Origin of the sequence: Roseobacter sp. N2S, from assembly GCF_031454055.1 — a bacterium.
GTDB lineage: Bacteria > Pseudomonadota > Alphaproteobacteria > Rhodobacterales > Rhodobacteraceae > Amylibacter.
The window spans coordinates 57,091-113,624 of the sequence record NZ_JAVDQB010000006.1 but is presented as its reverse complement, the minus strand read 5'-3'; the positions used below and the strand labels follow the sequence as shown (position 1 = coordinate 113,624).

The 56,534-nt window shown below is 55.7% G+C and carries 55 protein-coding genes, 1 tRNA gene and 1 riboswitch (1 of these 57 running past the window's edge); of the genes, 33 read left to right on the top strand and 23 right to left on the bottom strand.

What is annotated here, in order from left to right; translation table 11 throughout:
• The 5 genes in view from pstB to GGE09_RS14850 are tightly spaced (at most 31 nt apart) and all read left to right on the top strand, a layout consistent with a single transcriptional unit that may run on beyond the window.
• Positions 1–141 carry the 3' portion of a phosphate ABC transporter ATP-binding protein PstB gene (gene pstB / locus GGE09_RS14870; protein ID WP_309746943.1) on the top strand. Its footprint begins 624 nt before the window's first position, so only the last 141 of its 765 coding nucleotides appear in the window; the start codon falls outside the window, past its left edge; its stop codon occupies positions 139–141.
• A gap of 10 nt (positions 142–151) precedes the next feature.
• Positions 152–817 (top strand): phosphate signaling complex protein PhoU, encoded by a 666-nt coding sequence (phoU, locus tag GGE09_RS14865; RefSeq protein ID WP_309746942.1) that lies wholly within the window; start codon positions 152–154, stop codon positions 815–817.
• Positions 814–1,509 (top strand): phosphate regulon transcriptional regulator PhoB, encoded by a 696-nt coding sequence (phoB, locus tag GGE09_RS14860; protein ID WP_309746941.1) that lies wholly within the window; start codon positions 814–816, stop codon positions 1,507–1,509. The genes phoU and phoB overlap by 4 nt, the downstream gene beginning before the upstream one ends.
• Positions 1,510–1,540: 31 nt before the next feature.
• Positions 1,541–2,284, top strand: coding sequence for a DNA repair protein RecO (recO, locus tag GGE09_RS14855; RefSeq protein ID WP_309746940.1), 744 nt, complete (start codon positions 1,541–1,543; stop codon positions 2,282–2,284).
• On the top strand, positions 2,281–2,952 hold the full coding sequence (locus tag GGE09_RS14850; RefSeq protein ID WP_309746939.1) for a DNA-3-methyladenine glycosylase I: 672 nt from the start codon (positions 2,281–2,283) through the stop codon (positions 2,950–2,952). Before recO ends, GGE09_RS14850 begins: the two co-directional genes overlap by 4 nt.
• A gap of 3 nt (positions 2,953–2,955) precedes the next feature.
• On the opposite strand, the gene GGE09_RS14845 is transcribed toward GGE09_RS14850, so the two are convergent.
• Positions 2,956–3,348, bottom strand: a complete 393-nt coding sequence (locus GGE09_RS14845) for an META domain-containing protein (RefSeq protein ID WP_309746938.1) — start codon at positions 3,346–3,348, stop codon at positions 2,956–2,958.
• Between the two features lie 60 nt (positions 3,349–3,408).
• Here GGE09_RS14845 and GGE09_RS14840 point away from each other — a divergent pair, with 60 nt between their 5' ends.
• From GGE09_RS14840 to GGE09_RS14830, 3 genes are all read left to right on the top strand, one after another.
• Positions 3,409–4,761, top strand: a complete 1,353-nt coding sequence (locus tag GGE09_RS14840; RefSeq protein WP_309746937.1) for an FAD-dependent oxidoreductase — start codon at positions 3,409–3,411, stop codon at positions 4,759–4,761.
• Positions 4,762–4,855: 94 nt separating this feature from the next.
• A complete protein-coding gene (locus GGE09_RS14835; RefSeq protein ID WP_309746936.1) occupies positions 4,856–6,454 on the top strand; it encodes a caspase family protein in 1,599 nt (532 codons plus the stop codon).
• A 10-nt stretch (positions 6,455–6,464) separates the two neighbouring features.
• A complete protein-coding gene (locus tag GGE09_RS14830) occupies positions 6,465–6,992 on the top strand; it encodes a hypothetical protein (RefSeq protein WP_309746935.1) in 528 nt (175 codons plus the stop codon).
• Between the two features lie 74 nt (positions 6,993–7,066).
• On the opposite strand, the gene GGE09_RS14825 is transcribed toward GGE09_RS14830, so the two are convergent.
• From GGE09_RS14825 to GGE09_RS14805, 5 genes are all read right to left on the bottom strand, one after another.
• Entirely contained in the window at positions 7,067–8,725 is a 1,659-nt protein-coding gene (locus GGE09_RS14825; RefSeq protein ID WP_309746934.1) for an acyl-CoA dehydrogenase family protein, read from the bottom strand.
• 217 nt (positions 8,726–8,942) lie between these two features.
• The gene (locus GGE09_RS14820; RefSeq protein WP_309746933.1) at positions 8,943–9,878 is read right to left on the bottom strand and encodes a hypothetical protein; all 936 of its coding nucleotides are present in this window, start codon (positions 9,876–9,878) and stop codon (positions 8,943–8,945) included.
• 1 nt (position 9,879) lies between these two features.
• Entirely contained in the window at positions 9,880–10,530 is a 651-nt protein-coding gene (locus tag GGE09_RS14815) for a DUF1007 family protein (RefSeq protein WP_309746932.1), read from the bottom strand.
• Positions 10,531–10,620: 90 nt separating this feature from the next.
• The gene (locus tag GGE09_RS14810; RefSeq protein WP_309746931.1) at positions 10,621–10,920 is read right to left on the bottom strand and encodes a DUF1294 domain-containing protein; all 300 of its coding nucleotides are present in this window, start codon (positions 10,918–10,920) and stop codon (positions 10,621–10,623) included.
• A gap of 68 nt (positions 10,921–10,988) precedes the next feature.
• Positions 10,989–12,593, bottom strand: a complete 1,605-nt coding sequence (locus tag GGE09_RS14805) for a phosphoenolpyruvate carboxykinase (protein ID WP_309746930.1) — start codon at positions 12,591–12,593, stop codon at positions 10,989–10,991.
• A 356-nt stretch (positions 12,594–12,949) separates the two neighbouring features.
• On the opposite strand from GGE09_RS14805, the gene GGE09_RS14800 reads away from it, so the two are divergent.
• The 7 genes from GGE09_RS14800 to GGE09_RS14770 are packed head-to-tail and all read left to right on the top strand — an operon-like array spanning position 12,950 to position 18,253.
• The gene (locus GGE09_RS14800) at positions 12,950–13,654 is read left to right on the top strand and encodes a response regulator transcription factor (RefSeq protein WP_309746929.1); all 705 of its coding nucleotides are present in this window, start codon (positions 12,950–12,952) and stop codon (positions 13,652–13,654) included.
• 59 nt (positions 13,655–13,713) lie between these two features.
• Complete coding sequence (locus GGE09_RS14795; protein ID WP_309746928.1) at positions 13,714–15,321, top strand: ATP-binding protein; 1,608 nt, start codon at positions 13,714–13,716, stop codon at positions 15,319–15,321.
• Positions 15,322–15,330: 9 nt separating this feature from the next.
• Entirely contained in the window at positions 15,331–15,768 is a 438-nt protein-coding gene (locus GGE09_RS14790; protein ID WP_309746927.1) for an HPr kinase/phosphatase C-terminal domain-containing protein, read from the top strand.
• Positions 15,769–15,802: 34 nt separating this feature from the next.
• A complete protein-coding gene (gene rapZ, locus GGE09_RS14785; RefSeq protein ID WP_405048561.1) occupies positions 15,803–16,687 on the top strand; it encodes an RNase adapter RapZ in 885 nt (294 codons plus the stop codon).
• Positions 16,688–16,711: 24 nt separating this feature from the next.
• The gene (locus tag GGE09_RS14780; RefSeq protein ID WP_309746925.1) at positions 16,712–17,107 is read left to right on the top strand and encodes a PTS fructose transporter subunit IIA; all 396 of its coding nucleotides are present in this window, start codon (positions 16,712–16,714) and stop codon (positions 17,105–17,107) included.
• Between the two features lie 16 nt (positions 17,108–17,123).
• The gene (locus GGE09_RS14775) at positions 17,124–17,390 is read left to right on the top strand and encodes an HPr family phosphocarrier protein (RefSeq protein WP_309746924.1); all 267 of its coding nucleotides are present in this window, start codon (positions 17,124–17,126) and stop codon (positions 17,388–17,390) included.
• Entirely contained in the window at positions 17,390–18,253 is an 864-nt protein-coding gene (locus GGE09_RS14770; protein ID WP_309746923.1) for a lysophospholipid acyltransferase family protein, read from the top strand. The genes GGE09_RS14775 and GGE09_RS14770 overlap by 1 nt, the downstream gene beginning before the upstream one ends.
• Positions 18,254–18,289: 36 nt before the next feature.
• Here GGE09_RS14770 and soxR read toward each other — a convergent pair whose 3' ends face one another.
• Entirely contained in the window at positions 18,290–18,754 is a 465-nt protein-coding gene (soxR, locus tag GGE09_RS14765; protein WP_309746922.1) for a redox-sensitive transcriptional activator SoxR, read from the bottom strand.
• Positions 18,755–18,835: 81 nt separating this feature from the next.
• Here soxR and GGE09_RS14760 point away from each other — a divergent pair, with 81 nt between their 5' ends.
• Entirely contained in the window at positions 18,836–19,219 is a 384-nt protein-coding gene (locus tag GGE09_RS14760) for a VOC family protein (protein WP_309746921.1), read from the top strand.
• On the opposite strand, the gene GGE09_RS14755 is transcribed toward GGE09_RS14760, so the two are convergent.
• From GGE09_RS14755 to cobW, 5 genes are read right to left on the bottom strand one after another with little or no spacing between them, the layout of a single operon-like run.
• A complete protein-coding gene (locus tag GGE09_RS14755; protein ID WP_309746920.1) occupies positions 19,216–19,617 on the bottom strand; it encodes a GFA family protein in 402 nt (133 codons plus the stop codon). The two genes, GGE09_RS14760 and GGE09_RS14755, sit on opposite strands and share 4 nt — an antisense overlap.
• Positions 19,618–19,651: 34 nt before the next feature.
• Positions 19,652–20,116: a GNAT family N-acetyltransferase gene (locus GGE09_RS14750; RefSeq protein ID WP_309746919.1), complete on the bottom strand. Its 465-nt coding sequence runs from the start codon at positions 20,114–20,116 to the stop codon at positions 19,652–19,654.
• A complete protein-coding gene (gene cobN / locus GGE09_RS14745; protein WP_309746918.1) occupies positions 20,113–23,817 on the bottom strand; it encodes a cobaltochelatase subunit CobN in 3,705 nt (1,234 codons plus the stop codon). The genes GGE09_RS14750 and cobN overlap by 4 nt, the downstream gene beginning before the upstream one ends.
• A 57-nt stretch (positions 23,818–23,874) precedes the next feature.
• Positions 23,875–24,327, bottom strand: coding sequence for a GNAT family N-acetyltransferase (locus tag GGE09_RS14740; protein WP_309746917.1), 453 nt, complete (start codon positions 24,325–24,327; stop codon positions 23,875–23,877).
• Entirely contained in the window at positions 24,324–25,400 is a 1,077-nt protein-coding gene (cobW, locus tag GGE09_RS14735) for a cobalamin biosynthesis protein CobW (protein ID WP_309746916.1), read from the bottom strand. The genes GGE09_RS14740 and cobW overlap by 4 nt, the downstream gene beginning before the upstream one ends.
• Positions 25,401–25,476: 76 nt before the next feature.
• Here cobW and GGE09_RS14730 point away from each other — a divergent pair, with 76 nt between their 5' ends.
• Positions 25,477–25,827, top strand: coding sequence for a DUF1636 family protein (locus GGE09_RS14730; RefSeq protein WP_309746915.1), 351 nt, complete (start codon positions 25,477–25,479; stop codon positions 25,825–25,827).
• Positions 25,828–25,846: 19 nt separating this feature from the next.
• Here GGE09_RS14730 and GGE09_RS14725 read toward each other — a convergent pair whose 3' ends face one another.
• The 3 genes from GGE09_RS14725 to GGE09_RS14715 form a co-directional block, all read right to left on the bottom strand.
• Positions 25,847–26,362: a hypothetical protein gene (locus GGE09_RS14725; protein WP_309746914.1), complete on the bottom strand. Its 516-nt coding sequence runs from the start codon at positions 26,360–26,362 to the stop codon at positions 25,847–25,849.
• Positions 26,363–26,365: 3 nt separating this feature from the next.
• Positions 26,366–27,043 (bottom strand): CbtA family protein, encoded by a 678-nt coding sequence (locus GGE09_RS14720; protein WP_309746913.1) that lies wholly within the window; start codon positions 27,041–27,043, stop codon positions 26,366–26,368.
• Between the two features lie 219 nt (positions 27,044–27,262).
• Positions 27,263–27,445 carry a CbtB domain-containing protein gene (locus GGE09_RS14715; protein WP_309746912.1) on the bottom strand — a complete coding sequence of 61 codons (183 nt, stop codon included), beginning with the start codon at positions 27,443–27,445 and terminating at the stop codon, positions 27,263–27,265.
• A 37-nt stretch (positions 27,446–27,482) separates the two neighbouring features.
• Positions 27,483–27,704, bottom strand: a riboswitch (cobalamin riboswitch).
• Between the two features lie 214 nt (positions 27,705–27,918).
• Between GGE09_RS14715 and smc the strand changes: the two genes are divergently transcribed.
• The 3 genes from smc to GGE09_RS14700 all read left to right on the top strand — a co-directional run bounded on the left by smc (position 27,919) and on the right by GGE09_RS14700 (position 33,295).
• The gene (gene smc / locus GGE09_RS14710) at positions 27,919–31,374 is read left to right on the top strand and encodes a chromosome segregation protein SMC (protein WP_309746911.1); all 3,456 of its coding nucleotides are present in this window, start codon (positions 27,919–27,921) and stop codon (positions 31,372–31,374) included.
• An 89-nt stretch (positions 31,375–31,463) separates the two neighbouring features.
• Positions 31,464–32,867, top strand: a complete 1,404-nt coding sequence (locus GGE09_RS14705; RefSeq protein WP_309746910.1) for a GMC family oxidoreductase — start codon at positions 31,464–31,466, stop codon at positions 32,865–32,867.
• Positions 32,867–33,295: a hypothetical protein gene (locus GGE09_RS14700; protein WP_309746909.1), complete on the top strand. Its 429-nt coding sequence runs from the start codon at positions 32,867–32,869 to the stop codon at positions 33,293–33,295. The genes GGE09_RS14705 and GGE09_RS14700 overlap by 1 nt, the downstream gene beginning before the upstream one ends.
• Before the next feature lie 9 nt (positions 33,296–33,304).
• Here GGE09_RS14700 and GGE09_RS14695 read toward each other — a convergent pair whose 3' ends face one another.
• Positions 33,305–34,477: a lytic murein transglycosylase gene (locus tag GGE09_RS14695; protein ID WP_309746908.1), complete on the bottom strand. Its 1,173-nt coding sequence runs from the start codon at positions 34,475–34,477 to the stop codon at positions 33,305–33,307.
• Positions 34,478–34,687: 210 nt separating this feature from the next.
• Here GGE09_RS14695 and GGE09_RS14690 point away from each other — a divergent pair, with 210 nt between their 5' ends.
• The 5 genes from GGE09_RS14690 (at position 34,688) to GGE09_RS14670 (ending at position 38,662) form a co-directional block, all read left to right on the top strand.
• Positions 34,688–35,341 carry a peroxiredoxin gene (locus tag GGE09_RS14690; RefSeq protein WP_309746907.1) on the top strand — a complete coding sequence of 218 codons (654 nt, stop codon included), beginning with the start codon at positions 34,688–34,690 and terminating at the stop codon, positions 35,339–35,341.
• 151 nt (positions 35,342–35,492) lie between these two features.
• On the top strand, positions 35,493–36,536 hold the full coding sequence (locus tag GGE09_RS14685) for a glycosyltransferase family 4 protein (protein ID WP_309746906.1): 1,044 nt from the start codon (positions 35,493–35,495) through the stop codon (positions 36,534–36,536).
• Positions 36,521–37,249 (top strand): glycosyltransferase family 25 protein, encoded by a 729-nt coding sequence (locus GGE09_RS14680; protein WP_309746905.1) that lies wholly within the window; start codon positions 36,521–36,523, stop codon positions 37,247–37,249. The genes GGE09_RS14685 and GGE09_RS14680 overlap by 16 nt, the downstream gene beginning before the upstream one ends.
• Entirely contained in the window at positions 37,242–37,814 is a 573-nt protein-coding gene (locus GGE09_RS14675) for a CatB-related O-acetyltransferase (RefSeq protein ID WP_309746904.1), read from the top strand. Before GGE09_RS14680 ends, GGE09_RS14675 begins: the two co-directional genes overlap by 8 nt.
• Positions 37,811–38,662 carry an alpha-1,2-fucosyltransferase gene (locus GGE09_RS14670; protein WP_309746903.1) on the top strand — a complete coding sequence of 284 codons (852 nt, stop codon included), beginning with the start codon at positions 37,811–37,813 and terminating at the stop codon, positions 38,660–38,662. Before GGE09_RS14675 ends, GGE09_RS14670 begins: the two co-directional genes overlap by 4 nt.
• Here GGE09_RS14670 and GGE09_RS14665 read toward each other — a convergent pair.
• Both GGE09_RS14665 and pnp read right to left on the bottom strand, forming a co-directional pair.
• Positions 38,659–39,717 (bottom strand): hypothetical protein, encoded by a 1,059-nt coding sequence (locus GGE09_RS14665; protein ID WP_309746902.1) that lies wholly within the window; start codon positions 39,715–39,717, stop codon positions 38,659–38,661. The two genes, GGE09_RS14670 and GGE09_RS14665, sit on opposite strands and share 4 nt — an antisense overlap.
• Positions 39,718–39,916: 199 nt before the next feature.
• Entirely contained in the window at positions 39,917–42,040 is a 2,124-nt protein-coding gene (gene pnp / locus GGE09_RS14660; protein WP_309746901.1) for a polyribonucleotide nucleotidyltransferase, read from the bottom strand.
• 312 nt (positions 42,041–42,352) lie between these two features.
• On the opposite strand from pnp, the gene GGE09_RS14655 reads away from it, so the two are divergent.
• Entirely contained in the window at positions 42,353–42,841 is a 489-nt protein-coding gene (locus GGE09_RS14655) for a hypothetical protein (RefSeq protein ID WP_309746900.1), read from the top strand.
• 6 nt (positions 42,842–42,847) lie between these two features.
• Here GGE09_RS14655 and GGE09_RS14650 read toward each other — a convergent pair whose 3' ends face one another.
• Positions 42,848–44,068 carry an MFS transporter gene (locus tag GGE09_RS14650; protein WP_309746899.1) on the bottom strand — a complete coding sequence of 407 codons (1,221 nt, stop codon included), beginning with the start codon at positions 44,066–44,068 and terminating at the stop codon, positions 42,848–42,850.
• Positions 44,069–44,146: 78 nt separating this feature from the next.
• Positions 44,147–44,416, bottom strand: coding sequence for a 30S ribosomal protein S15 (rpsO, locus tag GGE09_RS14645; RefSeq protein ID WP_309746898.1), 270 nt, complete (start codon positions 44,414–44,416; stop codon positions 44,147–44,149).
• 320 nt (positions 44,417–44,736) lie between these two features.
• Here rpsO and GGE09_RS14640 point away from each other — a divergent pair, with 320 nt between their 5' ends.
• Positions 44,737–45,726 (top strand): hypothetical protein, encoded by a 990-nt coding sequence (locus GGE09_RS14640; protein WP_309746897.1) that lies wholly within the window; start codon positions 44,737–44,739, stop codon positions 45,724–45,726.
• A 173-nt stretch (positions 45,727–45,899) separates the two neighbouring features.
• Here the strand turns inward: GGE09_RS14640 and GGE09_RS14635 are convergent, their stop codons facing one another.
• Complete coding sequence (locus GGE09_RS14635; protein WP_309746896.1) at positions 45,900–46,331, bottom strand: tellurite resistance TerB family protein; 432 nt, start codon at positions 46,329–46,331, stop codon at positions 45,900–45,902.
• A 101-nt stretch (positions 46,332–46,432) separates the two neighbouring features.
• Between GGE09_RS14635 and GGE09_RS14630 the strand changes: the two genes are divergently transcribed.
• Positions 46,433–48,079 carry a lysine--tRNA ligase gene (locus tag GGE09_RS14630; protein ID WP_309746895.1) on the top strand — a complete coding sequence of 549 codons (1,647 nt, stop codon included), beginning with the start codon at positions 46,433–46,435 and terminating at the stop codon, positions 48,077–48,079.
• A 125-nt stretch (positions 48,080–48,204) separates the two neighbouring features.
• Here the strand turns inward: GGE09_RS14630 and GGE09_RS14625 are convergent, their stop codons facing one another.
• A complete protein-coding gene (locus GGE09_RS14625) occupies positions 48,205–48,687 on the bottom strand; it encodes a pyridoxamine 5'-phosphate oxidase family protein (protein WP_309746894.1) in 483 nt (160 codons plus the stop codon).
• Positions 48,688–48,814: 127 nt separating this feature from the next.
• Between GGE09_RS14625 and GGE09_RS14620 the strand changes: the two genes are divergently transcribed.
• Together GGE09_RS14620 and GGE09_RS14615 are read left to right on the top strand one after the other, a co-directional pair.
• Positions 48,815–49,216, top strand: coding sequence for a DUF4864 domain-containing protein (locus GGE09_RS14620; RefSeq protein WP_309746893.1), 402 nt, complete (start codon positions 48,815–48,817; stop codon positions 49,214–49,216).
• Between the two features lie 192 nt (positions 49,217–49,408).
• Positions 49,409–51,703 (top strand): glycosyl hydrolase family 28-related protein, encoded by a 2,295-nt coding sequence (locus GGE09_RS14615; protein ID WP_309746892.1) that lies wholly within the window; start codon positions 49,409–49,411, stop codon positions 51,701–51,703.
• A 55-nt stretch (positions 51,704–51,758) separates the two neighbouring features.
• Here GGE09_RS14615 and uvrB read toward each other — a convergent pair whose 3' ends face one another.
• A complete protein-coding gene (gene uvrB, locus GGE09_RS14610; RefSeq protein WP_309746891.1) occupies positions 51,759–53,942 on the bottom strand; it encodes an excinuclease ABC subunit UvrB in 2,184 nt (727 codons plus the stop codon).
• Between the two features lie 554 nt (positions 53,943–54,496).
• Between uvrB and GGE09_RS14605 the strand changes: the two genes are divergently transcribed.
• From GGE09_RS14605 to GGE09_RS14595, 3 genes are all read left to right on the top strand, one after another.
• Positions 54,497–55,816 (top strand): HAMP domain-containing sensor histidine kinase, encoded by a 1,320-nt coding sequence (locus tag GGE09_RS14605; RefSeq protein ID WP_309746890.1) that lies wholly within the window; start codon positions 54,497–54,499, stop codon positions 55,814–55,816.
• 141 nt (positions 55,817–55,957) lie between these two features.
• Entirely contained in the window at positions 55,958–56,269 is a 312-nt protein-coding gene (locus GGE09_RS14600) for an ETC complex I subunit (protein WP_309746889.1), read from the top strand.
• A gap of 43 nt (positions 56,270–56,312) precedes the next feature.
• Positions 56,313–56,389 (top strand) — tRNA-Arg (locus GGE09_RS14595).
• The last annotated feature ends 145 nt before the right edge of the window (positions 56,390–56,534 follow it).

Sequence of the window (56,534 nt, the reverse complement as noted above, 5' to 3'; positions counted from 1 at the left end):
ATGCAACAGGCCGCGCGGGTTTCACAGCGCACGGCGTTTTTCCACTTGGGCGAATTGGTCGAAAGCGGCGCGACAAAGTCTATTTTCACATCGCCCGAAGATGAGCGTACTCAAAATTATATCATGGGCCGGATCGGCTAGGAGCAGACACATGGAACATACACATATTGTTACACGGTTCGATACTGACCTGAAAAAGATCGAATCTATGCTGGTTGAAATGGCGCAAAAAGTGGGCAATCAGGTCGTCGATGCAGGCCGCGCGCTGGCCGCAGAAGATGAATCGCTGGCCAAGAAAGTCACCAAAGCAGACCTTGAAATCGACGCGCTGGAAAACAAGATCGACGAAAAAGCGATCCGTTTGATTGCCCTGCGTCAACCCATGGCCGAAGACCTGCGCAGTGCGATCAGCACGCTGAAAATATCCTCTTCTCTGGAACGGATGGGCGATTACGCAAAAACCCTGTCTTACCGGGTGCGGGCGGTTGATGACTTTTCAGCCATGGGATCAGTGCTGCGCAACCTTGCAGAAACCTCACAAAAAGTGGCGGCGATGCTGGCTTTGGTGATGGAAGCCTATGTGACACGCGATCTGGAAAAAGCCAAAGAAGCCAGCGCGTTGGACGATGAAATCAACGACCGCACAGACGCGCTGTTTCGCGAATTGCTGACTTATATGATGGAAAACCCAAGGAATATCGAGCCATGTACTCATCTGTTGTTCATCTCCAAAAATATGGAGCGGTCGGGGGACCAAGTGAAGAATATCGCCGAGCAGGTGCATTATCTGGTCACGGGCGACCTTTGGGAACAATGAGCGGCGGACCCAAAATTCTGGTTGTCGAAGACGAAGCATCCCAGTTGGAAATGCTGGTCTACAACCTAAGCGTCGAAGGCTATGAAGTGTTTCAGGCCGAGACGGGGGAAGAGGGTTTGTTGATCCTTGAAGAGCAGGCAATTGACCTGCTGGTGCTGGATTGGATGCTGCCCCAGACATCCGGCTTGGAAATCTGCCGGCAGGTCAAGCGCAACAAGGACACCAAACATATTCCGGTGATCATGCTGACAGCGCGCGGTGAAGAAGATGACAAAATCCGCGGGCTGGATACGGGTGCCGATGACTATGTGGTGAAACCCTATTCGGTGCGTGAATTGATGGCGCGGGTGCGCGCAGGTCTACGTCAGGCCACTGGTCAGTTGGGTGCGGATTTGCTGGTCTATCAGGGGCTAAGCATGGATCTGGTGCAGCATAAGGTTTCCTTGGCAGAAGCGGTAATCCCGCTTGGGCCGCTGGAGTTCAAGCTGTTGCGGGTCTTTATGGAAGCCCCCGGTCGGGTTTGGTCGCGGGATCAACTGTTGGACCGTGTTTGGGGTGACAACCTGAACGTGGACACCCGCACGGTGGATGTACACATCGGGCGCTTGCGCAAGCAATTAAGCAAGGTCAGTGATCTGGATTTTGTGCGCACTGTGCGCGGCTTTGGCTATTCCCTTGATACCACCGCTTGAGGCTGGCTTGATTTACCCCTAGCTTGCGCCGATGGAATGGCGTGACGAAGGGGTAATTCTGGCCGCGCGGCGGTTTGGGGAAACCTCGGTAATCCTTGACGTATTGACCCAAACCCACGGGCGGCACGCTGGCGTGGTGCGCGGGGGTGCGTCGCGCAAACAAGCCCCTGTTTTGCAGCCGGGCAATCAGGTCTCGGTGGAATGGCGCGCCCGATTGGAAGACCATCTTGGCAGTTTTCATGTGGAACTGCTGCAATCGCGCAGTGGCATTATGGCGGATCGCGCGGCGCTGGCAGCGCTTGGGTCAATCTGTGCGCTGACGGGTTTTGCCCTGCCAGAGCGGATGGAACTGGACGAAGTCTACACCAGCACCCTTGATCTGGTGGACCAACTGGATGGCAGTGACGACTGGCAGGGGGCTTATGCCATTTGGGAACTGATGCTGCTGGAGGAATTGGGCTACGGGCTGGACCTGCGGTCCTGTGCAGCTACCGGCACCACGCAGGAACTGATCTATGTTTCGCCCAAAAGCGGGCGTGCGGTCAGTCGCCAAGCGGGGCTGGCCTATGCGGATCGCATGTTACCATTGCCGGTATTCTTGCACCTGCACGGCAGCCGCCCGCCCTTGCGCGAAATCCTTGATGCGCTAAAGACCACAGGCTATTTTCTGGAACGTTGGCTGGCCCCTGCACTGGGCAACCGCCCCTTGCCCGAAGCCCGCGCGCGGCTGGTGCATGTGCTGACCCGCATGGCCGAACGAGAGGAAGAAACATGAAATCTTTTGACGCAATCAAAGATGCAGCTATTGCCCGAAAGGGCGGTGAAGACGCCCTGCAGGCCGCTTTGGCCGATAGCCCTGTTGCCCGCGATATCACCACCCTAGGCGATGATCGCATCCTGTCAGAATTTTGCAAACGGGTGTTTCAGGCGGGGTTCAACTGGTCGGTGATCGAAAACAAATGGGACGGGTTTGAAGCGGCCTTTCATGGCTTTGATCCCGCCCGCAATGCTTTTATGTCGGATGAAGATCTGGATGCGCACCTTCGAAACACTGCCATTGTGCGCCACGGCAAGAAAATCCTGTCGGTGCGCGATAACGCTATTTTCCTGTGTGATCTGGCCAAGGAATACGGCTCTGCTGCGAAATGTATCGGGGATTGGCCCGCGTCCGATTTGATCGGTCTTTGGGCCGTGATGAAAAGGCGCGGCAGTCGTTTGGGCGGCGTCACAGGGCAATATGCGCTGCGGTTTTTGGGGAAAGATTGCTTCATCCTTAGCCGTTCGGTTGTGGCAGCGTTGAACCATGCAGGCGTGATTGACGGGGCGGCCACCAGCAAGGGGGCGCAGCGCAAAGTTCAGGATGCGTTCAACCAGTGGCACGGGGAAAGTGGCGAAAGTTATACACGACTTAGCCGTATTCTGGCCATGTCCGTACCAGATTAGCCGCTATTTCAGGTGAAATTCCAACGCGCCACCGTCTTCATTGCTCAAAAGCAAAGTGTCGCCTTTGCGTTCAATCAGGGTCATGGAACTGAGGGCTTTGAAATAGTCGCCCTCCAGCTTTAGATCAGGGCAGGCCATGCGGGTGGCGCCGATCGTCTTGGCTTCAAACCACGGCAGTGGGGCGGTTTGGTCGGCAAAATAGCGGTTGCATGGACCCGCGCCTGCAATCTTACCCTTTTCGGGGAAATTCAACGTGATCGGGGCAGTGATTTCGCCCCCATTCATCTGGGTCAGCTGCCAGATTTCAGCATCTGTGGTCAGACCCGTAATGGTTTCGTCCTTATGACAAAATGACAGGGCAAAGGCGAGGATGAGGGACACAAACGTGATTTTCATAACCTCTATGGTGACAAATGCCGCGTGTCGTGGCAACCGTTGCAACATGGAGGCAGCAAAATGTCGCAAGCGCTAAAACGGATCTATCATGCAGACGGTTACGACACGGCGTTGCCTGTGGGAAGTTACTGGGAATCGGTGGTGCGCAACCCCGTGACGGACCCCGCATTGGACGGTGATCTGACCACGGATGTGGCGATTATCGGCGCGGGATTTACCGGATTATCCGCAGCACTGCATCTGGCACAGGACTTTGGATGCGCACCTATAGTGTTGGATGCAGCCCAAGTGGGGTGGGGGGCATCGGGGCGCAATGCAGGGTTTAACTGTGTGGGCGGTGGCAAAATTTCAGACGCCGCCTATACCGCCCGTTGGGGGGCTGCGGATTTGGGGCTGTATTACACAACCCAGCGCCGCGCGACCGAGGTTGTTGGCGAATTGTTAGATACCCACGCCATTGACGCCGATCGCCAGCCCGCTGGGGAATGGCTGATGGCGCACCGGCGCAAAGATTACGAAGGTTTCGCCGAGGATGCAGCCTATTTGCAGCGAATGACTGGCGTTCAAAGCGAAATCATCCCCCCCGAGGCTTTGCGCGAACGGGGCGTCAACGGCGCGGGCTTTCACGGCGGGATGTTGTCACAATCCGGTTTTTGCCTGAACCCGCGCCGCTATGTGTTTGGCTTGGCGGATGCGCTGCGCCGCGCGGGCGGACGCATTTTCGGGGACAGCGCAGTCACGAAGATCACCCGGCTTTCCGATGGTCGCTTTGCCCTGCAAACCGCCAAAGGCCGCGTGGTTGCGGATCGTCTGGTGCTGGCTGGTAACGGCTATAATTCGGAAAATCTGCCCCCGTGGATGCGGGGCCGCTATATGCCCGTGGTCAGCCATATTATGGTGACCGAACCTATGGGCGCAGATGTGCTGGGGGATCAGGACTGGCTGGTCAATCAAATGGCCTGTGACACCCGCAAAATGCTGCACTATTTTCGCCTGCTGCCGGATGGGCGGATGCTGTTTGGTATGCGCGGCGCGCCCAATCTGGCGCCAGATAACCGTGCCCGTATGCCCGCCGCAGTGCGGGCTGATTTCGACGAGATGTTCCCCGCATGGCAACACGTAAAAACCGCCTACCATTGGTCAGGGCTGATCTGCGTGTCGCGCAAACTGGTGCCCTATGTGGGTGCGATTGACGATTGGAAGGGGGCTTATACGGCGCTTGCCTATCACGGCAACGGCGTGTCCATGGCCAGTTATTGCGGCAGGCTTCTGGCGGGGATGGCCGCTGGTAAACCATACGACGAACCGCTGTCGAAGGGGATGCGCGCGCCCCTTGAACGATATCCGTTTTCCCGTTTCCGCCGATTGGGCCTGCCTGCTGCGTTCAAATGGTATGGCTTGCAGGATCGCTAAACGGCCCAACGGCAGCGTAAATGCATAAAAACTGTACAATTTTGCACTTTTGTGACTAGAATTTCTGATAGTCTATCCTTTTGTGGAAAATTTAGTGCTTAGACTTTGGACCCTTGTTCTGACGGCCTTGCTTGCGGCGACTCCAGTGGCTGCGAAACGGGTGGCTTTGGTGATCGGCAACAATGACTATGAAAACCTGACCCCGCTGACCGTAGCCGTCAGCGATGCTCAATCCCATTGCAGCCATCTGAAAAACATCCGCAAATTCGAACATGTGGATTGTCTGTACAATGCCACCAAACGGCAGATCGACGCGGGGATTATTACGTTTCTGCAAAATCTGGACCAAGGCGACACGGCCATGTTTGTTTACGCAGGTCACGGGGTGCAGTTGGACCCGAATGTGCCTGAAACCATGTTCCTGATCCCCACAGATTTGCAAAAAACCGGCATAGAGGCCGGAACCGAGGAATGGTCTTTGCGCCAGTTTGCCGTGCAATTCGACGAGGTTCGCGCCGCTGTGCGCAAACGGGGCGTGCGCCTGTCGGTGTTTGTACTTGATAACTGTCGGGACAACCCGCTTGCGGGCAGCAGTTCTCGTAGTTTGGCGATGATGTCGGGCTTGGGGCGCTTGCCCGCAGATCGGGGTGAGTTCATCTTTTTTTCGGCATCTGAAGGGGAAACCGCATTGGACCGGATCACCGATAAGGATAAAAATTCGCCCTTCACATCTGCTTTTCTTGAAGAATTTCTGCCAAATGTGCCGCTGGTCACGGTGGCAAATCGGGTGGAACAATCCGTTCTGCGTCTGACCCGAAACGCTGGCCTGCCCCCTCAACGCCCACGCTATGATGATAACGTCGAAGGCGAAGGTTGCCTTGAAGGGGTGGGGGCCTGCTCACCGGATCGCGATGATGCTGAAGTGAACCGGCAGGTGAATGCGGCGCTGGTGTCACAAGAGTATCAGGGCCTTGTGTCGCTGATCTCTAAAATCCCGAACCACCCCCGCCAGCCAGAGGTCATTGCGGCCATTGAGACCCACCATAAAATCGACTTGCAACATACGGAGTTGGATCTGGTGGCGCTGAAACGGATGTTTGCGACACTCGTACGCCACCCCCGCCGCGAAGAAGTCCGTGAATTGATCCGGCGGGCCATTCTTTTGGAAACCTGTGTGGATTTGCAACGATACGGCTGGACCTGCCCTGTTGCTGATGTGGCGGATGTGGTGCCAGAGACCGTCGCCAATGTGGATGAACCGATAGCTGAGCCCACAGCAACCGCGCCCCAGAAGACCCCGTTTGAAACCCTGTCCAGTGCGATTGATCTGGCCAGTCTCGAAGGGTTCAACCTGCCTTTAGCACGTTTGCAAGAGGCGCTTTTTGTGCTCGATTTTTATCAGGGGCGTGCGGATGGAAAAAACGGACCGCAAACCCGCGCGGGCATTGCGGATTGGCGCAGGTCGGTTGGGTCCAAGGCGGTTGACCGGGATTTGCTGGCGGTTGAACAACTGTTGCTGATCCAGCAAGCCGCTGAAAAATCACCCTCCAGCCGAGCGTTGCTTGGGTTGTTCAAAGCACAGGGGATAGGCTTTGATAAAAACCTTGCAGAAGGGCGTGCGTTGCTGAAGCAGGCGATCAATGATGGCTTCAAAGACGGGCAGGCATGGCTTGATAGTCTGAACAAACTATAGGGGGAAGACCATGAAAACGAATATATTTTCAACACTGGTTGTGCTTGCAATGGCTGGGATCGGCCCCCCCGTGCTGGCTTGCGATAATTTTGTCGGCGGTGTGTGCTTGGATGCTAAGAAAGCCCCGACACAGACTGTTAAACCCAAAAGGGTGATCCAGAAAAAAGCGGTGAAGCCCAAAGCTGTCAGCCCTGCGCCCGCTGCAAAATCTTCGGCCAGTCAATGTGTTAAACTCTCCGCCGGGACGCCCTACGGCTACGATGTGATTTCAGCGGTGACCCACAGCAATTTGACCGCCAGCAATGCCTGCCCGTCAGCCATCACAGTTTATCTGCGCTTGAACACCTGCGGCTCCTCAAAGGCTTATTTTGGCCGGATGGTCGGGAAATCAACCAGAACCTTCCAGCTTGGCGCTGGGAAATCCGTGGGGTTCAAAATTTCCCACTCCGAAGGCCTGCGCGGCGCGGCCAAACTGGCACGGGCCAGTGCGGTCTATACCACGCAAGCCAAGGGCGATTACCCCGATTTCGGCTGCTAGGATAAATCCCGCAGTCTAAAAGCAAACCGCGCCTTGGTTTCTTTTGAGCCTAAATACCTTTGCGCAGGGGGCGGTTAGTTCCGCCCCGTTTCCAGCAAACGCCGCGCAATGACGGTGGCCTGAATTTCAGCCGCACCTTCAAAGATGTTCAAAATCCGCGCATCACACAGCACGCGGCTGATCGGGTATTCCAGTGCAAAGCCGTTTCCGCCATGAATTTGCAACCCGTTATCCGCCGCCGCCCAAGCAACGCGGGCGCCCAGCAGTTTGGCCATGCCAGCCTCTAGGTCGCAGCGGCGGTCGTGGTCTTTTTCCCATGCGGAATGATAGGTCAACTGACGCGCGATCATGATTTCCACGGCCATCATGGCAATTTTGGAGCGGATGCGCGGGAAATCCAGCAGTTGCTTGCCGAATTGTTTGCGCTCTTGTGCGTATTGCAGGGCAATTTCCATCGCGTTCTGTGCCACACCGATGGCACGCGCGGCGGTCTGGATACGGGCGGATTCGAATGTCTGCATCAATTGCTTGAAACCTTGGCCTTCGACGCCGCCCAGCAGGTTTTCCCCTTTGACGTGGAAATTATCAAAGGCCAGTTCGTATTCCTTCATGCCGCGATAGCCCAGAACCTCGATCTCGCCGCCGGTCATGCCTTCGGTGGGGAAAGGGGCTTCATCCGTGCCGGGGGTCTTTTCCGCAAGGAACATGGACAGGCCGGAATAGTTGCTGGTGTCCGGATCGGTGCGTGCCAGCAGGGTCATCATATGGGTGCGGGCGGCATGGGTGATCCATGTTTTATTGCCCGTCACAGACCAGTCGTCGCCGTCTTTCACCGCGCGGGTACGCAAGGAACCCAGGTCGGAGCCGGTGTTGGGTTCAGTGAACACGGCCGTGGGCAGGGTTTCACCCGAGGCCAGTTGGGGCAGCCATTTTTGCTTTTGGTCTTCGGTGCCACCACAGATGATCAATTCCGCTGCAATTTCGGATCGCGTCCCCAGAGAGCCAACACCGATATAGCCGCGAGACAGTTCCTCGGACACCACAACCATCGAGGCTTTGGACAGGCCAAAGCCGCCGTACTCTTCGGGGATGGTCAGGCCGAACACGCCCATTTCGGCCAGTTCGTTGATGATGTCCATCGGGATCAATTCGTCACGCAGGTGCCAGCCGTGGGCGTGGGGCAGGACTTTGTCATCGGCGAAGCGGCGGAATTGATCGCGGATCATTTCCAGTTCTTCATCCAGACCTGTGGCCCCAACCGTGGCGGCCCCGTCCCGTTCCAGCATCAGGTCGACCAGTCGAGAGCGGGCAGCTTGGGAGTTGCCGTTCAGCGTCAGGTTCTGCACGGATTCTACGGCAAGGGCCATTTGGTCCTGTTGGGACAGGCCAAGATCTTGCAGGCGCACCACTTCGCCTTGGGACATGGGGATACCCCCCCAGATCTGCCAGAGATATTCGCCAAAGCCGATTTGCAGCAAAAGCTGTTCCAGCTCGGCAAATTTACCGTCATCATTCAGGCGAACCGCCCATTTATGCATCTGGCGCAGGGCCTCTAGGTAGGTTGCGAACCAGGCCAGCCCGTGGGTGGCAAACTGGTGTTCTTCCAGTGCCTTGCCATTCAGTCTGCCGTCTTGGGTGACTTTGTCAGCCAGCTTCACGCGGGCGCGTTCGACTACGTTTTCAACGGCGGGAATGGCGGCGGCGCAAGTGTTCAGAAGATTGGGCAGCAACATGTCAGAATCGTCCTGTTTTAAGGCTTTGAGCGTAGCCTTTCGAAGTAAGAGGGAAGGCGCAAGGGGTCAATGCTGCGGCGCAATAAAAATACTTGATTGCGGCAATTTGTGTAAGATTGTTGCGCAAGAATTAAGCGTCTAGTGAAAGAATAGGCAGTTTGGATTTGGATATTTTTAGAAAGAAGAAGGGCGGGCAGCCCGTGCTGAATTTGCAGCGTTAGGACAGGGCAGCGCGCAACAATTGGCTGGCGACGATCACAACGATGGACCCCGCGCACAGTTCCAGAACCGGTACGGCAAAGCGCAGCAGCGGGGCATCTGTTAGCCCACGTAGGGTGCTTTCGCGCAAGCCAACAGCAGCGAGTGCGACGACGATGGTGACGCTGGCAGTGCCGAGGGCCATTGCGAAAGTGCCTGCGATGCCTGCGGCCACAATTCCCATGCGCCAAGTCAGGATCAGCAAAAATATAGCGCCTGTGCAGGGACGCATGGCGATGGCGCCGACCAGTATCAGTAGGTCGCGGAGCGAGGATACGCGGGCGGCTTCGTCCACTGTGGGGCCGTGGCGGTGGCCGCAATCGGAACAGATATCCCCTGCGCCTTGGTGGTCATGAGTATGGGTGTGGGTATGGGTATGGGAGTGTTGGGGGGGTGAGGGCTGTTTTTGACGCCAGAGTTTGCGCGCGCCGCGCAGGATCAGCCATGCGCCCACCAGCAGGATTGCAGCGTAGCTTGCGGGGGCGAAGATGTCTTCGGCGGCCCCCACCAGTTGTTTGCTGCCCCAGCCCAGGGCAAGGATGCCTGCATAAACCAGAACCACTGCTGTCAGCCCTTGGGCGAGGCTTGAGATCAGGGCGATTCCCGCCAGTCGGACCATTGGAACCCGTGCGCCAAGGCCATAGCCGCCGATCAGCACTTTGCCGTGGCCGGGGCCGACGGCGTGAAAGAACCCATAGGCAAAGCAGACGGTCATCAACCCGAGAGTTGCGCCGGGGTTGCCTGCGCGCAGCGCACGAAGAGCACCGGCCATGGCGTTCTGGAAGTCTCTTTGAAGGGTGGCGGCCCAGTTTGCGATCTGGTCGAAGCCGCCGCCGATCCACAGGGCCAGCAATGCAAGGGCGAGGATTATGGCAAGGATCAGCAGGGCGCGCATATTAAGGTCCGCAGGTCAGGGTCACTGTGTCGGCGAACATGGCGCCGACTTGGGGGAAGTTGCCATCCTCATCGAACTGGGCTGAATCCGCGCCGTAAAGCAGGCTTTCCAGCTTGTCATAGGCTTTGGGCAAGTCGGCGGCGATTTGGGTGAGCGTGCAAGCGTCGCTGCCCATGACCTCGGCCCCGAGATCAAGGGTATAGGCGGTGTAAAAGGTGGGGTCGTAGGCTTTGGTCTGTATTTCATTCGCTGTCGGGTCTAGCGGGGTTAGGATCGGGCGGGTGTGCCATGTGAGCAGACGCCCGTCTTCAAGGCTGGCGCCTGCGTCAACCGGGCCGCCCAAAGTTACCGGGGTTCCGCTTTGCGACACATAAAGATCGCCCTCATAGCCCGCGACCCATTGGGTGTCGAAGCCTTTGAGTTTTTCCTGTTCTGCCACGGTGATAATGCCGTCGCCGTCTTGATCCAGCCCCATTTCTTCGAGCTGCAACAAAGAGTAGAATTCATCGTAAGACCAAGAGACTTTGATCGCGGCGAGGTTGCCTTGTGCGTCCATCATGAACGTGAGGCCCGCATCAATGTAGATGTGCGGGTGCGCGGCGGCGGGCAGGGGCGCAAGGGCAATCAGACAGGCGAGGGCAGCAGGTTTCATGGCTGGAAATCTAGGCGTAGTTGCTGTGGCAAACAAGCGTCGAGATTGCCGCGCTTGGGGCGATGTGCGGAACATCGCCAAGGACCGCTGTCAAGACAGTAGCAAAGCGCGGGTGGCAGGAATGCAGAGGCACAGGATGAGGAGGGCTTGCAGTATGCAGATGCCGTTCAAGAGGGTCGCAAAGGGTTGTTTGCGGGTTTTGTGCCGATAGCGATGCTGCGCCCATTTGGCCCCGATGGACCCGCCTAGAATAGCAAGGGCCAGCAGGGTGTTTTCGGGAATGCGCCAGGCGCCTGTTTCGGATTTGCGCTTGTCCAGTTTGAACAAGCCAGCCGTGATCAGGGTGAGGAGGACCAGATAGGCGCACAGGCCAAGGATGAATTCTAACATGGTGTCCTGAAACGAAAAATGGCCAGAGAGGATGCTCTGGCCATAATGATTGTGATTTGTGTGGGGGTTCAACCCGCTTTGACTTTTTCAGCCAGAACGTCATCGCTGACATAGGCTTCGTATTGGGCGAAATTGTCAGAGAACATTTCAACCAGTTTGGCCGCGTTACGGTCATAGCTGTCAGGGTCATCCCAGGTGCGGCGCGGGTCCAGCAGGACATCTGCCACACCGTCACAGGCAGTTGGGACGTCAAAGCCGAAGTTGCCGTCTTTGCGGAAGTCGCTTTTGTTCAGCGACCCGTCAAGAGCGGCTGTAAGCAAGGCGCGGGTGGCGTGGATCGGCATCCGTGATCCTGTGCCGTAAGCACCACCGGTCCAGCCTGTGTTAACCAGCCAGCATGTGGCACCTGACGCCGCGATACGATCCCGCAGCAACGCGCCGTAGGCTTCCGGGCGGCGTGGCATGAAGGGCGCACCAAAGCAGGTGGAAAACGTCGGCTGAGGCTCTGTTACGCCCCGTTCCGTGCCTGCAACCTTTGAAGTGAAGCCAGACAGGAAGTGGTACATGGCCTGGGCCGGTGTCAGGCGCGCGATCGGGGGCAGGACACCAAATGCATCACAGGTCAGCATGATGATATTGCGCGGCGTGCCGCCAAGACCCGTGTCCGAAGCGTTGGAGATATAGTGCAACGGATAAGCGCAACGCATGTTGGCGGTCAGGCTGTCGTCGTCAAAATCCAGTTCCTTGGTGAAAGGATCATAGACCATGTTTTCGATCACAGTGCCGAATTTCTGCGTGGTGGCATAGATTTCGGGCTCTGCTTCTTCGGACAGGTTAATGGTTTTCGCGTAACAACCGCCTTCAAAGTTGAAGGTGCCGTTGTCGGACCAGCCATGTTCGTCATCCCCGATCAGGATGCGGTTCGGATCGGCGGAAAGCGTTGTTTTGCCAGTGCCGGACAGACCGAAGAAGACCGCCACATCGTCGGTGTCGTCTTTGGCGTGGTTGGCAGAGCAGTGCATCGGCATAACGCCTTGGTCTGGCAGCAGATAATTCAACAGCGAGAAAACCGACTTCTTGTTTTCGCCGGCATATTCCGTGCCGCCGATCAGGATCAGTTTCTTTTCGATGGAAATGGCAATGACCGTATCTGTGCGGCAGCCGTGTTTTGCCGGATCTGCCTTAAAGGTCGGGCAGTTGATCACGGTGTATTCTGGAATGTAGCTGTCCAGCTCTGCGGGTTCGGGGCGGCGCAGCATGGTGCGAATGAACAGCGAGTGCCAGGCCAGTTCGGTCACCAGACGCACATTGACGCGGTAATCCGGGTCGGCGCCGCCAAACAAATCCTGAACGTAGTATTCCTTGCCACCCATATGGGCTAGCATATCGGCGTGCAATTGGGCAAAGGCATCTTGTGCCATGGGCGGGTTGTTTTCCCACCAGATCGTGTCTTTGACCGATGGCTCGTCGACGACGAATTTATCTTGCGGGGACCGTCCTGTGTATTTGCCGGTGGAGACAAGGATCGTACCGCCTTGGCCCAATTCACCTTCGCCGTTTTTGATTGCAGCTTCGATCAGGGCCGATTCGCGCAGATTATAATGTGCAGTTGCAACGCCAGTGATACCGGTTTGGTCCAGCGTTTGGGTCGGATTTACGCGACCTGCTTCCATATTATTGCTCCTCAAAGTGGCGCGCGCGCTGTGCGGCCGACACTTGAAATAAACGTTTCTGGTCGTTGGGGACCCGTGGTTTTGTGCTGTTCCAGCAACGCGGGTTTTATAGCACCATCGGCTTTGAATGGAAGACTAGGGATAGGCGCAATATGGCACAGTTAGCGTTAACACGGTGAAAAATATTCAGAAACTTCGCGGCTAGGGCGCGTCGAGAGTGTGACGCAAAGAACAAAATTGGGAAAAATTGTGGCGAAAAATAGACCGCTTTGGCCAGAAAACGTTTGCGTCGTTAACGGGGCACAACATAAATGAGTGTAATAATAAAAATAATACAGGCAAGTTTCGAGGGCAAAATGGCACGAATTGCGTTGGTCGATGACGACCGGAATATCTTAACTTCTGTGTCGATGACACTAGAAGCAGAAGGATATGACGTTTCTACATATAATGACGGACTGGCAGCGCTGAACGCGTTTACAGAAGAGCTGCCGGATATGGCAGTGCTGGACATAAAAATGCCCAGAATGGACGGTATGGATCTGTTAAGCCGCTTGCGGCAAAGAACGGATATGCCAGTGATTTTCTTAACGTCCAAAGACGATGAGATCGACGAAGTACTGGGCTTGCGGATGGGGGCGGACGATTATGTACGCAAACCTTTCTCGCAACGTCTGCTGGTAGAACGGATTCGCGCGATTCTGCGGCGTCAGGAAGCAAAGCTTTCGGATGCTGGAAAACCGGATGATACGCCGAACGAGAATCTGATCGAACGGGGCGAACTGACAATGGACCCGCTGCGCCATGCTGTGACATGGAAAGGCAAATCCGTCAGTCTGACCGTGACCGAGTTCTTGTTGCTGCAAGCCTTGGCCACCCGTCCGGGTTTTGTCAAAAGCCGGGACCAGTTGATGGATGTAGCTTATGACGATCAAGTTTATGTGGATGACCGCACAATCGATAGCCATATCAAACGCTTGCGCAAAAAAATGCGCACAGTGGACAATGAATTCTCGGCCATCGAAACACTATACGGTATTGGGTACCGTTACACCGAGTAATGGCATTGCTGGCAGATGAACATATAACGGAAAAACCGCGCGGGGGCCGGGGAATTTCGTTGGGACGCATTGCACAAGCTATCGGATTGCGGGGCGGGCCGGGTTTCTTCCGGTCTTTCGGGTTGGAACAAATGACCCGTATCCGCACGTCAGCTTTGGCACGGCGGATTATCACTTTTAACCTGATTGCCTTGTGCATTCTGCTGGTTGGTATGTTGTACCTGAACCAATTCAAAGGCGGCGCGGTTGTCGAAAAACAAACCAGCATGCTGATCGAATCGGATCTGTATTCCAGCGTGATCGAAGCGCGGTTGCTGGATGAACGCACCCCAAACAGTGCGTTGATCAGCGGTTTGCCTGTGTCCGAAGGCCTGATCGCGCGGGTTTATCTGGCCGATAACGCTTTGGCTGCGCAGCTGGAAGGCAATCCCAGCCAGTTCGAAAAAGGCAGCGGTGTTCTGGCCTGGCTAGGGCGGATCATGGATGTTCTGCCGGGGCTGCGTAATATCGGCGGTGGCGACACCCGCATGTCTGAACAGTATTTCGCAGATCAACTGTCAAAAGCCGCGCTGACCGGCCAAGAGCTGATTCGACGGGCTGCAACACAGGATCGTGAAACGGTCTTGGGTGTTGGGCGTCCGATTCTGGTAGATGGTGTTGTGATGGGGGCCATGGTCCTGACCTCGCAGCCCGGTTATCTGGATGGATTGATCCACGCCGAACAGCAAGCGGTTTTGCGGCTGTTTTTGTTGGCTGTTGTCTGTTCTGTGGTTTTGTCCGTGGCTTTGGCCAATACAATTGCGAACCCGATCCACGATCTGGCCCGCGCTGCCGAAGCGGGTACAACCCGCGAAGGGCGGCAGGGGGATGCAACACGGGTGCGGATTCCCGATCTGTCAGGGCGTCCTGATGAAATCGGCCGTCTAAGCCGCGCTATGCGGGACATGACATCTGCGCTTTATGACCGGATCGACACCAATGAAGAATTCGCCGCCGATGTAGCCCATGAGATCAAGAATCCTCTGGCTTCATTACGGTCTGCGGTGGAAACCCTGCGCATCGCCCCCGAGGGCGAGGGCCGCAATCGTTTGCTTGACGTGATTGAACATGACGTGCGCCGTCTGGATCGGCTGGTCAGCGATATTTCCAACGCTTCCCGTCTAGATGCTGAACTGGTCAAAGAGGAAGAAGAACCTTTCGACCTGACCTTGATGCTGAACCGGATTACCGAATTCCACAGCCATGAAGCAATGGATAAAGGGGTTGAACTGATCTGGGACGAGCCGATCAAACCGATTGTGTTTGATGGGATGGAAGCCCGCCTTGCGCAGGTGTTTGTGAACCTGATCTCTAACGCTGTGTCATTTTGTGGCGAAGGCGATGCTGTTCGGGTTTGGGCCCGCGAAAAAGACAACCGCGTGTTGGTGGTTGTTGAAGACACCGGCCCGGGCATCCCTGATGAAGCGCTGACCAAAGTGTTCACGCGGTTCTATTCAGAGCGTCCTGAAAGCGACTACGGCAACAACTCTGGTCTGGGTCTGTCGATTTCCAAACAGATCGTCGAAGCCCACAAAGGGGTGATCTGGGCTGAAAACATCCACGCACAAGACGCCGAAGAAGGCGATGCGCCTTTGGGTGCCCGTTTCGTGGTTGGTCTGCCCGTCTGATCGGCGGATATGACAGCCGACATCAATCAAAGCCCCGTCCACGGCACCGCAGTTGCGGTCGGTGGGCGGGGTTTTTTGTTTTTGGGCCCATCAGGAGCGGGGAAATCAGGGCTGGCGCTGCAAATGATTGCACTCGGCGCCAAGCTGGTTGCGGATGATCAGGTCTGTCTGACCCGCCGCGACGCCGCCATTTTGCTGACCTCTCCCCCTGCTTTATCCGGCTTGGTTGAAGCGCGCAGCGTTGGTCTGTTGACGGTTCCAACCCTGCCACAGGCCGAATTGCAATGTGTGGTTGATCTGGCCACCGATCCTGAAACGCGAATGCCACACCCACAACACGTTCACGTGCAGGGGTGCAGAATTGACTTGATTAACGGGCGGAATGTCCCAAATTTGGCGTTCGTGCTGATGATCCTTGGACAAAATGCACAGCCGTCCCCGGGTTAGGACAGCCGAACTCACCGCGCACCGGATCGCTATGATTGAGAAACCGATCAAAGATATGAACACAACGGTTGTTCTGGTCACCGGCCCGTCAGGGGCAGGGCGGACAACTGCGATCAATGCGTTTGAAGATCTGGGTTATGAAACCATCCACAATATTCCGCTGGCGCTGCTGCACAGTTTGATCTCGGGGCCTTCTGTGGGGCGGCCGATGGCGCTGGGCATTGATGTGCGCACACGGGATTTTTCGGTCAGTGGTGTGTTTGAAATTCAAGAGGCCTTTGCGCAAAGCGATCAATACGAGCCGTCTTTGCTGTTTTTGGATTGCCAGACCGATACATTGCTGCGCCGCTATTCCGAAACCCGTCGCCGTCACCCGATGGCGCTGGCCGAAACGCCCCTGCGCGGGATCGAGTTGGAGGCAGAACTGTTATCCCCCCTGCGGGATCGCGCGGATATCCTGATTGATACCACCACATTGACACCCCATGATCTGAAGGCAGATATCGGTGGGCTGTTCGGGTCGCAGGGGTCTACCGGACTGTCGGTTTCGGTCCAGTCTTTTTCCTACAAACGTGGTGTACCCCGTGGGATTGATATGGTGATGGACTGTCGTTTTCTGCACAATCCTTATTGGGATGCGAATTTGCGCATGAAAACCGGACAAGACGCAGACGTGCTCGCCTATATTTCACAAGATCCGCGCTATGCCGAGTTTTTTACACGGCTGAAAGATTTAACCGCTTTGCTGTTGCCTGCCTATCGTGATGAAGGCAAAGCGCATTTCAGCATTGGTTTGGGATGTACCGGAGGGCAGCACAGGTCTGTTGCCGTTGCGGAAGAATTGGCCAACGCCCTTGCGGCGGATGGCTGGCAGGTGTCTAAGCGGCACCGAGAAATGGAACGACGTGGGGACGTCTGAGAGCTTTTGAAGGAGTGATCCGGGTTGATCGGGATCGTAATAGTCGCACATGGTGGGTTGGCCAAAGAATATCTGGCCGCGGCAGAACATGTGCTGGGTAAACTGGACAATATCGAAGCCATTCCCACAGCCGCAGAGGTTGATCGGGACGCCAAACAAAACGAGATTTGTGTGGCGGCGGACCGGGTGGACGAAGGCGACGGGGTTGTTGTTGTGGTGGATATGTTCGGGTCATCACCGAGCAATCTGGCGATGAAGGCTTGTTCCGGTTCGGGACGGCGGATCATGTATGGCGCAAATCTACCTATGCTGGTAAAACTGGCTAAATCCCGCAGCCTGCCGCTGGACGTAGCCGTCGAATTGGCTATTACAGCTGGTAAAAAATATATCAATGCCAGCAACGGGTTACAGATTCCTTGACTGAAAAGGTGCGTCAGTGCGGTTTGACTTAGACATTATTAACGAAAAGGGCCTGCATGCACGCGCGTCGGCCAAGTTCGTAGAGACCGTGGAGTCTTTTGATGCCGAGGCTTTGGTTTCCAAAGACGGCATGGAAGTGGGCGGCGACAGCATTATGGGGCTGATGATGCTGGCGGCTTCCAAAGGCTGCCAAATTGGTGTAGAGACCAGCGGAAACCAATCACAAGAGCTGGCAGAGGCGCTTACCACACTGGTGGGTGACTTTTTCGGTGAAGGGAAGTGATGACAGAACAGCAAAGTGTGATTCTGCAGGCCACAGGCGGAACCGAACCGTATAAAGCCTCTGAACTGACTTATGCTGGATCGTTTGACTCGGCGATAAAGCGGGGTCTGATCCGGATTATTGAAAACCTGACAGGCCGGTTGAAACTGTTGTGGCTGGTGCGCCAGTGGGAGCGGGATGAAAATCGCGATCCTGATTTCTGGAAATCCGTTTTGGATCGTCTGGATATCAAACTGACCACGCCGCAAGACCAGTTGGATGCGATCCCGAAAGAGGGGCCTTTGGTGGTGGTGTCGAACCATCCCCACGGGCTGGTGGATGGGATTGTAATGGCGCATCTGCTAAGCCATGCGCGGGATGATTACAAAATCCTCGCCCGTGCGTTTCTGCGTCATGTGCCGCGCATCGACAAATACCTTTTGCCCGTGGCTTTTCCTCATGAACCCGATGCCATCCAGACCAACATTCGGATGCGCAAAGAGGCGATTTCCCACCTGAAGGAAGGCGGTTGTATTGCGCTGTTTCCGGCAGGCACGGTTGCGACCAGTGACACATGGTTCGGCCCTGTGGTCGATCCCGAATGGATGCCCTTTACCGCCAAAATGATCCGTCAGTCGGGGGCGCAGGTGTTGCCGGTGTTTTTCCCGGGTTCCAACAGTCGGGCCTATCAGATTGCCAATAAACTGTCAGTCACGCTGCGCCAGTCCCTGTTGCTGCATGAAATCAAACACGCAATGCACAAAGATCAGGGCGTTGTGGTCGGGGAGCTGATTTCCCCCGAGGTGTTGAAGTCCTTTGAAAAGGACGGGCCAGGATTAATGAAATTCCTTAAGCAGAAATCCTATGACCTCAAGCCCGCCTAAGGGATTTGAGTATTTAGTGAACATTGAAACGGGGCGTCAGACGTCGCCTGAGCGGTCCCCCATCAGGTAGCGGGGGCCGGTGCCGCGTTTTGCGGCCTTGTCTGCGGGATTGTACAGGGCGCAGGATTTAAGCGAGAGACAGCCGCATCCGATGCAACTGTCCAGTTTGTCGCGCATATTTTGTAGGGTTTCGATTTTTGCATCCAGCACTGTGCCAAAGTGGTTTGCGATCTTGCTCCAATCCCGTTTGGTCGGTGTGCGCCGTTCTGGCAGGCGGGCGAGTTCGGTTTTTATCTGTTCAATGGTGAAGCCGAATTGCTGGGCGATCAGAATAAACGAAACACGGCGGATGTCAGCACGCAAAAAGCGGCGTTGACCGCCTGCATTGCGTTCCGGGTGCAGCAGGTTTTGGGTTTCATAGTAGCGCAGGGCTGACACGGCGACGCCTGTTCGTTCGGATAACATCCCGATAGATATGGTTTTTTCGACTCTTTGGATCATTGCAAAATAGTCCTTGACCTAAAGTTAGGTTCAGCTTGTAGCCTGATCTTAACAGGAATGTTTATCAAAGAGGAGACTGTTATGAGTGAAGTGATTTTGGAGCATGCAAATGTGTCTGTCAGCGATCCGGTGCGTACCGCCAAGATGATGCAAGACGTTTTTGGCTGGGGCATTCGGTGGGAAGGGCCGTCAATTGACGGGGGGCGGACCATTCACGTGGGCGGGCGTGACAGCTATATTGCGGTCTATCACCAAGCTGTATCCAAAGTGTCAAAAGAGGACAGTTACAGCACCATTGGCGGGTTAAATCACTTGGCTGTGGTGGTGGATGATCTAGATGCGATTGAGGCAAAAGTGTTGGCCGCTGGCTATAATCCCGGCGCGCATTACGACTATGAGCCAGGGCGGCGGTTCTATTTTCACGACCACGACGGCATTGAATATGAAGTGGTGAGTTACGCCTAAGGGGCTGATCCGGCGTGTTTGGGCAGGTCATCGTCCAAATGCAGCCATGTCAGACGGCTGTTGTAATGAACGTGGAAGGCAGGAGTGAAATCCTGCGGGTGCGTGAGCGTTGCTGCATAGAGGTGGATTTCACCTGCGTAGTGATCCGCCTGAAACGCCATCGGGGTGCAGCAGGTATCACAAAAGTGGCGCGTCACCCCTTTGGAGGAGTTGAATTGTTTCGGGCTTTGGCCGGTCCATTCAAAGCCATTTAGGGGTGTGCCCAAAAAGCTGACAACGGGTGCGGCGCAGTTGCGGCGGCAATCGGCGCAATGGCAATGGCAGGCCCAGGTTTGCGGGCCAGTAAAGGCGAAAGTGACGCGGCCGCAAAAGCAGTGACCCGTGGTGGCTTGGGGCATGGCGGACCTTATGTATCTGGCTCTGGAGAGGGGGTCAGAGCGGTTTTTCCATGGTGATAGAGGTGGGGCGCGAAAAGCCTGCGTGGGTGTTTTCCACCGTTTTGACAAATCCGAAACGGGCAAAAGTGGCGTGATTTTCCGTCAGTTCAATTCTGGTTTCCAGACGCAGGCAGGGCAGAGCCTGTTCCTGCGCGATCTGTTCTGCCTTTGCAATCAGCCTGCGGGCATGGCCCTGTCCCGTGTGATCGGGGTGGGTGGCGAGTTTGCCGAGGTAGAGGTGATCCGACTGAAAGGTCAGGAACAGGCAGGCGATGGGCGTATGGGCCTGTTCAATGGCCAACAAACTGTGGTGTGTCGCGTGGGTTTCAATCTGTTGTGTGGTCAGGCGGTGCAGGGAGGACGGCGGATTAATTCGGGGCTCCATATAGGCGAAAGCCTTGTGCAGTAGGGTCAGAACCGCCTGCCAGTCATAAGGCGATGTGGCGGTGATGACGTTCAACGCAGTTCCTCTAATCGCGCTTTGGCGGAGTTGGATTTCGGGGTCCAAAGGCCGCGATCTATCGCCTCAAGCAGGCGGTCTGCGATTTCGCGCAGGGCGGGCGCGTTGTGGTCATTGATGAAATCGCGGGTGTCGTCGTCTTCGATAAAGGCGGCATGGACGAGATCGAAGTGGTGGGATTTTACAGCGCCTGTGGTGGCGGAAAAGGCGAACATGTAATCCACCGTGGCGGCGATTTCGAATGCGCCTTTGTAGCCGTGGCGTTTGACGCCGTCGATCCATTTGGGGTTCACCACGCGCGAGCGCACCACGCGGGAGATTTCTTCGTCCAGTGTGCGTATAACGGGCCGTTCGGGGCGCGAGTGGTCGTTGTGATAAATTGGTCGGTCCACACCCTGAAGGGTGGAAATGGCCGCCGCTGCTCCGCCCTCAAACTGGTAGTAGTCGTCGGAATCCAGCAGGTCGTGTTCGCGGTTGTCCTGATTTTGCACGATGGCTTCGGTTTGGGACAGGCGGGTTTTCAGGGCCTCTTTTGCCTGTGTGCCGTCAGTTTTAGCACCGTAAGCATAGCCGCCCCATTCAAGGTAAGCCTCGCCCAGATCGGCTTTGTTGGCCCAGAGGCGTTCGTCGATCATGGCTTGCAGGCCCGCCCCGTAAGCACCGGGTTTTGATCCAAAAACGCGAAAGGCGGCTTCCTCGGTGCCTTCGGATTTCAGGCGGGCGGCTGCGGGGTTTTGATCGGCGGGTTCGTCCAAAGCCATGACCGCGCGGGCGGCGGAATCCACCAGTGCCATTTGTTGCGGGAAAGCATCGCGGAAAAAGCCCGACACGCGCAGGGTGACATCGACGCGGGGGCGGCCCAGAACCGTCAGGGGCATGATTTCAAAGCCTGTGACACGGCGGTTGGCGGAATCCCATTGGGGTTTGACGCCCATCAGCGCCAGCGTTTGCGCGATGTCATCGCCCCCTGTGCGCATGTTGGCCGTGCCCCAAGCGGTGATCAGCAGGGTGCGCGGCCAGTCGCCGTGATCCTGAAGGTGGCGTTCAATCAACAGGTTAGCGGATTTCCAGCCCAGTTTCCAGGCGGTGGGTGTGGGAACAGCGCGGCTATCTACCGAGTAGAAGTTGCGCCCTGTGGGCAGCACATCCATGCGGCCCCGCGTTGGTGCGCCCGAGGGTGCGGGGGGGACGAATTGGCCAGATAGGGCGGTGAGCAGGCCGTGTGTTTCGGCGGGGCCGCAGGCGCGAACCGTGGGGCGGATGTGGGTTTTGATATGGTCTAGGACGATGCGCGTGGTGGGCAGATCAGTGCTGGTGGAACCGTCGATCAGCGCCGCGGCGAGCAATTCAACCCGTTCAACAGTGTCGCCTGTTGTGCGCCAAAGGCTGCCATCAAGATCCGCGAGGATTTCGGGCCGTGGCCCAGTCCAAGGGTCGGACATGGCGCAATCCAGCGGGTCGAAATTTAAGCCCAGATCATTGGCAATGGCCCGTTGCAAGGACGCATTGCCGCCTTTGGCATCGCCTCTTGGCACGCGCACAAGGGCGGCGATCAGGTCTGTTTCCAGCCGGTCAGTCGGGGATTGGCCAAAGATATGCAGCCCGTCACGGATTTGCGCCTCTTTCAATTCGCACAGGTATTCGTCCAGTTTGGCGAGGTCTGATTCCTCATCCTCGGAAGTCATGCCTGCGTCAGTGTCTATGCCTGTGGCGGATGTCAGGGCGAGGATTTCTTTGCGCAAAAGGGTCAGGCGGCGGGGATCGACGCCGGCCGCTTCGTAATATTCATCGACCAAGGCTTCGAGATCGCGCAGCGGGCCGTAAGTTTCGGCGCGGGTCAGGGGTGGTGTCAGGTGGTCGATGATCACCGCTTGTGCGCGTCGTTTGGCCTGAGTGCCTTCGCCAGGGTCGTTGACGATAAAGGGGTAGATGTGGGGCATGGGGCCCAGCACGGCCTCGGGCAGGCAGGTTTCGGACAGGGCCAGCGCCTTGCCGGGCAGCCATTCCAGATTGCCGTGTTTGCCCATGTGGACGATGGCATCGGCGCGGAATTGGTTGCGCAGATAAAAGTAAAAGGCGAGGTAATTGTGCGGCGGCACCAGATCGGGCGAGTGATAGGTTTCGGTCGGGTCGATGTTATAGCCGCGTGCGGGTTGGACGCCGACAACTGCGTTGCCGAAGTGGAATATGGACAGGGCGAAGTGGCCGCAATCCAGTTCTCCGGCAGTGTAAAACGGGTCGGCTTCGGGTTTGCCCCAGCGGTCTTCGATCTTGGCACGTACGTCATAAGGCAGTTGGCCATAGGCGATTTGGTAGTCGGCCATAGACATTTCCACGCCGCCTTTGCGGTCAGCGCGGTCTGTCAGCCAGTTGGTGGGGCCTGCCATGATTTGCGCCATAAGTGCGTCTGAATCTGCGGGGATGTTGCGGATGCTGTAGCCTGCGGCGTCCAGTGATTTCAGGGCCTCTACCGTGGCGGCGGGGGTGTCCAGCCCAACGCCATTTGCCAGCCGTCCGTCTTTGTTGGGGTAATTGGCCAGCACCAGCGCGGCGCGGCGGGTTTTGGTCGGTGTGTGGCGCAATGTGGCCCAGTTTTTGGCCAGTTGCGCGACGAAATCAATCCGGTCGCCAACCGCGCGGTAGGTGGCAATGGGGCATTCGGTGGCATCGTCGAAATAAGCCTCGCCCTTGAAGGAAACCGCGCGCGAGAGGATACGGCCGTCTACCTCGGGCAGGGCCACGTTCATGGCGATGTCACGAGCGGCAAGCCCGTGCAAGCCCGAGGCCCAGCTTTCCTCGGATGCGCCGGACAGGACCACTTGGAAGATCGGGGCGGCGTTGGCAAAAGGGGCGGCCAGTGGGTTCGTGGTGGGCGCGTCATCCGCGTGCGGAGAGCCGACCGCAAAACTGGTGCAGTTCAGAATGACACTGGGAGGCGCGGCAGTGAACAGAGATTCAAGGGTGGCCGTAGAAATCGGATCTTTTAGCGAGGCCACAAAGACCGGCATCGGGTTCAACCCTGCGCGCAACAGGGATTTGGTCAGGCGGTTGATCGGGTGCAGCCCCGCACCTTGCACCAAAGCGCGGTAAAACACCAAGGGCACAACCGGGGCGTCTGGCGTCCAACTTTCGCGCAGGGTGTTCAGGTCCGCCAGTCCTGCGCCCGGCCAGTATAGACCCGCCCTCAGCAGGGGGGTGGCGGGGTTTGGTTTTTCCGTACTGTCCACCATCGCTTTGGCATAGGTCAGGAAATTCGCGTTATTTTCGGGGCCGCCTTCAACCATATAGGCCCAAAGGTTTTCCCAATCCGCGCGGGGTATTGTGGACAGGCGCCACAGGTCTTCGTCGGGTTTGTCGTCCCCTGGAAGGGCGGCGAAGGGGATGCCTGCCTGACCCAGATGAATGGCGTATTGTTCCAGCCCGTATTTCCAATAGCCCGTCCCGCCCAAACACCGTGCAATGACCAGTTTGGATTTGGTGGCGCAGGCTTCGATATGCAAATCCACCGACATCGGGTGTTGCAGGTGGGTCAGGTTCGCAAGGCGCAGGCTGGGGGGATCAGCCAGTTCCGAACGCGCCTCGGACAGGCCCGCAAGTTCGGTATCGGCGGCAGAGATGAACACCACATCGGCAGGAGATTGGCCGAGGTCTACGGGTTCATTGTCGTCGATTGTGCCGGGCTGGGCGTTCAAAAGGTGCATAGGGCGTGCTTTGCTTGGGGTTTATTGAGTATTTGGGGAACATTGAAGCTGTTTGGGTTACAGGCTGCGTTCCATGAAAAGGCTGGCGGGATGTTCGGGGTAGTCGCCAAAGGGACCGCGGAAGGTGAAGCCGTGTTTTTGGTAGAGTTTATGGGCGGCGGTCAGGGTGTCGCCGGTTTCCAAACGGATCACGGGCAGGTTTTGGGCGCCTGCGGTTTTTATTAATTCGCCGATCAATGCGTCGGCAGCGCCTTTGCCACGGGCGGCGGGTTCGGTGAACATGGATTTCAGCTCGCCATAAGTGCCTTTATTGGCCAGCGCGCCGCAGCCGATGGTTTGATTGCCATCGCGCACCACAAGGAAGGTGATGTTTGGGGCGCAGAGATCGTCGATTTCCAGATAATGACAGCTTTCGGCGGGAAAAAGTTCGGTCATCAGGGCGTGGCTGGCTTCCAGCAGCCGTGTGGCTGCTGGATCATGGGGGTCGCCGATTTGAACGGTGAGGGTCATGCGGACAGGGCTTGCGTGATGGCGGCTTGGTCGAGACCGCTTTCGCCGATCACCACAAGGCGGGTTGTGCGGGGTTCGTCGGTGCCAAAGGCGCGGTCGAAATAGGTGTCCACGCGAGGGCCAACGGCCTGCACGGTCAGGCGCATGGGTTTGTCTGTGACGGCGGCAAAACCTTTCAGGCGCAGGATGTCGTGTTGGCGGATCACGTCTGCTACGTGTTTGGCAAAGGCAGCAGGGTCGGTGATTTCGGCGCGTTCTACCACGAAGGATTCGAATTCGTCGTGGCCATGTTCGTGGTGATGATGATCGTCGTCATCATCGTGGTGGTCATCCTCGTCATCATGGTGGTGATGGTGGACTTCGTGTCGGGCATCAAGGTCGTCTTCGGCGGCGATGCCCTGGCCCAGCAGCACATCTACAGGCAGGGCACCCATAGCGGTTTTGACCACTTGCACGCCTGCGCGGCTTTCGGATTTCAACCTGCTAACCAGCGCGGTGCTTTCTTCATCGGACAGAAGGTCTGATTTATTTACCACGATCATGTCGGCGCAGGCGATTTGGTCCTCGAACAATTCGGAAAGGGGTGTTTCGTGGTCGAGGTTTTCATCCAGTGCGCGCTGCGCATCGACGGCGGCCACGTTATGGGCGAAGCGGCCCTCGGTCACGGCTTTGCCATCTACCACGGTAACAACGCCGTCCACGGTAACGCGGGTGCGGATTTCGGGCCAGTTGAAAGCGCGCACCAGCGGTTGGGGCAGGGCAAGGCCAGAGGTTTCGATCACGATATGATCCGGCGCGTTTTCGCGGTTCAGCAGTTTTTCCATGGCTGGAACGAAATCATCGGCCACGGTGCAGCAGATGCAGCCGTTGGACAGTTCCATCACATCGTCCTCGGTGCAGGTTTCGTCGCCGCAGCCTTTCAGGATGTCGCCGTCCACGCCCAGATCGCCGAATTCATTGATGATCAGCGCGATGCGTTTGCCGTTGGCGTTTTGCAGCATGTGGCGGATGAGGGTGGTTTTGCCTGCGCCCAGAAAACCTGTGACGACTGTGGCGGGAATTTTGGCGGGCATGGATTGATCCGATATTGTTGGTGAATGGGGTTTGCGCTATGCGCAGTTGTCTAAGGGTTTAACGCGGGAGGCAGCTGTGCGCCATAGGGTGATCGTCTGCACAACATGTCGTGCAAAAGGAGAGGCCGCGCCGCGAGGGGCGGCACTGGCAGCGTCATTGCGCGACAGGTTTGCCGCCGATCCGCAGTTGCAGGATTTCGCGATTGAAACCCATGAATGCATGTCAGCCTGCGCCACGCCCAATGCGGTTTCGTTTCGGGCAACAGGCAAGGCTGTGTATTTGTTCGGGGGCGTTGACCCTGTCACAGACCACGAGGATATCGCCGCATTTGCCCTGCTATACGCCGCCGCACCCGACGGCTGGATCGAAGATGCGCGGCCTGCGGGGCGGTTGCGGTTTTGTCTGATCGGGCGTGTGCCTGCATAGACTTGTCCGGTTTGCAGGGTCACGGGGCGGTCACTTTCATTTCAACGCGCACGGGTTTGCCATCCACGTTGATCGGGCTGTGGTTGTTGGCGTTCAATTCAACCGCGATCAGATGCTCGCCCGTTGTCAGGCCGCTGATATGAAACCACGGGCCATAGACACGGGCCAGTTTTACCCCGTCCACATAAATATGGGCGTGGCCTTGGTTCGGCGAGTTGTCCTGATTGACGGTTTCAGGGCTGAAGGCAAAGTTCTGGGTCTGGATTTCAAGGTTCCAGCCTGCCACCGCGTCAGGGTGCAGGATTGCCGTAACTGTGGGCGCGGTGCCGTCATCTGCCATGGAAACAGCTTGCATCTGGCTGTGATCATGCCCTGCCATTTCTGCCATTGCTCTGGAACTAGCGCCGGAACTAGCGCCGTGGCCTGTTGCGTGGTCATGGCCGTCCAGCGTGATCCCTTGCGAGGCAGCCCAAAGGAACCCGAGGCCTGTTCCAAAGAACAGGCCGATGATCAAAAAAGCGATTGGGTTGCGCATGGGTTAAGCCTCTTTATTCCAGAAATACCCGGCGAGCATGCCAAGGACAGCCCAGCTTGCCAAGCCGACAGCCAAAGCGCGGGCGGCGAATTGGGCGGCGATTTCCGGTGGGACGGGGCCGACAAAAGTGTCTGGGTGGGGCGCGCCGATCACATGGGGAACGGCGAGGCAGATCAGGGCGACGGCCCAGATCACGGGCGATTTTCCAAAAGCGATTAGCCACAGGCCAAGGGCTGTCAGCGCCACTGTGCCAAACCACCAGACCTGCCGCGGGGCGACATCTGCGGCGGCGGCACCGGGGAGTTCGGGGGGCAAGCCGGCGGCGGGGGCCAGTTGCAAAGCGACAAATCCCGCGATGCCCCAGATGATGCCACTGCGTATCGAAATGTCATGGCCGCGCTCGCTGGCTATGGCGATGCCTGCGACCAATAGAAAGGCATAACCTGTGTAAATTATGGCCGTGAACAAGACGCTAAGACCATCGCGCAGCGGGTCAAAGCCGGGTAAATCCGCTTGGGCCGGGGTGCCGGCGCCCGTTGGGCCAAAGTGGGTGAGACTGCCGTTTTCGAACAATTCGGCATGCAGCAGTAGGGGTTGCACCAGTAGGAATTGCAGTAAAGCAGCAACCAGTGCAGTGATAAAACCGGCGAATATCGCCGTGGTTATGATACGGGTGAGCATAGTAAAATCCATAGCTTCCGCGCAAGGTGGCGCACAGGATGCAACCAGCCTTTGACGGGGGTTCTGTCTGATAGCGCCCGATAGGAAAGGCCAAAGCGCCAGTCTACAGACTGGATGGGCCATGGTTTAGCAGCCAGCACGCTGATGCGAACCGGCTGGTGGAACTGTCGGGCGACTGTATGACGGGCGGCGCGACGGGGTGTCAGCGCCACAGCACGTTTAGTGGCAGGGAAAGCCGGTTGCGTGACGGACATCATGTGCGGCGTCGTGCAATGTGGTGGCTTGAACGTGACCCGCGATTGTGATCATGCCAAGGCCGACAAAGGCTGCAAAGGCAATTGCCAGAACATTGCTGCTGATCAGAGCTTGGGGTTTTACGGCTGCTTGAGCTTTAGTCTTCATATGTTGGTCTCCTTTTGCCGCCACTCCCGACAGCATGGGTTAAGGTCCGGTGCCGGGCTGGTCTCCTGACTTGCGGGTCACGGCTTTGTTCGACCTTCCCGAGGCGAACCTCAGTGGTATTTTCGAACATCGCTCGCCGCACACAGTCGCGGGGGCGGTTGTGGTTTTAGGCCCCGGAGTTCGGTCTGCCTTGTCCACATTCCCAATTAATCCCCGACGCTTAGCGTCTTGATGGGGAACCTTGCCAGACCTTTGTGCCTGTAAACGGCCCTTCGGGTCAAGTCGGATTGCGACAGGGGGAATTGTTTTTACGGCGCTTTCAGCCCTGTCATGATGGTGGGTTTTCGCCCGAGTGTACCAATATCTTGTGGATAACTTGGTCTGATCGCCCAAATACAGGGGTTTTTAGTTGACTCACAGGGCAGGGGCCAAGAATTTGGACGGCAACACAGAATCAACGGGGCCAGTGCAGCTTGCAGTTTTCCAAAATCCGTCTGACGGGCTTCAAAAGCTTTGTGGACCCGACCGAGTTGATCATCTCGGACGGGCTGACGGGGGTTGTGGGGCCGAACGGCTGTGGCAAATCCAACCTGCTGGAAGCCCTGCGCTGGGTAATGGGCGAGAACCGCCCCACTGCTATGCGCGGTGGCGGTATGGAAGATGTGATCTTTGCAGGGGCCGCATCGCGCCCCGCCCGCAATTACGCCGAGGTGATGTTGACGCTGGACAACCGCGAACGGTTGGCGCCCGCAGCGTTTAACGATGCGGACACGCTGGATGTGGTGCGGCGGATCACGCGGGATGCGGGTTCGGCCTATAAAACCAATGGCAAGGAAGCGCGGGCGCGGGATGTGCAGATGCTGTTTGCCGATGCCTCGACCGGGGCGCATAGTCCGGCGCTGGTGCGTCAGGGGCAGATTTCAGAGCTGATCAACGCCAAGCCCAAAAGCCGCCGCCGCGTGCTGGAAGAGGCCGCAGGGATCAGCGGTTTGTACCAACGCCGCCATGAAGCAGAGCTGAAACTAAACGGGGCGGAGGGCAACCTGACCCGTGTGGATGATGTGATTGAACAACTGGAAAGCCAGTTGAACGCGCTGGCCCGTCAGGCGCGGCAGGCGGCGCGGTATCGCTCTATTCTAGATGAGCTGCGCCAGTCCGAGGGGCTGTTACTGTATCGTCGTTGGCGCGAGGCTGATCTGGCCATGGCCAAAGCAGCTGAACAATTGTTAGCCGCCACGCAGCTTGCGGCCAGCGGGCAGGGCGGCGCGGCCAAAGCGGCGCGGCTGCGGTTGGAGTTAGAGGGCAAAGTGCCCCCTCTGCGCGAAGAAGAGGCGATTGCGGGTGCGATTCTGCAACGCCTGTCGGTAGAGCGGGATGCGCTGGGCGATCAGGAGAACCGTGCGCGGGCGACGATTGACACGTTGCGCGGGCGAATCGACCAGCTTGGCAAGGATATTGACCGCGAAACCGGTCTGAACCGAGATGCGGAAGAAACCATAAAGCGGCTTGACTGGGAACAGGACGCGCTGGCCAAAGCATCCGAAGGGCAGGATCAAAAGATCGAGGATGCGGGGATTGAAGCGCAGGATGCTGCAGGTGTGATGCAGGAGAAAGAGGCGGATCTGGACCGCTACAACGAAGATGTGGCACGCCTGTCCGCACGGCATCAATCGGCCCATCGCCTGTTACAAGATGTGCAATCGGCACAGGTCAAACGCGAAGAACAGGCGCAGGCGGCTGCGCAAGCCGTGACACAGGCCAAAATGGGTATGGCCGAGGCCGAAGCGCGTTTGGCCGAGGCCAGCACCACACATGCTATCGCACAAGAAGCAGCGTTGCGGGCGGATACGGAGCTAGGCGAAATTGAAGAACGCCGCGCCGAAGAACAAGCCCGCGACAGCGATGCACGCGCGGATCTGTCCGAAGCAGAGGGGGAGGCGAATGCGCTGAACGCCGAAGTGGGTGCGCTGGAACGGGTGATCGCGCGGGATCAATCCGGCGGGGCGCAAGTGTTGGACGAGGTTCGCGCCAACAAAGGCTATGAGGCTGCGCTTGGGGCATCTTTGGCCGATGATCTGAAAGCACCTATTGTGGGTGCGGATGGGGTGTCTGGCTGGGCGCAATTGCCTGACTATTCCGCCGTGGCTGACCTGCCTGTGGGCGTGGTGCCTTTGGCGGATCACGTGACGGCCCCTGATGTTTTGTCCCGCAGATTAAGCCAGACAGGTGTTGTGGCCCAAAGCGATGGTGCGCGGGTGCAGGCGGATTTGAAGCCGGGTCAGCGACTGGTTAGTCTTGAGGGTGATTTGTGGCGCTGGGACGGATTTCGCGCAGGTGCTGATGACGCCCCATCAGCGGCGGCGTTGCGTCTGCAACAGATCAACCGTCTGGATGATTTGCGCGTGGCCCATGAAACGGCAGCGGATGCCGCCGCTGAGGCCCGCGAAGTATTTGAGGCGGTTCACGCCGCCCTGCAAGCCACAATCGCGGCAGATCAAGAGGCCCGTCGCGCCCGTAAAGTGGCCGATGAAACCGCCAATATTGCCACCCGCGCCCTGAGCCGTGCCGAGGCGGATCGCGATATGTTATCCGGCAAGGTGGAAACGCTGACCCAAACGCTGGCCCGGTTGCAGGAAGAGGCTTTGGCAGCGGCGGCGGCAGTGAAAGAGGCCGAGGCCGGCGTGCGGGAATTGGGGGATTTATCCTCGGCCCGCGAAACAGTTGAGGCGATGAAAGTTGCAGTTGAAGCGGCTCGGATGACCATGCTGACCAAACGCAGCCTTTATGACGAGCAGCGCCGCGACGGCGAGGCGCGGGTCAAACGGCGTCAGGAAATCACCAAAGAAGTCAGCGGCTGGCGTCATCGCCTTGAAACCGCTGAAGCGCGGATCGAAGAACTGGCCTCGCGTAAGGAAGCCTCTGAGGAGGAATTGAAAGAAGCCACGGCCGCCCCCGAAGAAATCAAGGCCAAACGGGAAGAGTTGGGTCGTGAAATCGACAAGGCGGATGCGCGGTTGAAGGCGGCCTCTGACGGGTTGGCTGTTGCCGAAACCAACCTGCGACAGGCCGAACAGGGCGAACGGGATGCAGAACGGGCAGCATCAGACGCACGTGAGGCCCGAGCCCGTGCGGACGCCGTGGCAGATTCAGCGCGGATTCAGGTGGAAGCTGCAGCGGATCGTATCCGCGAAGAACTGGAAATCTCGCCCGAAAAACTGTTGGAACAGCTTAAGGCTGACCCCGATGATATGCCCCCCGCAGGGGTGATCGAAAACGATGTGGCCCGCCTGCGCCGTCAGCGCGATGCGCTGGGCGCGGTCAACTTGCGGGCCGAAGAAGACGCCAAGGAAGTGTCCGAAGAACGCGATACATTGGTCACAGAAAAATCCGATCTGGAAGAAGCGATCAAAAAACTGCGCAGTGGCATCGCCAGCTTGAACAAAGAAGGCCGCGAGCGGCTGTTGGCGGCATTCGACGAAGTGAATTCAAACTTTGCAGTGCTGTTCAAACACTTGTTTGGCGGCGGTGATGCCAATCTGGTACTGGTGGAAAGTGATGATCCGCTGGAAGCGGGTCTTGAAATCATGTGCCAGCCGCCGGGCAAAAAACTGAGCACGCTAAGCCTGTTGTCAGGCGGGGAGCAGACCTTGACCGCACTTTCGTTGATTTTTGCGGTGTTTCTGGCCAATCCCTCCCCGATTTGTGTGCTCGACGAGGTGGATGCGCCGCTGGATGATGCCAACGTCACGCGGTTTTGCGATTTGCTGGATGAAATGACCCGCCGCACCAACACGCGGTTCCTGATCATCACCCACCACGCCGTAACCATGAGCAGGATGGACCGTCTGTTCGGTGTGACAATGGCCGAGTTGGGTGTCAGCCAGTTGGTCAGCGTCGATCTGCGTCAGGCTGAAACTTTGATTGGCTGACAGTGCTGATTAAAAAGTCTTGAACGCAAAGAAAAGATGGATTCTAACAGCTTCAGCGATTGCCGCAGGAGCCTACCATTTTTTCAACGTTGACCATTGACCAAGCAAAGTCCGAGACATGGGATGTAATCATCGCCGGGTCCAGCTTTGCCGCTATGTTTTTCCTGCGCGGATTGCCAAAGAACCTGCGGGTTCTGGTGGTGGAAAAAGGCGGGGTTCAACCCCACGGGGATCAGATAGCAAACGGCACCAGAATTGATGAAAACATCAAAATGGACAACCGGGCCGAAGACAGTAAAAAATGGGTGGCCCATACGCTGTTTGGCGGTAATTCCAACTGTTGGTGGGCCTGTACGCCGCGGTTCCATCCAAATGATTTCCAGCTCAAAAGCCTTTATGGGGTGGGGCTGGATTGGCCGATATCCTATGACACGCTAGAGCCGCTCTACGCCGAGGTCGAAGCAGTAATGGATATTGCGGGCGGTGGGTCAGATCATATCCTGCCGCGTAGCACGCCGTTTCCGTTCCCCCCCCATATGCCCAGTCGAACGGATGTTGCTTTGCAAGCTCATTCACGCAATTGGTTTGCGCAACCGACGGCCCGATCCAATGGGGGACGGCGGGCGCAATGTTGTACGAATGGCGTGTGTAGCCTGTGCCCTGTCGATGCAAAGTTTTCAATTCTCAATAGTGTTGATTTGTTTGAACGGGAGGGTGTTTCGCTGGTCTTGGGGGCTGAAGTACGGGCCGTAAACACGCAAGCTGGCATTGCCCGTGGCGTGCATGTTATTGATGCAAGCGGGGCTGCGCATGATCTGAAAGCCGACCTTGTCGCCCTTGGCACCAATGCAATTTTTAACGCAGGGATTTTGCAGCGCAGTGGCGTGACGTCTGCTGCTTTGGGCCGCTATTTGCATGAACAAGTGGCGTTGGTGGTGGTTCTCGATCTGGGGGCGGGGCAGCGGAATTATTTTGGCGGCACGTCGATTACGGGACACGGATATGATCTGTATGACGGGCCGCACCGCGCGGAATATGGGGCGGTTTTGATGGAAAACCACAATGCCCCTGTGGCTGTGCGCCCGGAAATGGGGCGCTGGACCGAACGGTTACGGATAAAATTGATTGCCGAGGATCTGCCCCAAGCGGAAAACCGTGTGCTGTTGCACGACGACGAGGTGATGACCCAATGGGTCGGTCATTCCAGCTATGGGTTGAGCGCGCTGGACGCTGCGGTGGCGCGACTGCCTGAAATCCTGCCGTTTGACATCGAAAACCAGTTTGTCAGCCCGCCGCTGATTACCGAGGCGCATATTCAGGGCACGCACCGCATGGGCGATGATCCGGAACAATCGGTGGTGGATTCCAATTTGAAATGCCACGGGATTCGGAATGTTCTGGCGCTGGGGGCCGGGGCTTTTCCTACGGCCTCGGCGGCAAATCCGACGTTAACCTTGTCAGCTTTATCGCTGCGCGCAGGGCGGGCTGTGTGATGGCATTTTCCCGCAGAGCCGTATTGTTATCAGGCGTGGCGCTGCTGGGCGGCGGCGCATTCACAGCTTTTCAACTGCGCCCCCAAGGGTTCGTCGATATAGGGCGGGCGGTTTTGTTGCGGGTGTATGGCCCCGCAGCCGTGGCAGGGGCGGGCGAGGATTTCTTACGCGATGCCGATGCCTATTTGCGCCGTGAAACCCGTCTGCACAAATTACAGACCCTGCATTTCATGCAGCTAGGCTTAGGGGGGCAGGATTGGACCGCTGCCAAAAAGCAGGTGGAAGACTTTATGATCCAACGTTTTGCCATGTCGAGCACGGTTGTTGCTGCCACTGAAACGGGAGAGCCGATTGAATATATTGGTTTCTTTGATCCTTATTCCGCGCCCTGCAGCAACCAGCTTTCGGCCTTTAACGCCCCTGTTTGAAATCGCCGCCTAAAGTTTGGACAACAAGTCTTTGGTCGGCCATGCATCCGCTGGAAGCCCCAATCTGATCTGTTCCTTGCGGACTGCATCGCGGGTTTTTGCGCCTAATATCCCGTCGATTTTTCCCACGTCATAGCCCTTTTGGGATAATTTTTGTTGCAAGGATTTCATCTGGCTGTCGGATAGGGAGGGGTCCGGATTGCCCTCGTCAAACCGTGGTGCGCCTGCCAACCGTGTGGCAAAATAGGCGGCTGTGGTGACGTAAACCAAAGATTGGTTCCACTCGAAATAAACCTTGAAGTTGGGGAGTGCCAGAAACGCAGGCCCTTTGCGCCCTTGTGGCAGCAGGATCGAGGCCTGCAAACCCGCTGCAGGCATACTTACGCCGCGGGCCTTTACACCGCGCGCTGCCCATTCGGAAACGGGTTTTGAGGTGTTCAAACCAGTCTGCGCCCAGTCAAGCGTATCTGGCACCGTGACTTCAACCAGCCAGGGTTCATTGGCGTGCCAGCCATGATGGGCAATCACATTTGCGCCAGACATCAGTGCATCCGCCGCCGAGGATTTCAGCGTGACATGCCCGTCCCCGTCACCGTCCACCCCCCGCGCGATGATATCGGCGGGCAGCATTTGCACCATGCCGATTTCCCCGGCCCATGCGCCTGTTGTCTTCGTTGGGGAAAAATCTCCCCGTTCGAACAAGGTTAAGGCGGCGAAAATCTGCGGGCGAAACAGGTCGGGACGGCGGCAATCATGGCTTAGGGTCAGCAGAGCATTCAGGGTGTTGAAATCCCCCTGAAACGCGCCGTAATCGGTTTCAAGTGCCCAAAACGCCAACATAACCGAGGGATCGACGCCGTAGGTTTGTTGAATTTTGGCAAAAGTCCCAGCGTATTTTTTGCGGTTGCTCTGCCCTTTTGACATGCGGTCCGCAGAAATCACCCGTTTGGCAAAATCTGTGAAGTTCAATTTGAACACACCCTGCGCGCGATCCGCAGAGATTACCTTTTTGTCGATGCGTGCATGGGCTAGAAATTGATCCACCGTTGCGGGTTGATGCCCCGAAGCGACCGCTTCGGCCTTGATGCCTGCCAGAAAATTATTGAATGATCCCCCGCAGGTTTTGGCCAAAAGTGGGGTGGCAAGGGTGCAAAACAGGGCGGCGGTCAGAATAGATTTCATCAGTAAAACGGTCCTTTGAATAGGCTTGGGCGTATTTGCGGAAAACAACACAGGCAGGCTGTGTAAGGCAAGGATAATCGAGAGGCGCCGGGGGATCGGCAAATCTTGGTGGTTTCATGAAGCGATCTGCACGGCCCCTGTTTGGGCCTTGAATTTTTCCCGACAGAAGCAGAAACTGACGCCAACTCAACTTTGACATAGGAGAAGACTATGGGTTTGCGGATCAACGATGTAGTGCCGAATTTTACGGCGGAAACCGATCAAGGCAGCTTTCAGTTTCATGACTGGATCGGCGACAGCTGGGCGATTCTGTTTTCACACCCCAAAGATTTCACCCCCGTTTGCACAACAGAATTCGGCGCTGTGGCGCAGCTGGCGGACGAATGGGAAAAACGTGGCACCAAAGTGATGGGCGTGTCCGTTGATGGAGTGCCAGAGCATAAGAAATGGAAAGTGGACATTGAAAAAGTGTCTGGCGCCAAAGCCGGTTTCCCGATTATTGCGGATGAAGGTTTGGAGGTGTCCAAAGCCTTTGATATGTTGCCCGCCGAGGCGTATCTGCCCGATGGCCGCACTCCCGCGCACAGCGCGACTGTGCGGTCTGTTTTCATCATTGGGCCAGACAAACAGTTGAAACTGTCCATGACCTATCCGATGACTGTAGGCCGTAACTTTGCCGAGATTTTGCGCGCGCTTGATGCCTTGCAAACGACGGCGAAACACGGTGTTGCGACGGGTGCAAACTGGACAACCAGCGACGATGTGATCATCCCGCCAGCGGTTTCCAACGAAGACGCCAAGGCGAAATTCGGTGAATTCACCAGCGTTCTGCCCTATCTGCGCACCACAAAACTGCCAAGCTAATCTTTGTCGCGCGCGTTGAGCTTTTCAACGCGCGCGCTTTCCTATCTGTACGCGCCGTTTGTGCAGGCGGCGGCTGTCCTTTATAAAAGCATGTAAACTTTGGAAAAACCGTCTAAAATCGGTTGATCACTCCGCTGATAAGGACGCCCGCGTGCCAGAGCTTTTCGTCACCAATTTCAACCGAAATTTCACCGGCGTTTCTGCAACGGCGGCGGGTGTTTTGGGCGTGCAGCAGGCCCAGTTTGATCTGGCGCTTGTGGGCGAGCCACTGCCCAACTGCCCAGATCCGATCAGCCGAAAGGCGGCAATCGCTGCGTCCAAAATGCCCCCGAACAGGCGGCCGTTTGCAATCTGGCATGTGCGGCGCAATCCAGAAATGCGGGTGGCGATTTGGGCACGGGATGTGCTGCGGCGCCCGATCAAGATTGTGTTTACTTCGGCGGCGCAACGCTATCATTCAGTCTATCCCCGTTGGTTGATAAGCCGGATGGACGCAGTGATTGCGACCACCCCCGAGGCGGCGAAATACGTGCCTCATGTAAAGGCTGTTGTCCCCCACGGCGTTGATGTAAAACGCTTTTCGGCTGGGCAGGACCGCGCGAGTGATTGGGCTGCACTTGGGTATGGCGGTAAATTCGGGCTGGCAACCGTGGGGCGCGTGCGTCCTGAAAAGGGCACTGATTTGTTTGTGGATACGATGATTGCAGCGCTGCCGGATCAGCCAGATGCAGTTGCGTTGGTTGTAGGGCGTGCTGCGCGTGAGCATCGCGGATTTGAACAGGGGCTTAGGGATCGGGTTGCCGCGGCGGGCTTGTCGGATCGCATTTTGTTTGTGGGAGAGCTGCCGCCCGAAAAACTGCCCGCTTTGATGCGGGGGCTGTCCCTATTGGTGGCACTGCCGCGCTATGAGGGATATGGGATGACCCCGCTAGAGGCTATGGCCTCGGGCGCGCCTTTTGTGGCCAGTGACGCGGGCTATTACCGCGCGTTTTCGGGTGATGGGGCAGCGGGGATTGTTGTACCACAAGAAGATACCCGTGCCGCCGCGACTGCGATCACTGATCTGTTGAACGCACCGGCCCGTTTGGCGCAGATGTCAGCGACGGCAATTGCGCGGGCGCGGTCGGACTATAGTGTTTTGCGCGAAGCCGAGGGCATCGCAAACGTGTATGAGGCATTATGGCAGCACGGATAGAAACCCTGATCATTCACTTGGCACGGGCCACTGCCCGGCGGGCGCAAGTGGATGCATTGCTGACTGCAACGCCTTACCCCGCGCGGGTCATTGGGGCCGTGGATGGCCGTGAGATGAGCACCGCACAAAGGGCGGCTGTGATTTCTGACCAGCCGCTTTTTGCCCCGAGCTACCCCTTTACGTTAAGCGCCGGAGAAGTTGGTTGCTTTCTAAGTCACCGCGCGGCATGGCAGGAAATTGTGGATGGCGGGCTGGATGCGGGTCTGATCCTCGAAGATGATCTGGCGCTGGTTGCCGGGTTTGATGCTGCGGTTGCTTGCGCGGCGCAAAATGTGGGTGATCTTGGCTATGTGCAATTTCAGGTGCGCGAGGTTGCAGATAATCAAGTGATCATGCGGGGTGACAATGTTCGAATACTACAGCCAACTGTGACGCCCTTGCGCACGTCGGCACAGATGGTCAGCCGCGCGGCGGCACAAAAATTACTGGACCTGACGGCGCAGATTGATCGTCCCGTGGATACTTTTTTACAAAGCCATTGGCACACGGGGCTGCATCTGTGTTGCGTCGTGCCATCGGGCGTAGAGGATCGCACGGCGCAAACGGGAGGCAGTACCATTTCAACGGGCAAACCGTTCAGCGAGAAAATAGCGCGGGAATGGAAGCGGGCGTGGTATCGTCGTGCAGTTAAAAAACGGAGCACGAATGTTTAAGTTTCTGGCCATGACGTTGTTTAATAAACGCAACAAAACCCGCATTAAAAGCACGCAAGTTTCTTTGCGGGCGGACATTGGGACGGGTGTGAAAATCCAGCGCGGCAGCTTTGTGGATAAGCATTGCAGCATCGGAGCGTATAGTTATTTGGGTAATAATTGTTCCGTGTCGGTTGCCACAATCGGGCGCTATTGTTCGATTGCAGATACTGTTGTCATCGGTCCGGGCGCGCATGATCTGGATGCTGTTTCAACCTCGGCAGAGTTTCAGAAAGAGGCTTTTGCCGATCTTACACGCAAGCCCTGTGAGATCGGCCATGATGTGTGGATCGGTACCCAGTCTGTAATCCTGCGAGGCGTAAAAATTGGTAACGGTGCGGTTGTTGGGGCGAATTCAGTTGTGACCCGTGATGTGGCCCCGTTTGAGGTGGTCGCAGGCAGTCCTGCGCGCAGGTTGAAGAAACGCTTTTCGCCAGAGCGGGAACAGGCGATTGTGTCCAGCGCGTGGTGGTTGCTGGATCGCGACGAGGCCGCGAAACAGATCGAACGATTGGATGCCTTATGATTTCTACACGTATTCGCGGCGGGCTGGGCAACCAGTTGTTTCAATATTGTGCGGGGCGCGCTTTGGCGCTGCGGTTGGGAGCGGATCTTTCGTTGGATTTGCGGGATTATGATCGGCCTAAAGCGTTTAAAGTAGGGTTGGATCATTTCAATATTTCCGTTGTACCGCCAGTCGGGTTGCCTGCGTCACGGGAGGACGGGACGATCAGGGCTTTGTCCAAAATCTTGCGCGGGGGAGGGTTAAAGACCTATCGCGAAGCCTCTCTTGGTTATGACGTGGGTGTTGAGTCTTTGGGGGACCAAACCCATCTGAAAGGCTATTGGCAGTCAGAGCGGTATTTTCAGGGTTTTGAGGAACAAATCCGTGCGGATTTGCAGATCGTCACCCCGACAAATGCGCAAAATGAGCAAATGTTGTCGGAAATTGCCGATTGTACTGCGGTCTCGTTGCATATCCGTCGGGGGGATTATGTCAGCAATGAAAAGTACAATGCGGCCCATGGCACCTGTGATCTTGGCTATTACGAACGGGCAGCAGCCTTTGTGGCGGAACAGGTGGAAGATCCTGTAATTTATGCGTTTTCGGATGATCCTGCTTGGGTGGAAGAGCATCTGAAACTGCCGTTTGAGGTGCGCTATGTGGGGCATAATGACGGGGACACCAACTATGAAGACCTGCGTCTGATGGCGGCGTGTCAGCATCACATCATTGCAAATTCTTCGTTTTCCTGGTGGGGGGCTTGGTTGAATCCAAAGCCGGATAAGATCGTGGTGGCGCCGACCCAATGGTACGCCGATCCTAACAAACAGAACCCTGATATTCTGCCGAAATCGTGGTTGACCGTTTAGCGGCGTTTGTCTTTTCTGCGTTTGCGCAAACGGGCTAGGGCCAGATCGAAATTCGGGGCAAGTCCTTGGATTGTGCGGCGGAGCAGCATTTCCGGAACACTGCCGCGCCCGCCTTTTTCGGGCCAAAGGGCCCTTTCCGCGTGAATGATGCGGGGCGTTGATGGTTCGGCAGGGGTGGCCATTGCGGCTTTTGTCAGCCGTGCAAACAGCCCCAAAGTGTTGAAGTCTTCGAGCAGCAGGTCTCGGGCTTGGCAAAGGGTATCTAGGCGGTCAGACCAAAGATCGTTTTGCCGCGCTTGCATCATGATGTTTGTAGCGGTGTCTGGATCATCCATATCAAGGGGGACGATACTGTCAGCGGGCAGTTCATCAGCCACATTGGTACAGCCCACATAAAACGGCAGCGCCCAGCACAGCAGCGGGTCTGCCAGCTTTTCCGTCCACGTGTACCGTCCTGCACCGTTTTCCAGCGCGAGGTGATATTTATGGGGTAAAAGCGCGTCCATCTTATCGTCTACAGGTTTGAAACCGCGCCCGTAGAGTTCGATGTGTTCAGGGATGCGGTCTTTCAGAATTTCGATAAAGGCCAGCCGCTTTCGGTGATAGTCGGTGCTGGCCTTGGTGCTGGTAACAATCGAGATTTTATCGTCTTTGGCGGGCGGTTGCAGGGCTTTGAAATGGTCATATCCCAGTGCCGCATCGAGGTTCTGAAAATCCACACCTGCAAACCATAGCAGGCAGTAATTGTGGTTCAGCCGCTCTGTTGTCAGCGGTTTGGTCCCCGGTGCAACGATGGTGCCGAACTGGTTCAGGAAGGCGGCGGAATAGGGGTGAATATCCTCAGGCTCGCCCGCGACAAAGGCGGTGCGGGGTTGTGGCAGGCGTGTTGGAACCGACCAAGAGGCGCGGGTGTAGACGATCAGCACATCCGCAGCAGGGTCCACATCCAAACCAAAGGTAAAGCGGACGCCGTTAAAATCAGGCGCCTTGTTTGGCGCCTGCTTTAGAAACAGGCGCGGGTCGATGTCCGTCAGGATGTGGGCGTGTGAGGGCATATGAGGGTCGCTGAACCGGTTTTTGGGGTCGAAACACGCATATGGCATGCGGTTCCCGAGGGGATTTGTAGTTTAGCAGGGCGTTTCAGGCAAGTTGGACCTGCGTCGCAGCAGGTTGAGACCACAAAAAAGGCCCCGCAAATTTGCAGGGCCTTTCTGTTTCACCAATCGCCCCGAAACGGGTTCGGGGCGATGTGGCTTATTCTTCGTCAGAAACTTCTTCGCCAGTTTCCTGGTTGACCACTTTCATGGACAGACGCACTTTGCCGCGATCGTCAAAGCCCATCAGTTTGACCTTTACGGACTGACCTTCGGACACAACGTCTTTGGGGTGGCCAACGCGTTCAGTGGCCATTTGGGAAACGTGCACAAGGCCGTCCCGCTTGCCAAAGAAGTTCACGAATGCGCCAAAGTCCATGACCTTCACAACAGTACCGGTGTAGATCGTGCCGACTTCGGGTTCTGCGGCGATCGACATGATCATTTCGCGGGCTGCTTCGATTTGGGCACCATTTGAAGAGGCGATTTTGATCACGCCGTCGTCGTTGATGTCTACTTTCGCGCCAGATGTTTCGACGATTTCGCGGATCACTTTACCGCCAGACCCGATGACTTCACGAATTTTGTCAGGGTTGATCTGGATGGTTTCGATGCGCGGTGCATGCTCTGAGAAAGACCCGGTCTCGGACAGGGCTTTGTTCATTTCTTCAAGGATATGCATGCGGCCGTCTTTGGCTTGTGCCAAGGCTTTTTCCATGATCTCGGTGGTGATGCCGGCAACTTTGATGTCCATTTGCAGGGACGTGATGCCGCTTTCTGTACCAGCCACTTTAAAGTCCATGTCGCCGAGGTGGTCTTCGTCGCCCAGGATGTCTGTCAGAACAGCGTATTTGCCGTCGTCTTCAAGGATCAAGCCCATTGCAACACCCGCAACCGGTGCTTTCAAAGGAACGCCCGCGTCCATCATGGACAAGGAGCCACCACAAACAGACGCCATGGAAGAGGAGCCGTTTGATTCCGTGATTTCTGACACGATGCGAATTGTGTAAGGGAAATCCGTTGGCGCAGGCAGCACAGCCTGAAGCGCGCGCCATGCCAGTTTACCGTGACCGATTTCACGACGGCCCGGGCCCATCATACGGCCACATTCACCAACCGAGTAGGGAGGGAAGTTGTAGTGCAGCATGAAGTTGGAGCGGAACATACCTGTCAGCGCGTCGATCATTTGCTCGTCGTCGCCAGTGCCCAGTGTTGTTACGGCCAGCGCCTGTGTTTCACCACGTGTGAACAGGGCAGAACCGTGTGTGCGTGGCAGCAGGCCAGTTTCACCAACGATAGAGCGCACTGTTGAAAGGTCGCGACCGTCAATGCGTTTGCCTGTGTTTACGATGTCACCGCGAACAACCTTGCTTTCCAGCTTTTTCATGGCTGTGGACAGGTTGCCGTCTTCGAGTTCTTCGTCGCTCAGACCCGCTTTGATCACGTCACGGGCAGCAGAAATCGCAGCAGTGCGTTCTTGCTTGTCTGTAATGGCGAAAGCAGCGCGTACGTCTTTTTCACCGATTGTGGTGATTTTCGCCAGCAGTTCAGAGTAATCCGGTGCTTGGAAATCAAACGGTTCTTTGGCGCATTCTTCGGCCATGTCGATGATCAGGTCGATCACAGGCTGGATGCTTTGGTGCGCGAATTGAACAGCGCCCAGCATTTCAGCTTCGGTCAGTTCATAGGCTTCGGATTCAACCATCATCACAGCGTCTTTGGTGCCGGCCACAACCAGATCAAGGCGTTGTTCAGGGTTGTTGCGCAGTTCGTGCATGTCATCCACAGACGGGTTCAGCACATATTCGCCGTTCACAAAGCCAACGCGACAGCCGCCGATTGGGCCCATGAAAGGGGCACCAGACAGGGTCAGCGCAGCAGAAGCCGCGATCATTGCCACCATATCAGGATCGTTTTCCAGATCGTGGGACAGAACTGTCAGGGTAACTTGGGTTTCGTGTTTGAAACCTGGCAGAAACAGCGGGCGGATCGGACGGTCGATCAGACGCGCGGTCAGTGTTTCTTTTTCAGTTGGGCGGGCTTCGCGTTTGAAAAATCCACCTGGGATTTTACCAGCGGCATAATATTTTTCTTGGTAGTTTACGGTCAGCGGGAAGAAATCCATTCCCGGCTTTTCTTTTTTGGCGAACACAACAGCGGCCAGAACAGATGTTTCGCCCAAAGTGGCGATCACGGTGCTGTCGGCCTGGCGTGCAATTTTGCCAGTTTCCAGAGTCAGCGTTTCGCCGCCCCATTCAATTGATTTTTTGACTTCGTCAAACATGTCGTTTCCTGTCTAAGCTATGGGGCCTTCCCGCATAGCCATAGTTGTTTGGGTGCCCCATTGCACCCCGCCCCATACCATCATTTGCAGCGGTGGGGCCGTAACACTGCATTTCAGATTGCGCTGCGATACACGAGGTTGAGCAGAAAGGAAAGCAAAAGGGAAAATGCACTGGAAAATGGCGGATTTTCCCAACGCGCGGCGAGGTCACGTGTTTTCTATCTGCTGTGATCGGAAGTTTTATTCAGTTTTGCGGAAAGGGGGGGTATCGACGGGTCAAACTCTGATCTTCCTTTTATGAAAGCCGTTCCCATGACTTCTATCCAAACTGTTCCACAGGGGCGGCCTTTGAATGCACTTCTCGTGTCTATCGCTTTGTCCGGCTTGATTGGCGAGATAGTGTTTGAGGCATATGCTTGGCTGGTGTCCCCCTCGCTATTCGGCTTTGCGTTGCAGCCGTCAAATCTGGTGATTGCGCTGGCGGGGAAATTGTTCGGGCTGTCGCTGGATCACACATCAGCCTTTGTGGTGCATTTCCTGGTAGGGAGTCTGGGATTCGGTCTGTTCGTTTATCTGGTTCGTGTGGTTTTGAAGTTAGGTGTTTGGGGGACGGGCGCTGTTGCAGGTGTTGTTTTGTGGTTTGTGGCCCAAGGTCTTTTGGCCCCTTTCATCGGGCGCAGCTTTATGATGGATTTCGGGCCTTACACACAGTCTTCGTTCATCGGGCATGTGGGAATGACCCTGATTATGGCCTATTTGCTTGACGCTTTTATGAAGCGGTATCAGGCGGCCCGCGGCTAAGCGGTTTTATCGCGGCAATCTTGCGTGGCGGGACAGGGCAAACACCACTGTCGGGGTCAGCACCAGCAAGGCCATCATCCCAAAGGCCAGACGATATTTCAGGGGGTCTGGCAAGCTGCCTGAATGTTCAATTACAATGCCAAACAGGGTCTGGAACACAGGGATCGCACTAACTCCTGCGATGGTATAAAGGCTGGTCGCGCGACCAATGGCGGCATCTGGCACCACTTGGCGCAGTTGGGCGATCAGCGGCACATAGAATTGCTGGGCAAAGATCATCACAAACAACAGTAAATTCGCCCCCCACAGCGGAATATCAGGTGTCAGGGCAAGGGTTATCAGGCTGGCGCTTGAAACAAGAGCGCCCGTCAGGATCACGCTATACCGTGAAAAACGGGTCCATCGGTCGATCAATCCAAAAGCAGTCCCCGAGGCCATGGTGGCGCAGAAAAACAGCATTTGAAACAGGCCGGTTTCTTCGAGTGTTAAGGCGTGAACAGCTTTGTAATAGGGGCCTCCCCACAGGCCCGTTATGGCGGTGATTGGGGCCCAGATCACACAGGCCATCACCAGCAGGGGCTGGACCCGTTTGTCTTTTACCAGATCCCAATACCGGATCCTCGGGCCGGTTGTTTTCGGTTTGTCGGCGGGCTCTTTCTGGGCTGTCAGAAAAATGGCGCCCGCGATCAGGATGGTGAAGACGGACAGGCCGATAAATACGTTGGTCCAACCGAACCGCGCGATGGCGTAGGCCAGCGGGTAGGTTGCGGCCAATCCTCCGATTCCGCCCAGCGTCACCATCAGACCGTTAAGATATCCGAACTGGCTGGCATCAAAATTGCGCGCCAGCAACATATACATGCCCACTCCGCCCACAGACAGCCCTGTGCCCAGGACAATACGGGCCAGCACCAGACCGATAAAACTGTTTGCAAAAATACAGGCCAGCGTGCCTGCGGCGAGGATCAAAAGGAAAAGACTGATAATGCGGCGCGGGCCGATCCTGTCGAGAAGGGTGCCGATAAACCCTTGGGCAAAGATATTCACGATAAAGATCACCGAGATAACAAACCCCAGTTGATCCGCGTTGAGCGAGAATTGCTCTTGCCAGACGGGGGCGACAATCGCACCCGCAGCACGGTGGAACTGGCCCATGCCGAACAGAAAGGTACAGATGGTCAGAACGATGATGGACTGTAGGCTGACAAGCGAAGGATTTTTGGCCATGGCCGGACGCTATCCAGAAACAGAAAACGCCGCAATCCGAAACCGGATCGCGGCGTTAAAACTGTCAGTCCGTTGGACTTAGCGGCGAATGCCAAGACGCTTGATCAGGTCCTGATAGCGCGCTTCGTCTTTCGCTTTGGTATAGTCCAGCAGTTTACGACGCAGGGCAACCAGTTTCAAAAGGCCACGACGAGAGTGGTTGTCTTTTTTGTGGGTTTTAAAGTGCTCTGTCAGCGTAGTGATGCGGGATGTCAGGATCGCAACTTGTACTTCGGGCGAACCAGTGTCGCCTTCTTTGGTTGCGTAGTCTTTCATCAATTGAGCTTTAAGCTCTGGAGTAATCGACATCGGGGTCTCCTTCATAAGGTTAAGGGTTATGGCACAAGCCGGGATGTCGTCCAGCAGGGCCCGTGGAGTATCCACGCAGGGCGCGGATGCGGGTCTATAGGCGGGATTCCTTGGAAAGGAAAGGAAAAAGGCAGGGCTTAATAACAGCCAGGGTATTCCATCGGTGTAATTGTTAAGGCGCGTTAACCATAGTGCATTGAAATCCTGTCATTTTTATCGTGGATTTGCTAAGTGCTGCCAACTCTAACTGCGCGTTTAGTGGACTGCGGTCCATATCCAGTGTCCCTTTCGGGGCCGTATCCTGTTTAACGAGGTAGCGAATGATTGAAGTCTTGATTTTGTCCATGCTTGGGCTCGCCGGAACTGCGCTGGGCAGCGCGATTTCTGGCGGGGATGACAGTGATGATGCGGACGAAAGCAGCCATGACGCGGATGCGATGCAAATGGATGACGATACTGGCGTCGCAGATACCAGTCTGATGATGGGGGATGATCCTGTAACAACGGCTGATGATGGCGCAAGCGAGCTGCATGGCACTGAAGGGGCTGACAGCCTTGACGGGACCGTGGGCAATGACCTGCTGCTGGGATACGCTGGTGATGATGATCTGTCCGGCGGCGACGGGGATGATGGGCTTTATGGTGGTGAGGGGGATGATACCCTGACCGATTGGACTGGCGACAACCAGTTTTACGGCGGCGCTGGTGACGATCGGATTCAAGGCGGCTATGACACAGACGGCACGACCGAAGCTTATGGTGACGCGGGAAATGACACTATTACTGATGGGGACAGTGATGCCACGATTTATGGTGGGGACGGTGATGACCTGATCGTATCAGGCCACGGTACGGGCGAAATCTTTGGCGGTGCAGGGGATGATGTGGTCGAAACAGGTATCGACACGGATACCGTGTTTGGCGGTGAGGGGGATGACACGCTAACAACTGTGGGCACTCAGGAAGATGGTGCAGTGGACCGGATTTACGGTGGGGACGGCGACGATATTCTGTACGCCTATGGCACTGCGGAATTATACGGCGGGGACGGGGCAGATCACTTCACCGCATACGCAAACACTTGGGTTGAGGACGCGCCAGTCATTCAGGACTTCAACCCCGCTGAAGATATTCTGGAAGTTGAGATAGATAGCCACGAAGGCATGCAGGGCCTAAGCGATTTTGACGTGCGGGTGCAAGACTTTGAAGACGGCTCAGGCGCATCGGTCTTTGTGGATGGCCATGAGGTGATGCGCGTTCCAGGTGCGCAGGGGTTGGACCTGTCAGATGTACAACTGACGCTGGTTTAATCCGCGGCAGGCACCTGATGCGCAGAATTCCTATCAAAAACGCAACAAATGGTTTGTGGTTTACGACACCGATATAGAAGCGATTGGTAGCGGTCTTGGGGATTGAGTCGCAGGTGTTATGGGGATCATGTTTCTTGGGGCGGAACCCGTATCGGCCCCGCCAAAGGTTCTGACTATTCAGCCAAATGCCGTGCGCGTGCACCCCGTTCAATGGCAGCACCGTGCAGACGGTCGATGTTCAGCTCGTAACGGGTTTCCTCAAGAAAGCGCAATTCGCTTTCGCGCAGCCGCCCATCGGATGCGGCCACATCGCAACAAAGCGCATAGGCGGTCTCGTGAAATTTCTCAGGAACAGCATCGCGGACCAAGCCGAAAAGTGCATCAAGGCCGTCTTCCTCTTCGAGGAGGTCAAAAACGGTTTGGGAAATGCCGCGAATCCTGTCGGCGTCATAGTTGCCAAAGATCGGCAGGTGGTTGACGATGCGTTCAATGGACAGCAATTCCGATGTGCGGATCAGCTCATCCGACACAGAAGTGGCCACCATCATGGCCACCAACCCGTCTTGAAGGTTCCACAAGCTGTCTGTTGTATCAGTTCTGGTCATCTTTTCGGCCTTTGAAGGTTATTCGCTGTGATAATATTGACGGTGGCGGGCAGGGGCAATAGGGAGTGGACGGTGAACCCCTTTAAAACCGGATGATAAAAATGTCTGACCTTCGCGATCTTGCACTCAGCTCCAAAGCATGGCCCTTTGAAGAAGCCCGCAAGATTTTGAAACGGTATGAAAAGGCGCCGCCTGAAAAGGGCTATGTGCTGTTTGAAACGGGGTATGGCCCGTCGGGTTTGCCCCATATCGGCACCTTTGGAGAGGTCGCGCGCACAACAATGGTACGCCGCGCCTTTGAGGTGATGTCGGATATTCCCACACGGCTGGTCTGTTTTTCTGACGATCTGGACGGGATGCGCAAAGTTCCGGGCAATGTGCCGAACGCAGAAAGTCTGGTTGAACATTTGCAGCGGCCGTTGACATCCGTTCCTGATCCGTTTGGGACGCATGATAGTTTCGGTGCCCATAACAACGCGATGTTGAACCGGTTTCTGGATACATTCGGGTTTGAATATGAATTCATCAGCTCGACTGAATTTTACCGTGAAGGTAAATTCGACAAGGTTCTGTTGCTTGCGGCGGAACGGTATGATGCTGTGATGAAAGTGATGCTGAAGTCGCTGCGCGATGAACGCAAAGAGACTTACTCCATTTTCCTGCCCATCCACCCTGACACGGGGCGGGTGCTGTATGTGCCGATGAAACATGTGGACGGCAAAAACGGTACAATCACCTTTGACGATGAAACCGGCCGCGAGATCACGTTGCCCGTTACGGGTGGCAATGTGAAATTACAGTGGAAACCTGATTTCGGCGCGCGCTGGGCAGCACTGGATGTGGACTTTGAAATGTATGGCAAAGACCATTCCACCAACACGCCGATTTATGACCGGATTTGTGAGATTCTGGGTGGCGATAAGCCCGAACATTTCACCTATGAGCTGTTCTTGGATGAAGACGGCCACAAGATTTCCAAAACTTCGGGCAATGGGGTGTCCATTGACGAATGGTTGACCTATGCGTCGGCTGAATCCCTGTCGTATTTCATGTATCTTAAGCCCAAGACGGCGAAGCGGATGCATTTTGATGTGATCCCCAAAGCGGTAGACGAGTATCACCAGCAGTTGCGGGCTTATGAAACGCAGGACGGCGCGGCGCGGTTGAACAACCCTGTGTTCCATATCCATGGCGCGGATGTGCCCAAAAGCGATATGGTTGTCCCCTTTGCCATGTTGTTGAACCTTGCGTCCGTTTCAAGTGCCGAGACCAAGGACGGCTTGTGGGGCTTTATCAACAAATACGCGCCTGATGCTTCTCCAACGGCGAACCCTGCATTGGATGCAGCGGCTGGATTTGCGGTGCGCTACTATCATGACTTTGTAAAACCCAGCAAAAAATTCCGTGCGCCAAGCGATCAGGAAAAAGCGGCTTTGCAAGATTTGGTGGCAGCTTTGCGTGATGTGGAGGTGGCCAAGGCTATGATCGACAAGAAAAATGCGGCGATGGGCAAGGGCGATGCGCCTGTTGAAAGCCTGAATTATGCCGATGCGGATGATTTGCAGTCCATCGTCTTTGCTGTTGGTAAAAACCACGGGTTTGAACCGCTGCGCGATTGGTTTACGGCGATTTACGAGGTTCTGTTGGGCGCGTCCCAAGGGCCTAGGTTTGGCGGGTTTATCGCGCTTTACGGTGTGGAAGAAACCATCACGCTGATCGAGGCGGGTTTGGCAGGCGAGCTGGCTTAAACGCTGGCGGCTTTACCGATTTTGAAGGCGGCGCCTGCTGGGGGTCGCCTTTTTTATTGGGATTGGGCTGTGTTGCAGGCTTGGGATTTGGATATTTATCGAAAGAAAAAGCAAGGCGGCGCGGGTTAGGCGAGGTCTTGGGCGGTTAGGGTGTAAGCTTTGCCAAAGCCACCGTTCAGGGCGGCCGATGTGATGGTAAGTTTGACAAAGTGGAAGTCGGCGAAGTCGATGTAGAGTTTCGATTTCGGGTGGGATTTTAGATAAACCGCGCGGGTTTTTGGGAAGTCGGGGTCATCCCGGCTCAGGAAACTTGCCGTGGCTTGTATCGACAGGCGCGGGTGGGTTAGCGGATCGCCTTTTGGCCCCGGTTCGCCCAACAACAAGCCGCAGACGGGTGTGTTTCGCAGCGCTTTTGTATGGGCGGAAAGGTCTGAAATCAGCGTGAGAGGCGTGCCAGTCAGGTCTGTTCCGACGGCGATGCGGGTGACCAATGGCGTTTGTGTTTCGGGATGAAGCACGCCGAGCGCACCGAATGAAGCGGTTGTGATCAGGGACTTGGCGAGGCTTATTGCTTCGGCATCGGTGGGGCGGATCGGATCAATTGGCATGATGTGTGCTGCACTTTATATTAGGTTGCACAGATGTATCCTCTGGCGCGGCAGAGATAAAGCCTGCGGGGGGCGGTTTGACGCGCTGCGCGGTTGATCTAGTTTAAGCCTATCAAAGGGGAGTTTGATGATGCGAATTTTAGCCACAAGTGCCGCCATTTTTCTGGCCGCCGCGCCGATTGAGGCGCAGCAAGACGAAATCAAATCCGTGATTTCAAGCCAGATCCAATCGTTTATGAAAGATGATTTTGCAACGGCCTTTACCTTTGCCGCCCCCAATATCAAAGAGATTTTTCAGACATCTGACCGGTTCGGGCAAATGGTGCGCCAAAGCTATCCTATGGTGCATCACCCCGCCGAGGTGGTGTTTCAAGGGCTTCGCGAAGAAGCCGGCACGATGCAGCAAAATGTGTTGATCCGCGATTTGCAGGGGCAATATTTTGTCGCCCGCTATTCCATGATCCAAGTGAATGGGGATTGGCAGATCAGCGGCGTTAGCATTGAACAATCCCCCGGTGTCGGGGCTTGATCACCGCGCTTTAGATCCAGTGTTGCGTAGATGACGCCCTTAGAGGGCGGGCCTGTCAGGCTGCGTTAGCCTTCTGTTGTTACCTCTCATCCAAGCGCGGTTGGTTTCAGCCGCCTTAGCATTTTGCGTCGTTTTCACAAGGAAAGCGGCGATGGCGGGCCTGTGTGCCTGATGGATTTGAAAGGAATTTTCATGAACAAGGCTCTTACCGATGGTTTGCAACTGATGCCGCCTGCCTTTGAATTCGGGTTGGATGTCTGGTCCAGTGAGGACGGCACACCCGGGTCGGACACCTATGATGGCGCTGGCAATGCGACGCTTATTGCGGCTGATGCGGATTTTGGCGGCTGTCTGGAATTGACGAAAACATCTGGCACACAAAAGCTGCGGTATACGGGAAATACGCCAATGCAGCCGGGGTGTTACTGGCAAATTCGAGCGCGGATTAAGGCGGTAAGCGGGCCACTGCCATCGGTGCGCATTGCGGCTTGGGCTGGCAAATCGGGCGGGGGGCATTTGTCTGGGGTGGTGGAAACCGGATCGTCGCGGGCGTTGGAAACTTACGGCGAAGTGATCGAGGTTACGGCCATTGTCGGGTCAGGCACGCGGGGCGGGGTGGATATGGTCTGGGGGCAGGACGCCACCTTTGGCCATTTCGGCATTGATCTGACGGGGGTGAACGACGGCGTTGTTCGCATTGACGACATTATCATTGAGGATGTTAGCAGCATTTACACCCGTTCCATGCTCGATGTGGTGGATGTGAAAGATTATGGTGCTGTGGCGGATGGTGTGACCAATAATGTTGCCGCCTTCGAGGCTGCCGATGCTGCGGCCAACGGGCGGACGGTTCTGGTGCCAGAGGGGGATTTTTGGCTGAACGGGTCGATCACCATTGCGTCTGAAATCCGGTTTCAAGGCACGGTCAGCATGCCGGATTCAGCCTTGTTCCAACTGTTGCAGAACTTTGACTTTCCAACATATTTTACGGCGTTTGGGGATGAAGAATTGGCCTTTAAAAAGGCTGTACAGGCGTTGTTCAATTTTACCGACCACGATTCACTGGATCTTAAGGGACGGTCTGTAGATATTAGTGGGCCGATTGATGTGCAGGCGGCGGTTGGCAATAAAACGTCATATTCTACGCGGCGGGTGATCCGGAACGGGCGAATTTCGGCGTCTTCCAGTTCTGAATGGGATGTCAGTTCGGTAACCCGCTCTGCCAGTTATGATTCAGATGAACCCAACAAACTGACGGGCGTTTCAAATCCTGGTGGCGTAAAGCCCGGGTCTTTGGTCACGGGCACTGGCGTTGGGCGGGAAATTTATGTGCGCAGTGTGAATACCAGTACGGGGGTGATCACATTGTCCAGCCCTTTGTGGGGCGCGCCTGCAAATCAAAGTTATACGTTCACGCGGTTCCAGTATCTGCTGGATTTTTCGGGCTTTTCCAATCTTGCACGGTTTACGCTGGAAAACATGGAATTCGCCTGCAACGGCCGTGCAAGCGGGATCATGTTGGCGGATACGGGGTTGATTTTTCATGTGAAGGATTGTTTTTTCACTTCGCCAAAAGACAGAGGTCTAACCTCGGCGGGGGCGGGGTGTGCGGGCATGATGTTGGACCGTAATCAATGGCTTTCAAATGAACAGCCGCTGGCGGTGTCCGCCCGTGAAACCATTGGGTTTAACTGTAATAGCAATGACCTAAAGCTGCGCCACAATCGTGCGCTGCGGTTCTTGCATTGGGCAATCATCGGGGGATCAGGAGGGATTATTTCGGGTAATCACTTTTTTCAGGATGACGCAACAGGGGGAAATATCCGATCTGCGGGGATTGTGATTACAAACAACCATCCCAAGATGACCATTGTTGGCAATTATGTGGACAATGCTTTTATCGACTGGACCAACGAACATGATGCCACGCCCAGTATCACCAGCGGGTTTTCCTTTGGCGGGCTGACCATCACCGGCAACCATTTCACCGCTTCGGGCACTGCGGCCTGGTTCCGGTTTATTTCGCTTAAACCCCATGGGACGGGGCATTTTATCAACGGGCTGAACATCAGTGGCAATGTGTTCAAAGCCTTTAACGGGCCCTCTTTGCAGCGGGTGGAGATGGTGGATACATCGGTGGCGAACCTAAATCCCGATAAATTCCGCAATATTACAATTGAAGGGAATACGTTTAACAATGTGGATTCTCCCTTCATGAACCCTGCAACTGTGGGGATTGAGCGGAGTAGCGTGTCTAACAACTGGCGCACCAATCTGGATCAGCACATGCCGTTTGACTCAAAAGCGCGATTTGTGACCGGGTTGGTGCCAGATGGGCCGATCCGTAACAGTTCTAATGTTAAAGTCTACACGCAGCCGTATTTTGAAGGAGGGACCGGATCAGGGAACACCAGTTTCGATATTAACTGGTCTGACGAGGTGAAGGGGAAACTGCGCGTCACAGTGCGCTGCGACGACACGATTTAACCAGTTAGGATTAACCAAGTATCTACTCCCGCCCCCAAAAAGGGCGGGGGTATTGTTAGAATTTCCGTTTTTGGCTTTTGCCTTTGTACATACGCATGCCCGCTTTGCCCGCGGTTGAACGACCTGTGGATTTTTGCGCAGCCTCGGATGCGGCTTGCACGGCAGATTGGCGAGCAAGCGGGTCGTCAGAGACGGCCAGTTCCACCGCTTCAAGGCGTTTCACCTCGTCGCGCAGGCGGGCTGCCTCTTCAAATTCAAGATTTTCTGCGGCTTTCAACATATCTTTGCGGAGCCCTTCAAGATGGGTTTGAAGGTTGGAGCCGAACATGGGTTTGTCAACTTTGGCCGTCACGCGCGACATATCAGTGTCGCCTTTGTAAAGGCCGGACAGCACGTCTTCGACGTTCTTTTTCACCGTTGCAGGGGTGATGCCGTGTTCCAGATTATAGGCATGCTGCTTTTCGCGGCGTCGGTTGGTTTCCCCGATTGCCCGTTCCATGGAACCCGTGATGCGATCGGCGTACATGATAACGCGGCCATCAGCATTACGTGCAGCCCGCCCGATGGTCTGCACAAGCGAGGTTTCAGAACGCAGAAACCCCTCTTTATCGGCATCCAGAATCGCCACCAACCGACATTCAGGAATATCCAGACCTTCGCGCAAAAGGTTAATCCCGATCAGCACGTCAAAGGTGCCAAGTCGCAGGTCGCGCAGGATTTCGATCCGTTCCAGCGTATCAATATCCGAGTGCATGTAGCGCACGCGGATACCTTGTTCATGCATATATTCGGTCAGATCTTCAGACATGCGTTTGGTTAATGTGGTGACCAGAACGCGCCCGCCTTCAAGGGCAACTTTGCGCACCTCATCTAACAGGTCGTCCACTTGGGTTTCCACGGGGCGGATTTCCACAGGCGGGTCCAGCAGCCCTGTGGGACGGATGATCTGTTCGGCAAAAACGCCGCCCGATTGTTCCAGCTCCCATTTTTGCGGAGTCGCCGAAACAAACACCGATTGAGGGCGCATGGCGTCCCATTCTTCGAACTTCAAGGGGCGGTTGTCCATGCAGGATGGCAGTCGAAAGCCATGCTCGGCCAAAGTGAATTTCCGCCGATAATCCCCTTTGTACATGCCACCGATCTGGGGCACGGAAACATGGGATTCATCTGCAAAAACAATGGCATTGTCGGGGATGTATTCAAACAGGGTCGGAGGCGGTTCGCCCGGTGCGCGGCCCGTCAGGTAACGGGAATAGTTTTCGATGCCGTTGCAGACGCCGGTGGCTTCCAACATTTCCAGATCGAAATTTGTGCGCTGTTCAAGCCGTTGAGCTTCCAGCAACTTTCCCTCATCCCCCAATTGTTTCAGGCGGATGACCAGTTCCTCTTTGATTTTTTTGATGGCCTGATTCAAAGTCGGGCGCGGGGTCACATAGTGGCTGTTGGCATAGACGCGCACCTTGTCGAGGTTGGCGTGCTTTTCCCCAGTTAGCGTATCAAATTCAACGATGCTTTCCAGCTCTTCGCCAAAAAATGACAGCCGCCAACCGCGATCTTCTAGGTGGGCTGGCCAGATTTCCAGACTGTCGCCGCGCACCCTGAAAGAGCCGCGCGTAAAGGAATTATCGTTGCGTTTATACTGCTGCGCCACCAGATCGGCCATGACACCGCGCTGGTCGTATTCGCTGCCAGTCATCAAATCCAGCGTCATCGCAGTATAGGTTTCCACCGAACCGATACCGTAAATACAAGACACAGACGCCACGATGATCACATCGTCCCGCTCCATCAACGCGCGGGTGGCCGAGTGGCGCATCCGGTCGATTTGTTCGTTAATCTGGCTTTCTTTTTCAATATAGGTATCAGATCGGGCGACATAGGCCTCTGGCTGATAGTAATCATAGAAGCTGACAAAATATTCCACGGCATTATCTGGAAAAAAGGATTTAAATTCTCCGTATAATTGGGCCGCGAGGGTCTTGTTTGGCGCCAAAATGATCGCAGGGCGTTGAGTTTCTTCAATGACTTTGGCCATGGTGAACGTCTTGCCGGTGCCTGTTGCACCCAGCAAAACCTGATCTCTTTCGCCTTCCCGCACGCCGCCCACCAACTCGCGAATCGCGGTGGGTTGGTCCCCTGCCGGAGAGAACTCTGTGTGCATTACGATTCTACGCCCGCCTTCCATTTTAGCACGATTGGCGGGCGGTGCGGTGGCAAGTGAACTGGCGGTTTGGGTCATGGCGAATCCTTTGAGGGTAGTAAATGACCGTCTTTTCTGCGTCTTCAAGGCTTGCGTAGCTGATTTTCCGTCTGCCTGCCACAATAGGGGGGTGTTCTGCGCGTCCTGCTGACAAAACCTGTCACAACAGGGAAAATATTTCGGCAGATTGTTTAGCTGTTAAGGCTTTGTTTACTTTCAATTCGAATAGTGGACACGGGTTGGCAACATGCTGATCCACAAAGAGAAGATCCCAGTGTCGAGCAGTAAATGGTAGAAATTCATGCAATCATGAGTTGTGAATATTTCGTGAAAGACAACTTTATGGGATATTGTAATTGCAATTGAGATTCAAAAATGTTTGGATGCCTTTGCAAGCAACAAGACCGGCTACTGACCGGGTGCATTTCACCCACCCACCCCTCGCTCCCATGCGCGCGGTCGGTAGCCACAATTCCCCCAAAATTTTACAAGTTGACAGTGGCAGCACGCTTTGGCTGACCTTTTGAGCCGTCGAAACCTTTACGTAAGGTTTTCATCATAGGGTTCCCTTGAACGTAAGTTGGGGCATGGGAATGAAATTCGGGAACCGGAATCTGCTGGGCGTTGGATTAAGCGTCATCAGTGCTTTGGCGGCCGCTGTGGCTATGACTTTGGTGATCGCCAATGATCGCGCCGCACCGCGCAATGATCAGCAGGTAACCTCAGAATTGGCAACAAATGTTCTTGGCCTAGAGCGGGAGCTTGGCTACGGCGGGTTGATTCACAATTTCAAAAACTATCTGCTGCGTCCGGATGAAACGCTTTACCGGGATGCTGCACGGGAAAACGTCAACCAAATTCTCATCGGGCTAGATCGCCTGTCGGATTTGGTCCGACAACTGGATTTAGACGGTGGTTTTTCTGCGATGGAAGAGGTTGTTCAACTGTACGGGGCTGCAATCGACAATGTCGAACGCCTGCATAAAGCGGGTTTTGCGCCGCAAAAAATCGATTCAATGGTGCGTATTGATGACCGAAATGCCTTTAACGAAATAGAAACGGTTGCCACGGCGGCGCAGGATGTTCTGGCACTGCGCGCAGCGGAGCAATCTCGTCGGAATGCCACCTATTTGATTGCCATTAACCTGCTGCTGGCCGCTTTTGCGATTTCGATCGCATCGGCCTTTATTGTTTTGTTTGCGGACAGACGCAGTCGCGGGCGCGAATTGATTGCAGCACATAACTACGCTGATGACCTAGAAGATATGGCCCGAATTGCGACCCACGACATCCGCTCCCCATTGAAACAAATCGCTTTCTTGGTGGAGGAGGTGTTGCAAGACAGTTTGCAAAATGACGGGCATCTAAGCGAAGACGGTCTCGAGGATTTAGAGCTTATCAAACACCGTACTCTGCGCGTGGATGCTATGGTGGAAGAAACTTTGGGGTTGATGCGAACCAGTACGCTGACCGGTGAACAGGAGGTCGTGGACCTACGCAATTTGGTCCGATCCATCGTTGAAATTGATGCGCCGCCAACGCTGGCAATCACGATTGAAGGCGGTGATAAAATACGGGTTGATAAAGCCAAATTGACAATTGTTTTACGGAACTTGATTTCAAATGCGGTTAAACATGGCAAAACGCGCGACCCTCACCTGAAAATCAGGATGGTCGAGAGCAAAAAGTCTGTGGAAATTTCGGTTGAAGACAATGGGCCTGGTATCGCAGAGGAGCATCGGGATCGTATTTTTACCCTGTTTGCCACACTCGGAGAAGCGAGTGAGGGGGTGAAAGTTGATGGCGTTGGCCTTGCGATGGTACGTAAAATTGTAAGGCGACTCGGTGGCGATGTCAGTGTGGCGGCCTCGGCGCTGGGCGGGGCGGCTTTTTGTGTGACTCTGCCTAAATAATAATTCTGAGTGATTTTTTTCCCCAATAGGTTATTATACGCATGAATAATGTTTTCACAGATGTAAAAAATTACGTATCCTACCTTTTGTCAGTGCAATTTATGCGCTAGATCAGCCCAAATGGGAGAGTTGAGGAAACCAATGCTGGCACGAATTTATCAACCTGCACGAAATGCGATGACCTCTGGTCAGGCAAAAACCAAAACTTGGGTTCTGGAATTCAGCCCCGAAGAAGCCCGTGGCATCGACCCTTTGATGGGCTGGACCAGTTCAAGCGATATGAACAGCCAGATCAGGCTTATGTTTGAAAGCAAAGAAGCCGCTGTGGACTATGCTTCGTCCAACGGCATTCCTTTTACTGTTTCTGATCCCCATAAACGCAAGCAAAATTTGCGAAGCGGTGGGTATGGTGACAACTTTGCCACAAACCGGCGGGCCGTCTGGACCCATTGAGGGGCTTGCAAAGGCAGCCTTTTTTGGCCAAAACGCCCTCAGTGGTCCCATAGCTCAACTGGATAGAGCACCTGCCTTCTAAGCAGGGGGTTTCAGGTTCGAGTCCTGATGGGATCGCCACACCTTCGGGTTGACACAGAAACACTCCCCTCTACGCTTGATTGGTATTGGATTTTGTAAGTATTTGTTTCTCATGTGTAAGAGAAGCTTTTAATTCAAGGCCAATTTGCCGGAGCTTTCTGAGCAAAAATCAAAATTTGGGGAA

Coding starts and splice junctions, on each gene's coding strand:
- GGE09_RS14700 (WP_309746909.1), top strand. CDS start 32,867: ATGGCATTTTCCCGCAGAGCCGTATTGTTATCAGGCGTGGCGCTGCTG.
- cobN (WP_309746918.1), bottom strand. CDS start 23,817: ATGCACCTTTTGAACGCCCAGCCCGGCACAATCGACGACAATGAACCC.
- GGE09_RS14605 (WP_309746890.1), top strand. CDS start 54,497: ATGAAATTCGGGAACCGGAATCTGCTGGGCGTTGGATTAAGCGTCATC.
- GGE09_RS14640 (WP_309746897.1), top strand. CDS start 44,737: ATGATTGAAGTCTTGATTTTGTCCATGCTTGGGCTCGCCGGAACTGCG.
- GGE09_RS14695 (WP_309746908.1), bottom strand. CDS start 34,477: ATGAAATCTATTCTGACCGCCGCCCTGTTTTGCACCCTTGCCACCCCA.
- uvrB (WP_309746891.1), bottom strand. CDS start 53,942: ATGACCCAAACCGCCAGTTCACTTGCCACCGCACCGCCCGCCAATCGT.
- GGE09_RS14720 (WP_309746913.1), bottom strand. CDS start 27,043: ATGCTCACCCGTATCATAACCACGGCGATATTCGCCGGTTTTATCACT.
- GGE09_RS14805 (WP_309746930.1), bottom strand. CDS start 12,593: ATGGAAGCAGGTCGCGTAAATCCGACCCAAACGCTGGACCAAACCGGT.
- GGE09_RS14655 (WP_309746900.1), top strand. CDS start 42,353: ATGACTTCTATCCAAACTGTTCCACAGGGGCGGCCTTTGAATGCACTT.
- GGE09_RS14740 (WP_309746917.1), bottom strand. CDS start 24,327: ATGACCCTCACCGTTCAAATCGGCGACCCCCATGATCCAGCAGCCACA.
- GGE09_RS14770 (WP_309746923.1), top strand. CDS start 17,390: ATGACAGAACAGCAAAGTGTGATTCTGCAGGCCACAGGCGGAACCGAA.
- GGE09_RS14665 (WP_309746902.1), bottom strand. CDS start 39,717: ATGCCCTCACACGCCCACATCCTGACGGACATCGACCCGCGCCTGTTT.
- GGE09_RS14635 (WP_309746896.1), bottom strand. CDS start 46,331: ATGACCAGAACTGATACAACAGACAGCTTGTGGAACCTTCAAGACGGG.
- cobW (WP_309746916.1), bottom strand. CDS start 25,400: ATGCCCGCCAAAATTCCCGCCACAGTCGTCACAGGTTTTCTGGGCGCA.
- GGE09_RS14615 (WP_309746892.1), top strand. CDS start 49,409: ATGAACAAGGCTCTTACCGATGGTTTGCAACTGATGCCGCCTGCCTTT.
- GGE09_RS14725 (WP_309746914.1), bottom strand. CDS start 26,362: ATGCGCAACCCAATCGCTTTTTTGATCATCGGCCTGTTCTTTGGAACA.
- GGE09_RS14675 (WP_309746904.1), top strand. CDS start 37,242: ATGTTTAAGTTTCTGGCCATGACGTTGTTTAATAAACGCAACAAAACC.
- recO (WP_309746940.1), top strand. CDS start 1,541: ATGGAATGGCGTGACGAAGGGGTAATTCTGGCCGCGCGGCGGTTTGGG.
- GGE09_RS14755 (WP_309746920.1), bottom strand. CDS start 19,617: ATGCCCCAAGCCACCACGGGTCACTGCTTTTGCGGCCGCGTCACTTTC.
- GGE09_RS14630 (WP_309746895.1), top strand. CDS start 46,433: ATGTCTGACCTTCGCGATCTTGCACTCAGCTCCAAAGCATGGCCCTTT.
- rpsO (WP_309746898.1), bottom strand. CDS start 44,416: ATGTCGATTACTCCAGAGCTTAAAGCTCAATTGATGAAAGACTACGCA.
- GGE09_RS14625 (WP_309746894.1), bottom strand. CDS start 48,687: ATGCCAATTGATCCGATCCGCCCCACCGATGCCGAAGCAATAAGCCTC.
- GGE09_RS14840 (WP_309746937.1), top strand. CDS start 3,409: ATGTCGCAAGCGCTAAAACGGATCTATCATGCAGACGGTTACGACACG.
- phoU (WP_309746942.1), top strand. CDS start 152: ATGGAACATACACATATTGTTACACGGTTCGATACTGACCTGAAAAAG.
- GGE09_RS14815 (WP_309746932.1), bottom strand. CDS start 10,530: ATGAAACCTGCTGCCCTCGCCTGTCTGATTGCCCTTGCGCCCCTGCCC.
- soxR (WP_309746922.1), bottom strand. CDS start 18,754: ATGATCCAAAGAGTCGAAAAAACCATATCTATCGGGATGTTATCCGAA.
- GGE09_RS14820 (WP_309746933.1), bottom strand. CDS start 9,878: ATGCGCGCCCTGCTGATCCTTGCCATAATCCTCGCCCTTGCATTGCTG.
- pnp (WP_309746901.1), bottom strand. CDS start 42,040: ATGTTTGACGAAGTCAAAAAATCAATTGAATGGGGCGGCGAAACGCTG.
- GGE09_RS14715 (WP_309746912.1), bottom strand. CDS start 27,445: ATGAAGACTAAAGCTCAAGCAGCCGTAAAACCCCAAGCTCTGATCAGC.
- GGE09_RS14620 (WP_309746893.1), top strand. CDS start 48,815: ATGATGCGAATTTTAGCCACAAGTGCCGCCATTTTTCTGGCCGCCGCG.
- GGE09_RS14830 (WP_309746935.1), top strand. CDS start 6,465: ATGAAAACGAATATATTTTCAACACTGGTTGTGCTTGCAATGGCTGGG.
- phoB (WP_309746941.1), top strand. CDS start 814: ATGAGCGGCGGACCCAAAATTCTGGTTGTCGAAGACGAAGCATCCCAG.
- GGE09_RS14825 (WP_309746934.1), bottom strand. CDS start 8,725: ATGTTGCTGCCCAATCTTCTGAACACTTGCGCCGCCGCCATTCCCGCC.
- GGE09_RS14850 (WP_309746939.1), top strand. CDS start 2,281: ATGAAATCTTTTGACGCAATCAAAGATGCAGCTATTGCCCGAAAGGGC.
- GGE09_RS14760 (WP_309746921.1), top strand. CDS start 18,836: ATGAGTGAAGTGATTTTGGAGCATGCAAATGTGTCTGTCAGCGATCCG.
- GGE09_RS14810 (WP_309746931.1), bottom strand. CDS start 10,920: ATGTTAGAATTCATCCTTGGCCTGTGCGCCTATCTGGTCCTCCTCACC.
- GGE09_RS14690 (WP_309746907.1), top strand. CDS start 34,688: ATGGGTTTGCGGATCAACGATGTAGTGCCGAATTTTACGGCGGAAACC.
- GGE09_RS14800 (WP_309746929.1), top strand. CDS start 12,950: ATGGCACGAATTGCGTTGGTCGATGACGACCGGAATATCTTAACTTCT.
- GGE09_RS14650 (WP_309746899.1), bottom strand. CDS start 44,068: ATGGCCAAAAATCCTTCGCTTGTCAGCCTACAGTCCATCATCGTTCTG.
- GGE09_RS14790 (WP_309746927.1), top strand. CDS start 15,331: ATGACAGCCGACATCAATCAAAGCCCCGTCCACGGCACCGCAGTTGCG.
- GGE09_RS14845 (WP_309746938.1), bottom strand. CDS start 3,348: ATGAAAATCACGTTTGTGTCCCTCATCCTCGCCTTTGCCCTGTCATTT.
- GGE09_RS14670 (WP_309746903.1), top strand. CDS start 37,811: ATGATTTCTACACGTATTCGCGGCGGGCTGGGCAACCAGTTGTTTCAA.
- GGE09_RS14680 (WP_309746905.1), top strand. CDS start 36,521: ATGGCAGCACGGATAGAAACCCTGATCATTCACTTGGCACGGGCCACT.
- GGE09_RS14600 (WP_309746889.1), top strand. CDS start 55,958: ATGCTGGCACGAATTTATCAACCTGCACGAAATGCGATGACCTCTGGT.